Source organism: Pseudomonas sp. (assembly GCF_035512415.1).
In the GTDB taxonomy this organism is placed as follows: domain Bacteria; phylum Pseudomonadota; class Gammaproteobacteria; order Pseudomonadales; family Pseudomonadaceae; genus Aquipseudomonas.
In genome coordinates this window covers 115,344-172,266 of the sequence record NZ_DATKDZ010000015.1, presented here as the reverse complement: position 1 = coordinate 172,266, position 56,923 = coordinate 115,344, and the positions used below count along the sequence as shown (strand labels likewise).

The window sequence follows — 56,923 nt, the reverse complement described above, 5'->3', positions numbered from 1 at the left end:
GGCCTGGCCTGGCAAAACCGCGGCATCAAGCGCCTGCTGCAACTGGCCGAACAATCCACCTCCGACCCGCTGATCGCGCAGATGTACACCGACAGCAGCGGTGCCCAGGCCCGCCTGGAAATGGCCATGCTCAGCCAGGACGCCCGTCTGCGCACCTGCCTGACCCGTCTGCAGGACACCGCCGAACACCTCACCAGCCAGGCCAAACAGGCCGACGCCCTGGCCCACAGCAGCTCCGCCGGGCTGGAACGCCAACGCCAGGAAACCGACCAGGTGGCCACCGCCATCAACGAAATGGCCGCCACCACCCTGGAAGTAGCCAGCAACGTGGCGCGCACCGCCATCGCCACCCAGGACGCCAACCGCCTGACCACCGCCGGCCGCACCATCGCCTCGGAAACCCGCGAAGCCATTCAGCGCCTCTCCGTGTCCGTGGGTGAAACCGGTGAAACCGTCACCCGCCTGGCCCAGGACAGCAACGAAATCGGCGGTGTGGTTGACGTGATCAAAGGCATCGCCGACCAGACCAACCTGCTCGCCCTCAACGCCGCCATCGAGGCGGCGCGTGCCGGCGAAATGGGCCGCGGCTTTGCCGTGGTGGCCGACGAAGTTCGCTCCCTGGCGCAGCGCACCGCCGAATCCACCGGGCAGATCCACCAGCTGATCGCCAAACTGCAACGCACCGCCGAAGAAGCGGTAATGACCATGGAAATCGGCCGCAAACAAGCCGACGAAGGGGTCGCGCGCGTGCAGAAAGCCGACGACGCTCTCGCTGGCATCAGCGAAGCGGTGGCCAATATCACCGATATGGCCAACCAGATCGCCGCCGCCGCCGAAGAACAAAGCGCCGTGGCCGACGAGGTCAACCGCAGCATCACCACCATCGCCCAACTGGCCGACCAGACCGCCGGCGAAGCCCACAGCACCGCCCTGCTTAGCGAAGCCCTCACCGCCACCGCTCAAGGCCAGTATTCCCTGGTGGAACGCTTTAACCGCTAACCTCCTCAAGTGCGCCGGCCTGCCGGCGCGCCCTCTCTCCCCTCCTTCCAACCGCCTCGCCCACCAGACGACGGCCATTTACCAGCATTCAAGATGGACAGCCCCGTCCCGAATGGAATAGCTTCTGGCAAAGCTGCCGGGCAGAACAAACCGGTTTGCCATCCGCTTACAGGGACGCCCCTTGATCGAACCTTATCCATAACAAGGAGGCCAAATGAACCTGAAACACCATTTCGAGTTACTGGCCTCCTACAACCTGTGGATTAATACCAAGGTTTATAAGGCTGCGAGCGATCTCGCCCCAATAGATTTAGCCAAAGACCGCGGGGCTTTTTTCGGTTCTATCTTGGGCACCCTAAATCACCTCATTGCTGGCGACACTATCTGGCTCAGGCGGTTTGCTACACATCCGTCTTGCGCAACCTCTTTGCGAGCGGTTACAGAACTTCCGGAGCCAACCAGCTTGAGTCAGATTATTTTTGATGACTTTAGCGACTTACATAAGCACCGCAACTGGTTAGATAAGCAAATCATCAACTGGATCGACGAACTCTCCGATGCTGATCTGAATTACGCTCTCAGCTACCACAACACCAAAGGCGTATTTACCCGCAAGTGTTACTCAAGTTTGCTTTTACATTTCTTTAACCACCAAACCCACCATCGAGGGCAGGTGTCTGCTTTGTTATCACAGGCCGGCTCTGATGTTGGGATTACAGACCTGCTGGTACTAATCCCGGAGGAATCTTTATAGCCGGTTGCTGCTGTCGGATAATTCTCCCGCCACTGCGCAGCTCAACAACTTTCGCACATCACCAACAACATCGACGCATTTCCCGTTATTACTAGCATCGCCGATTCCACGCCAATAGCACATATCAAGGAAGAACAATGAAAGGCAGTTGCTTATGTGGTGCAGTCGCGTACGAAATCGACTCAATCGATATGCCTATCGGGCACTGTCACTGCAACACCTGTAGAAAGGCGCATGCCGCCTTGGCATGTTCAAGCGCTGGAGTGCAGCGCGTCAACTTTCGTTGGCTAAAAGGCCAGTATAGGCTTTCTACCTTTGAATCATCACCAGGCAAACTACGCCACTTCTGCTCAGTTTGTGGCTCTCACTTAATAGCCGAACGCTCTGGCCAGGCGCATGTAATTGTCCGCGTAGCAACCCTTGATGACGACCCGGGCATCATCCCAGAAGCACATATCTGGACATCACATGATGTTCCATGGCTTAAACACGAAGGTGTTCCGGTATACCAGGAATGGCAACCTAACCGCATTTGATAATGGCCGCGAATGGAAAGGAATTGACTTTGGCGTTATGGATGAGCTTTTTTGAAAATGGCTATATCAGCGGCCCCAAAGGTAAAAACGAGTCCGTTTACTTGACGCTAGAAGGCATGCAGCTAGCCAAACAATTAGCCGCCAAACACTTCTCATCGTAGTCGGTCTGCATCCGCTGGGCGGCTAGAGTTCACCCGTCAACGCCAGTTCCTATAAAGGATCTACAGCATGAGTTTTACTACCCACCGAACCATCCTGTTCGGGGACTGCGACCCGGCAGGTATTGTCTATACACCGCGTATTTCCTATTTCGTGATCGAGGCGGTGCAGGATTTTCTGACCCATGTGCTCGGGGCTTCGGGTATTCGTGAGATTTATGCCATGGGGATTCTTCCGCCGGCACGAGCACTGGCCATCGAGTTTCTGGCCCCCATGGCCTGGGATGAGGTAATTGAGATTCAGGTCAGCAGCACGATACCGGGCACTTCGTCCTTTGGTTTTCAAGTTGAGGGCCGCAATGCCGCAGCCGAGATAACCTTTCGCGCCACCCTAACCCAGGTGGCCATATCGCCGCAAAACAAGCGCCCGGTGCCGCTGCCTCAGGCACTGCGTGATGCCTTGTCCGCGGCTTGAGCACGATACGCCTTAACCGGCGGCAGTTCTGGGCTTCCCCTTGACGGCGTCGCAAGAAACTCGACAATGCTGCCCGGCAGGTCGGGCAGTCGCTACGGCGCGACGCCTGGCGCTGCATCTATTTATTACAAGGAGGTAACAATATGCACAAAGCCGCAATTCTCTACCCGGTATTCGCCCTGGCGCTGTGGACTTTTCTGGTTCTGCTGCAGATTCCCATTGCCCGCTTCCGCGCTGCAGCCCGCCGCGAGGTGAAGGCCTGCGACTTCAAGTACGGCGAGTCGGCGACGGTGCCCGCCTATGTCTGCATCCCCAACCGCAACTATATGAACCTGCTTGAGGTGCCGGTGCTGTTCTATGTCGCCAGCCTGTTGGTGTATATCACCGAGGGTACTTCGACCGCGCTGGTTGCCCTGGCCTGGGCCTATGTGGCCCTGCGCGTACTGCACAGTCTGATTCATCTGAGCTACAACCATGTGTACCACCGGTTGATGGCATTCGCCGCCAGTAACCTGGTGCTGATTGCACTCTGGCTACTGGCTGCCATGCATGTATTCGCCCAGGTACCTGCCTGACCGGCAGACGCAGACTGCGCCCTTACGCCCCCACCGCTCAAGGAAGACCATGAAATACCCAACGCTCTCACTACTGGCCGTGCTGCTTTGCGCCGCCTCCCATGCTGGCGCATTCGAATCGGAAAAGGACCGCATCAGCAAAAAACAGGCAGAACTCGACCAGGCCTGCGAAAGCGCCCGGGAGGCAAAGCTGCAGCCCCTGCGGGCCCAGGCCTTTGACGAGTGCATGACGGCCAAGCGCAGCACCAATACGGCGGAGGACTGCAGGCGCAAGAGCGCGGATGTTAATGGCAACAGGTTGGGCGGCAGCCCCAGGTTCTATGACCTGCCGGCCTGCGAGGCGGCCTTCAAGCACCGCAAGAGCCATTCAAACCGCTGATACGCCGCCGGGATAAATGCCCGAACCGCCACGCACTGTGGGAGGGGCTTTAGCCGCGATGGTTACGCAAGGTCATGCCGACTGCGATGTCCTCATCGCCGCTAAAGCGCCTCCCACAGGTTTTATCTGTGCACGACCTGCCCGATGTTTGGTCAATAAGCCCGCGCCACCTATGCTGAAAAGGTCATCGGCAGCACGCCCCGCAGGAGCCTGGCATGGCCCAGCCCGTCCCCTTTTTTCGCGAAGCCGGCAACGGCCCTGGCGTGGTCTGTCTGCATGCCAACGCCAGTACATCGGGCCAGTGGCGCAGCCTGATGGACTGCCTGGCAGCAGGTTTTCGCGTATTGGCCCCCGATCTGTATGGCAGCGGGCAAAGTCCGGACTGGCCCTCTCGGGAGGTGATCAGCCTGCATGACGAGGCAGCCCTGATCGAGCCCGTGCTGGCCAGCGCCGGTGCGCCGCTGACACTGGTGGGGCATTCCTACGGAGCGGCCCTGGCCCTGATCGTGGCCCTGGCCAATCCGGGTCGCGTCGCGGCCCTGGTGCTCTATGAACCTACCCTGTTCGCCCTGCTGGACGCCGAACGCGCACCGCCGAACGAGGCAGACGGCATTCGCGGCGCAGTGGCGGCCGCCAGCGCGGCCCTCGACCGGGGCCAGGCAGACAGCGCCGCCCAGCACTTTATCGATTACTGGATGGGCCCCGGCAGCTGGGCGATGACTGCCGAATCGCGCAAACCGGCCATTGCCGCCGCCGTCGGCAATGTACGCCGTTGGGCCCATGCGTTGTTGAGCGAGCCGACGCCACTGGCGACGATGCGCGCCCTGGATATGCCGGTGCTGTTTATGCTGGGCAAGCGCTCCACCGTTTCGGCGCATGGAGTGGCGCGCTTGCTGCTGGGCGCGCTACCGCGGGTCGAACGGCTGGAGTTCGACGAGCTGGGGCATATGGGTCCGATCACCCATCAGGATCAGGTCAACCCGGCCATTGCGCACTTTCTTCAACGCCTGCACGGCGGCTGACAGGCCGCAGCCTGCGGCGCAGAGTCCCCAGCCTTCCCCCGACAAAATGCCGGGCAGCGTCTACGCTTGCCTGGGGTGGGGCCCGACACGTGGCACCCGACACCTCTCTGAATAAACCAAGGAGCATGGATATGGCGGGTTGGTTCGAGCTAGGCAAAAGCAGTGACGGACAGTTTCGCTTTGTACTCAAGGCCGCTAACGCAGAAACCATTCTGACCAGCGAGCTGTACAAGACCAAGGCCGCGGCAGAAAACGGCATCACCTCGGTACAGACCAATTGCGCGCTGGACGAACGCTACGAGCGCAAGACGGCGACCAATGGCAAACCTTACTTCAACCTGAAAGCGGCCAATCATCAGGTCATCGGCAGCAGCCAGATGTATGCCTCCGAAGCCTCGCGGGATAACGGCATCAGCAGCGTCAAAAGCAACGGAACCAGCACCACCATCAAGGACAACAGCTAAGCCTGGCCGGGAAAACCTTGTAGGGTGCGCCGTGCGCACCAAGGCTCCGTGATGTAGCGGGTGCACGCCAGGCGTCCGCGGTTTGGCTGGTGCGCACGGCGCACCCTACCGATTGCATGCAGCCTGGCCAGGTGCGGCATGATCAACGGTCGGCTCCTCGCCCTCTCCCCAGACTGCAATCTTGCAATAGGTAACGGGTACGGAACCTTAGGAATCAGTCTTGGCCCGCAGACAACACGCCTGGGTACAAGTGGATCCGCTTTTGTAGGGTGCGCCGTGCGCACCAAGGCCCCGTGGTGTAGCGGATGCATACCTGGAGCCCGCAGTTTGGCTGGTGCGCACGGCGCACCCTACCGATTGCTTGCAGCCTGACCGGGCGCGGCATGATCGTTAACCGTCCCCTCGCTCTCGCTCTCGCCCTCTCCCCGAACTGATCGGCGTAAACCGACAGGCCTTGCTGTTTTAGCGGTCGGTGAGAAAGGCTGCGATTTCGTCGGCGGCGGTTTGTAGGTGTTGCGCATGGCTGAAGCCTGAGCTTTTCAGGGGTTTCAGGTCGTGGTCGGCCGCCGTCAGCCAGTGCAGCCTGATTGCCGCGGACAGCGGGTAAGCCGCCACGGCCTCGCGGTTGCCCAGGGCATCGCGTTCGCCCTGGATAATCAGCGTTCTGCTGCGCAGGTCGGCCAGGTGGGCGATACGTGGTTTTTCCGGCTTACCCACGGCATAGAAGGGATAACCCAGGCATACCAGGGCATCGGCTCCCAGTTCGTCGGCCAGCAGGCTGGCCATGCGCCCGCCCATGGACTTGCCGCCGACGGCCAATGGCCCTGCGACCCGTTGGCGCACCTGGGTGTAGACCTCACGCCATTGCTGCAACAGCTGCGCCTGCGGATTGGGCGGGCGTTTCTTGCCGTCCAGACGGCGTGCGGCCATATAGGCGAACTCGAAGCGCAGCACCGCAATGCCCCGGACGGCAAGGCTTTGCGCCATCTGTTGCATAAAGTCGCTGTCCATCGGCGCACCGGCTCCGTGGGCCAGAATCAGGGTGGCGCGCACCTCGCCAGCGGGCCGGTCCCATAGCCACGGATCGTCGCCTTGCGGCCGTGCGTATTGATCCCCGTCAATACCGGCACTTTGCCCTTTGCTCATGCTTGCCTCGCTTAAAGAATCTGTCGGACTGCGGCGCTGATGGTACAGGCACGCAGCCAATGATTTTCGATGATCGGCCTATAACCTGGATGGAAGCCCCCCTGAAATGAACATAACCAGGAACACAACCAGCAGTTCCGCCTACAACTACAAGGTGGTCCGTCAATTCGCCATCATGACAGTGGTGTGGGGCATAATCGGCATGGCAGTTGGCGTATTAATCGCCGCTCAACTGGCCTGGCCCGCGCTCAACTTCGACCTGCCATGGACGAGCTTCGGCCGCCTGCGCCCGCTGCACACCAACGCGGTGATTTTCGCCTTCGGTGGTTGCGCGCTGTTTGCCACCAGCTACTACGCGGTGCAACGCACCTCCCAGGCCACCCTGTTCGCACCTAAACTGGCGGCTTTCACCTTCTGGGGTTGGCAGGCAGTGATCCTGCTGGCGGCCATCACCCTGCCCATGGGCTGGACCAGCTCGAAGGAATACGCCGAGCTGGAATGGCCGATCGATATCCTGATCACCGTGGTCTGGGTCAGCTACGCCATCGTGTTCTTCGGCACGATCATGAAGCGCAAGGTCAGCCATATCTATGTGGGTAACTGGTTCTTCGGTGGCTTTATCCTCACCGTGGCCATCCTGCATCTGGTCAACAACATGGCCATTCCGGTGAGCCTGACCAAGTCCTATTCGGCCTATGCCGGTGCGACTGACGCGATGATCCAGTGGTGGTACGGCCACAACGCCGTGGGCTTCTTCCTCACCGCGGGCTTCCTGGGGATGATGTATTACTTCGTGCCCAAGCAGGCCGAGCGTCCGGTGTACTCCTATCGCCTGTCGATCGTGCACTTCTGGGCGCTGATTGCCGTGTATATCTGGGCCGGCCCGCACCACCTGCACTACACCGCGCTGCCGGACTGGGCGCAGAGCCTGGGCATGGTGATGTCGCTGATCCTCCTGGCTCCGAGCTGGGGCGGCATGATCAACGGCATGATGACCCTCTCGGGGGCCTGGCATAAGCTGCGCACCGACCCGATCCTGCGCTTTCTGGTGGTATCGCTGGCGTTCTACGGCATGTCGACCTTCGAAGGTCCGATGATGGCGATCAAGACCGTCAACGCCCTGTCCCACTACACCGACTGGACCATCGGCCACGTACACGCCGGCGCTCTCGGCTGGGTTGCCATGGTCTCCATCGGCTCGCTCTACCACCTGCTGCCCAAGGTCTTTGGCCGCGCCGAGATGCACAGCATCGGCCTGATCAACGTGCACTTCTGGCTGGCCACCATCGGCACCGTGCTCTATATCGCCTCGATGTGGGTCAACGGCATCGCCCAGGGCCTGATGTGGCGTGCAGTCAACGAAGACGGCACCCTCACCTACTCCTTCGTCGAAGCGCTGGAAGCCAGCCACCCCGGCTTTGTCGTACGCCTGCTCGGCGGTGCGATCTTCTTCAGCGGCATGCTGGTGATGGCCTGGAACGTCTGGCAGACCGTGCGTCATACCAAGGCGGCAGAGATGGAAGCCGCTGCGCAGTTTTCGGTTGAAGGAGCCCACTGATGAGACACGAATTACTCGAAAAGAATATCGGCCTGATGGCCCTGCTGATGGTGCTGGCCGTGAGTGTCGGCGGCCTGACGCAGATCGTCCCGCTGTTCTTCCAGGATGTGGTCAATGAGCCGGTGGCGGGCCTCAAGCCTTACACCGCGCTGCAACTGGAAGGCCGCGATATCTATATCAAGGAAGGCTGTGTCGGCTGCCATTCGCAGATGATCCGTCCGTTCCGCGCTGAAACCGAGCGCTACGGCCACTACTCGGTCGCCGGCGAAAGCGTTTACGACCACCCCTTCCTGTGGGGCTCCAAGCGTACCGGTCCGGACCTGGCCCGGGTTGGCGGCCGCTACTCGGACGAGTGGCACCGTGCGCACCTGTACAACCCGCGCAACGTGGTGCCCGAGTCGAAGATGCCGTCCTACCCCTGGCTGGTGGAAAACACCCTGGATGGCAAGGACACCGCGGCCAAGATGAAGGCCCTGCGCACCGTCGGCGTGCCTTACAGCGATGAGGACATCGCCGCTGCCAGCGATGCAGTCAAAGGCAAAAGCGAGATGGATGCCATGGTCGCCTACCTGCAAGTGCTCGGCATTGCCGTAAAGAACAAGAGGTAGGGCTATGTCATTCGAATTTTTTGATATCGGCGCTCTGGATATTGGAACCGTGCGCGGCATAGGTACGGCACTGGTTCTGCTGTCCTTTGTCTGCGTCACCCTGTGGGCCTACAGCGGCAAGCGCCGCACGGCGTTCGATGAGGCCGCCTTACTGCCCTTTGCCGATGAACCCAAGCTGGCTGCACCGAGGAGCAAGACCCCATGAGCACTTTCTGGAGCTGGTACATCACAGTGCTGACTGTCGGCACCCTGCTCGCCCTGTTCTGGCTGATTTTCGCCACCCGCAAAAGCGAAACCCACAAGAGCGAAACCGAGCAGACCATGGGTCATGCCTTCGACGGCATCGAAGAGTATGACAACCCGCTGCCCAAGTGGTGGTTCATGCTGTTTCTCGGCACCCTGCTCTTCTCGATTGGCTACCTGGCGCTGTACCCAGGTCTGGGCAACTGGAAAGGCGTGCTGCCGGGCTATGAAGACGGCTGGACTCAGGTTGGCCAGTGGCAGCGCGAAGTCGATCAGGCCGACGAGCTGTACGGGCCGATCTTCGCCAAATACGCGGCCATGCCCCTGGAAGAAGTGGCCAACGACCCGCAAGCCCTGAAAATGGGCGGCCGTATGTTCGCTACCTATTGCTCGGTTTGCCACGGCTCGGATGCCAAGGGCGCGGTGGGTTTCCCCAACCTGGCTGACAACCATTGGCGCTGGGGCGGCGAACCTGCTGCGATCAAGACCAGCATCCTCAATGGCCGTGTCGGCGCGATGCCGGCCTGGGCGGCGGTAATTGGTGAAGATGGCGTGCAACAGGTCGCCGCCTATGTGCGCAACGGCCTCGCCGGCCTGCCACTGCCAGCCGACAAGAGCTTCGATCTGGAAACAGGCGCGGCCGTCTATGCCGCCAACTGCCTGGCCTGCCATGGCGCAGAAGGTAAAGGCATGGCCCTGCTCGGCGCGCCGGACCTGACCAGCCCGGCGGGCTGGATCTACGGCAGCAGCCTGACCCAGCTGCAGCAGACCATCCGCCACGGCCGTAACGGCCAGATGCCGGCGCAGGAGCAATACCTGGGCAACGACAAGGTGCACCTGTTGGCCGCCTATGTACTGAGCCTGAGCCAGAACAAAGCGCAGTAACCGCTACCCTGCAGGTGCGGGCCAGCCCCGCACCTGCAGCCACCCGGCACAAGCAACCCGATACTCGCGCGACACCCCTTCCCCAGCCCGGCCCGGCCCGGCCGGCGCGCTCGTGCGACCCAAGGTCGCACCCCGACAAGCACCTGCGCGCACACTGCTCGACATGGGCTAATCTTGTCGACAGTCGCCACCTGTCATAACTCCAAGGCGATTCCCATCTTCAGCGCGTGGCCAGTTAGGCCGTTTTTTGCTTGCGGCATTGCACTGCAGAACGCCATTTGCATCCTTGCCAACGGCCCTGAAAGCCCTATCGCGTCGGCTTGTGTCGTTGCAATGAGAAACTGCTTTCCCCATACTTGCCGCCGATTTTTGCCCCCCAGAAACTCCATTAACCGTGGAACCCATAATGAGCACAGCAATCAGTCCGACTGCTTATAACTACAAGGTGGTTCGCCAGTTCGCCGTGATGACGGTGATTTGGGGAGTCATTGGCATGAGCCTGGGTGTTTTCATCGCCGCACAACTCGTGTGGCCTGAACTTAACCTGGGTCTGGAATGGACGAGCTTCGGCCGTCTGCGCCCCCTGCACACCAACGCGGTGATCTTCGCTTTCGGCGGCTGCGCGCTGATGGCAACCTCGTTTTATGTGGTGCAACGCACCAGCCAGGCCCGCCTGATTTCCGATGGCCTGGCGGCATTCGTGTTCTGGGGTTGGCAAGCCGTGATCGTTGCCGCCGTGGTCACCCTGCCGATGGGTTTCACCGGTTCCAAGGAATACGCCGAACTCGAGTGGCCGATCGATATCCTTCTGGGCATCGTCTGGGTTGCGTATGCGGTGGTGTTCTTCGGCACGATCATGAAGCGCCAGACCAAGCACATCTATGTCGGTAACTGGTTCTACGGTGCCTTTATCCTGGTTACCGCGATGCTGCACATCGTCAACAGTGCCGCCATGCCGGTGAGCCTGTTCAAGTCGTACTCGATGTACGCCGGTGCAACTGACGCGATGATCCAGTGGTGGTACGGTCACAACGCCGTGGGCTTCTTCCTGACCACGGGCTTTCTGGGGATGATGTACTACTTCGTACCCAAGCAGGCCGAGCGTCCGATCTACTCCTATCGCCTGTCCATCGTGCACTTCTGGGCACTGATCACCCTCTACATCTGGGCCGGTCCGCACCACCTGCACTACACCGCACTGCCGGATTGGGCGCAGTCCCTCGGTATGGCGATGTCGATCATCCTTCTGGCACCCAGCTGGGGCGGCATGATCAACGGCATGATGAGCCTGTCGGGCGCATGGCATAAGCTGCGCACCGACCCAATCCTGCGCTTCCTGGTGGTATCGCTGGCGTTCTACGGCATGTCGACCTTCGAAGGTCCGATGATGGCGATCAAGACCGTCAACGCCCTGTCCCACTACACCGACTGGACCATCGGCCACGTACACGCCGGCGCTCTCGGCTGGGTAGCGATGATTTCCATCGGTGCGCTGTACCACCTGATCCCGAAGGTCTTCGGCCGTCCACAGATGCACAGCGTTGGCCTGATCAATGCACACTTCTGGCTGGCTACCATCGGTACCGTGCTGTATATCGCCTCGATGTGGGTCAACGGCATCACCCAGGGCCTGATGTGGCGTGCAGTCAACGAAGACGGCACCCTCACCTACTCCTTCGTTGAAGCCCTGGAAGCCAGCCACCCTGGTTTCGTGGTGCGCATGATCGGCGGCATGTTCTTCGTCACTGGCATGCTGTTGATGGCTTACAACACTTACCGCACCGTGCGTGCCGCCAAAGCTTCCGAATATGAAGCTGCTGCACAGATGCCTGCTGGAGTAGCGCACTGATGAAACACGAAATCATCGAGAAAAATATCGGTCTGATGGCCCTGCTGATGGTGCTTGCCGTCAGCATCGGCGGCTTGACGCAGATCGTTCCGCTGTTTTTCCAGGACGTCACCAATGAGCCGGTGGAGGGCCTCAAGCCTTACACCGCGCTGCAGCTGGAAGGCCGCGACATCTATATCCGTGAAGGTTGCGTGGGCTGCCACTCGCAGATGATCCGTCCGTTCCGCGCCGAAACCGAGCGCTACGGCCACTACTCGGTTGCTGGCGAAAGCGTCTGGGATCACCCTTTCCTGTGGGGCTCCAAGCGTACCGGCCCGGACCTGGCCCGCGTTGGCGGCCGCTACTCGGACGAGTGGCACCGCGCGCACCTGTACAACCCGCGCAACGTGGTACCCGAGTCGAAGATGCCGTCCTACCCCTGGCTGGTTGAGCACAAGCTCGACGGCAAGGACACCGCCAAGAAGCTGGAAGTCATGCGTGGCTTTGGCATCCCCTACAGCGATGAAGACATCGCCGGGGCCAAGGACGCGGTGAAGGGCAAGACTGAAATGGACGCCCTGGTGGCGTACCTGCAAGTTCTCGGTACCTCCATCAAAAACAAACGGTAACGCACTATGGATATCGGGACTATTCGCGGCATAGGCACAGCCATCGTCTTTATCGCCTTTATTGGCGTGGTGCTCTGGGCCTACAGCAGCCGACGCAAAGATAGCTTCGACGAGGCTGCTAACCTGCCCTTCGCCGATGATCCCAAACCCCAAGAGCGTGACGCGCAATCTTCCAGGAGCAATGACCAATGACCACGTTCTGGAGTTGGTACGTAACAATTCTGTCCCTCGGCACCATCTTCGCCCTGACCTGGCTGATCTTTGGCACCCGCAAGGGCCAGCGCCAGGAAACCACCGAAGAAACCGTCGGCCACGAGTTTGACGGCATCGAGGAATACGACAATCCGCTGCCCAAGTGGTGGTTTATGTTGTTCCTCGCCACCATCATCTTCGCCCTCGGCTACCTGGCGCTCTACCCGGGCCTGGGTAACTTCAAGGGCTTTCTGCCGGGCTACGACTACCTCGACACCGAGGCCAAAACGCCTTTCGCCACCGACATTCAAGTCAGTGACGGCATGCGTAATGCTGGCTGGACCGGCGTGCACCAGTGGGAAAAGGAAATGGCCAAGGCCGACGCCCAATATGGGCCGATCTTCGCCAAATATGCTGCCATGCCTATCGAACAGGTCGCTCAGGACGAGCAAGCGCTGAAAATGGGCGGCCGCCTGTTTGCCTCCAACTGCTCGGTCTGCCACGGTTCCGATGCCAAGGGTGCTTACGGCTTCCCTAACCTGACCGACAACGACTGGCTGTATGGCGGTGATGCGCAAACCATCAAGACCACCATCCTCAAGGGTCGCCAGGGCGCAATGCCGGCACAGCTGGCAGTGATCGGCGAAGACGGCATCCGCAACGTTGCTGGCTACGTTCGCTCGCTGTCCGGTTTGAAAAACCCGGAAGGTATCGAGGTTGACCTTGCCGCAGGTCAAAACATCTTCGCCACCAATTGTGCAGTCTGTCATGGTGCTGACGCCAAGGGCCAACAGGCCATGGGCGCGCCGAACCTGACCGACAAAACCTGGCTCTACGGTTCCAGCTTCGCCCAGGTGCAACAAACTCTGCGCTATGGCCGCAACGGCAAGATGCCTGCCCAGGAAGACTTCCTCGGCAACGACAAGGTCCATCTGCTGGCGGCTTACGTGTACAGCCTGTCCCAGGAAAAGCTCGAGAAGTGATTCTCCGCCTACCTGTCGGACTCGGGCGTCCCTAGGGACGCTTTCGAGTTCGCCAGGTGCCTGAGCCAGACGCGACCCCCGGTCGCACCTGACCAGGCAATGTCAGGCGTACCATAGCGCAAGAGCCCGTATGACCCCGATTGGCACGTATCGACCGGGGCAGCCAATCAACCGCCGTGGTACGAACTGATGAGCGCACAGATTCCAGTCAAAGATGTCACCCCCATCGCGGCCAAAGTCGAAACTGTCGACCTGTATGCCAACCGCGAAAAAATCTATACCCGCTCCTTCACCGGCATCTTCCGCAACCTGCGCATGCTCGGTGGCGCAGCCCTGTTTCTGTTGTACTTCGGCACCGTATGGTTGACCTGGAATGGCCGTCAGGCCGTCTGGTGGAACCTGCCGGAGCGCAAGTTCTATATCTTCGGCTCCACCTACTGGCCCCAGGACTTTGTCCTGCTCTCGGCGCTGCTGATCATCGCCGCCTTCGGCCTGTTCTTTATTACCGTGTTCGCCGGCCGCGTGTGGTGCGGCTACACCTGCCCGCAGAGCGTATTCACCTGGGTATTCATGTGGGCGGAAAAGGTCACCGAGGGTGATCGCAACCAGCGCATGAAGCTCGACAAGAGCCCAATGACCGCGCGCAAATTCCTGCGCAAGCTGGCCAAACACGGCATCTGGGTGGGCGTGTCATTGGTCACGGCGATCACCTTTGTCGGCTACTTCACGCCGATTCGCGAACTAATTCCCGAGCTGTTCACCCTGCAAGCAGGTGGCTGGGCACTGTTCTGGGTCGGCTTCTTCACCGTCGCCACCTATGGCAACGCCGGCTACCTGCGCGAACAGGTGTGCATCTATATGTGCCCCTATGCGCGCTTCCAGAGCGTGATGTTCGATCAGGACACCCTGATCGTTTCCTACGATCCACGCCGCGGCGAACACCGTGGCCCACGCAAGCGCGATGCCGACTACAAGGCCGACGGCCTGGGCGACTGCATCGACTGCAAGATGTGCGTACACGTCTGCCCCACCGGCATCGACATCCGCGACGGTCTGCAGATCGAGTGCATCGGCTGCGCCGCCTGTATCGACGCCTGCGACAGCATCATGGACAAGATGAACTACCCGAAAGGGCTGATCAGCTACACCACCGAACACAACCTGTCCGGGCAGCAGACCCACCTGGTGCGGCCACGCCTGATAGGTTACGCCGTGGCCCTGCTGGCGATGTTCGCTGTATTCGCCTGGGCCATCGCCGACCGCTCGCTGGTGGAACTGGATGTGCTCAAGGACCGCGTGCTCTACCGCGAAAACGAAGAGGGCCGGATCGAGAACGTCTACACCCTGAAGATCATGAACAAGGCCCAGCATGAGGTGACCTACCTGATCGCAGCCGATGGCCTCGACGGCCTGGTCTACGAGGGCAAGAGCGAGATCACTGCCTTGGCCGGCGAGGTATTATCCCTGCCTATCGAGCTGTCCATCGACCCTTCAAGCCTGCCCTCGAGCACCAATGAAATCACCTTCCGCCTGCACTCGGCGGATGACCCAAGCATCAAAACCGACGCCGCCAGCCGCTTTATCGGCCCTAGCGTGCGCTGATTAGAGAAGCCCATGTCTGAACCCATATCTGAAAAGAACCCCGAGATCATCAAGCCCTGGTACAAGCAATTCTGGCCCTGGTTTCTGATCAGCCTGCTGGCCTACTCGGTGGTCCAGGGGCTGACCTTGCTGACCATCGCCACGAAGAACCCGCCGGGGCTGATTTCCGATGACTATTACGATGTCGGCAAGGGCATCAACCAGTCCCTGGAGCGAGAAAACCACGCGGTCCGCCTGAAGCTCAGCGCCACCCTGGTGCTTGACGATGAAACCGGGGTTGCCAGCCTGCAGCTGCAGGGCAATAGCCGCCCCCAGCAACTGGTGCTCAACCTGATCTCGCCGACCCAGCCGGAACGCGACCGTCGGGTGGTTCTGCAACCCCAGGGCGATGGCAGTTACAGCGGGCAGATGATCGACGCCATTGAAGGTCGCCGCTTTGTCGAACTGATCGGCCAGGAAGGCGGCAAGGACTGGCGCCTGTTCGAAGAAGAAAATGTCGCCAGCGGCAACAGCATCCGCCTCGGGGATGAGCAATAAGCGCAGCGATGGCCAGCCCAACCCCCTGCTACCATTGTGGCCTGCCGGTACCTGCCGGCAGCCGCTTCCAGGCCGAGATTCTCGGTGCCCGCCGCGAGCTGTGCTGCCCCGGCTGCCAGGCGGTGGCCGAAGCCATAGTCGCCGGCGGCCTGGAGCACTACTACAAGCACCGCAGCGAAAGCGCCGCCAACCCGCAGAGCCTGCCCCAGGCCCTGCCCGATGAGCTGGCACTGTATGACCGCAGCGACGTGCAACAGCCCTTTGTCGAACATGACGGCGAACTCAGCGAAACCTGCCTGCTGATCGAAGGCATCAGCTGCGCGGCCTGTGGCTGGCTGATTGAAAAACACCTGCGCGGCCTGCCCGGCGTCAGCGAAGCGCACCTCAACCTGTCCAACCACCGCCTGCAGGTGCGCTGGGCCGACAGCCAGCTGCCGTTGAGCCAACTGCTCAAGGCACTGCGCAAGATCGGCTACGCCGCCCATCCCTGGCAGGCCGATGCCGCCGCCGAACAGTTGCAGCGCGAGAACCGCCGGGCCATGCGCGAGCTGGGCGTGGCCGGCATGCTGTGGATGCAGGTGATGATGGCGAGCATGGCCACTTGGCCGGAATTCAATATCGACCTCAGCCCCGAGCTGGATCAGATCCTGCGCTGGGTCAGCCTGTTTCTCACCACCCCCATCGTCTTCTACTGTTGCGGCCAGTTCTTCCGCGGCGCATTGCGCGACCTGCGTACCCGCCACCTGACCATGGACGTATCGGTGTCCCTAGCCATCGGTGGAGCCTATGTGGCCGGCATCTGGTCGACCGTGACCGGCCAGGGCGAGCTGTATTTCGATGCAGTGGGCATGTTTGCCCTGTTTCTCCTGGCCGGTCGCTACCTGGAGCGCCGCGCCCGCGAACGCACGGCACAGGCTACCGCCCAACTGGTGCAACTGCTGCCGGCGTCCTGCTTGCGCCTGGAGGCCGACGGCCACAGCCAGCGCATTCTGCTCAGCGAACTGCGCACAGGCGACAGCGTGCTGGTCCCGCCCGGTGCCCTGCTGCCGGCGGACGGACGCATTCTGCAAGGCACTTCCAGCGTCGACGAGTCGCTACTGACCGGCGAATACCTGCCGCAAGCCCGCGCCGTCGGCGACAGCGTCACCGCCGGCACCCTCAACGTCGAAGGCCCGCTGACCGTGCAGGTGCAGGCCCTTGGCGACGCCACCCGGCTGTCGGCCATCGTCCGCCTGCTGGAGCGCGCGCAGAGCGACAAGCCGCGCCTGGCGGTGCTGGCCGACCGAGTGGCGCAATGGTTCCTGCTGATCGTCCTGGTGGTGGCGGCCGTGGTCGGCCTGGTCTGGTGGCAGCTCGACCCTTCGCGCGCCTTCTGGGTGGTGCTGGCCCTGCTGGTCGCCACCTGCCCCTGCGCCCTGGCCCTGGCCACCCCCACCGCGCTGACCGCCGCCACAGGGTCTCTGCACAAGCTCGGCCTGCTGCTGACCCGCGGCCATGTGCTGGAGGGCCTCAAACAGATTGATACGCTGATTCTCGACAAGACCGGCACCCTCACCGAAGGCCGCCTGACCCTGAGCGCCATCCACCCCCTGGGCGCACTGGACAGCGATGCCTGCCTGGCCCTGGCCGCGGCCCTGGAAAACCGCTCCGAGCACCCGATTGCCCGCGCCTTTGGCCAGGCCAGCGAGGCTGCCGAGGAAGTCGACAGCCACCCAGGCCTGGGCCTGCAAGGCCGTGTTGGCGGCCGCGTGCTGCGTATTGGTGAAGCTGGTTTCGTCTGCGCACTCAGCGCTCAGGCGGTGCCTGTGATTACCGGCGAACACGGCCAATGGCTGCTGCTGGGTGATGAACAAGGGCCGCTGGCCTGGTTCGTACTGGATGACCGCCTGCGCGAAGATGCGCCGCAACTGATCGCCGCGGCCAAGGCGCGCCATTGGCAAATTATGCTGCTGTCCGGTGACAGCTCACCGATGGTCGGCGAAGTGGCGCGCCAGCTGGGCATCGAGGATTCCCGCGGCGGCCTCACCCCGGATGCCAAGCTGGAGGTGCTGCAACAGCTGCACAACCAGGGCCGCCGGGTGCTGATGCTCGGTGACGGGGTCAATGACGTGCCGGTGCTGGCCGCTGCCGATATCAGCGTGGCCATGGGCAGCGCCACCGACCTGGCCAAGACCAGCGCCGATGCGGTGCTACTGTCCAACCGCCTGAGCAGCCTGGTGCAGGCGCTACACATGGCGCAACGAACCCGGCGCATCATCATCGAGAACCTGACCTGGGCCAGTCTGTACAATGGCCTGGTGCTGCCCTTCGCCGCCATGGGCTGGATTACCCCGATCTGGGCCGCTCTGGGCATGTCGGTCAGCTCATTGCTAGTGGTGTTAAATGCCTTGCGGCTCACGCGCCCGTAGGGTGGATCACGCTTCACCGATCCACCACAACGCTGTAATCGTGGATGTAAAAAGCGCCAGCTACGCGCCCCGATCCACCCTACGTCTCGCCCGAATCCGGAGATTCCATGCCCGCCCTCTATATCCTGATCCCGGTGGCCATTGCCCTGGTCGGCTTCGCCATCTGGCTGTTCTTCTGGGCGGTGGACAGCGGCCAGTACGACGACCTCGACGGCCCGGCCCACAGCATCCTGTTCGACGACGAAGACCCCAAGCACCAGGCCGCCGTCAGCCAGGCCCAGCAGGACAGCACCCCGCCAAGCCCCGAGGACAAGCCCGGTGCCTGAGCTGCTACCGCTGCTGGTTTCAGCGCTGATCCTCGGCCTGCTCGGCGGCGGCCATTGCCTGGGCATGTGTGGCGGGCTGATGGGCGCGCTAACCCTGGCCATCCCGCCCGAGCAGCGCGCCCAACGCTTTCAGCTGCTGCTGGCCTACAACTTGGGGCGCATCTTCAGCTACAGCTTGGCAGGTCTGTTGCTGGGCCTCGCTGGCTGGGCTCTGGCCAATAGTCCGCTGGTAATGGGCCTGCGGGTGGTTGCCGCACTGCTGCTGATCGCCATGGGCCTGTACCTGGCCGGCTGGTGGAGCGGCCTGACCCGTATCGAAGGCCTGGGCCGCGGCCTGTGGCGGCATATCCAACCGCTGACCCGACGCTTTATGCCAGTCACCAGTCTGCCCCGCGCTCTGGTGCTGGGCAGCCTGTGGGGCTGGCTGCCCTGCGGCCTGGTCTACAGCACCCTGCTCTGGGCGGCCAGCCAGGGCAACGCACTGGACAGCGCCGCCCTGATGCTTGCCTTCGGCCTCGGCACCTTGCCGGTACTGCTGGCCACCGGCATGGCCGCCGAACGCCTGACCGCCCTGCTGCGCCAACGGGGCGTGCGCATGGCCGGCGGCATCCTGGTCATCCTGTTCGGCCTATGGACCCTGCCCGGCCCGCACCAGCACTGGCTGATGGGGCACTAGTAGCCCACGGCTCCATGATCCAGGTCAAAACACGCCAGGCAAGGCACTCTTAGACTCCCCGGTACTGATAGCCAAACCGGGAATGCCCGCATGCTCGACGCCATCCAATGGGATACCAGCCTGATCCGTCGCTATGATCAGGCCGGTCCCCGCTATACCTCCTACCCAACCGCCGTGCAGTTCCATGAAGGGATCGGCCAGTTCGACATGCTGCACGCCCTGCGCGAGAGCCGCAAAGCCCTGCGACCGCTGTCGCTGTATGTGCACATCCCGTTCTGCGCACACATCTGCTACTACTGCGCCTGCAACAAGGTGATCACCAAGGATCGCGGCCGCGCCCTGCCCTACCTGGAAAAACTGCAGCGGGAAATCGAGATCATTGGCCGCCATCTCGACCCACAGCAAAAAGTCGAACAGCTGCACTTCGGCGGCGGCACCCCGACTTTTCTCAGCCACGATGAGCTGCGCCACCTGATGGGCCACCTGCGCCAGCACTTCAACCTGCTGGATGACGATTCCGGCGATTACAGCATCGAGATCGACCCGCGCGAGGCCGACTGGTCGACTATGGGCCTGCTCCGCGAGCTGGGTTTCAACCGCGTCAGCCTCGGCGTGCAGGATCTCGATCCGGCTGTACAGCGCGCGGTCAACCGCCTGCAGACCCTGGAAGAGACCCGCGCCATCGTCGAAGCGGCACGCACCCTGCAGTTCCGCTCGGTAAATATCGACCTGATCTACGGTCTGCCCCTACAGACCCCGGAGCGCTTTGCCCGCACCGTCGACGAAGTCATCGCCCTGCAACCCGATCGCCTGTCGCTGTTCAACTACGCCCACCTGCCCGAGCGCTTTATGCCGCAACGGCGGATCAACACCGCCGACCTGCCCACCGCCGGCGACAAGCTGGCCATGCTGCAGGCCAGCATCGAGCAACTGAGCGCCGCCGGTTACCGCTATATCGGCATGGATCACTTCGCCCTGCCCGACGACGAACTGGCCAGCGCCCAGGAAGACGGCAGCCTGCAACGCAATTTCCAGGGCTACACCACCCATGGCCACTGCGACCTGATTGGCCTCGGGGTGTCATCGATCAGCCAGATTGGCGACCTCTACTGCCAGAACAACGCCGACCTGAGCAAGTATCAGGACAGCCTGGCCCAGGGCGAACTGGCCACCCTGCGCGGCCTGCACTGCAACGCCGACGACCGCCTGCGCCGCGCGGTGATCCAGCAACTGATCTGCCACTTCCGCCTGATCTTCGGTGAGATCGAAAAGGCTTATGCCGTAGATTTTCGCAGCTATTTCAGCGAAATTTGGCCGCAACTGCAGCAAATGGCCCAGGACGGCCTGATCCAGCTGGACCCACAAGGTATAGAAGTGCGCCCAGCCGGCCGCCTGCTGGTGCGCTCGCTGTGCATGTTGTTCGATCACTACCTCACCGAACACAACCGCCAGCGCTTTTCCCGGGTGATCTAGGCACGGCCTGCCAAGTGCTCCACGCCCCCGTAGGGTGCGCCGTGCGCACCAGGCCAGGCCGCGGTCTCTTGCTGGTACCCGGTATTCAGGGAACAGGCGGTGGCATAACACACCGGGCTTCGCCGCCTACATGCTCAACGTGGCCACTTCCTGCATCTGCTGAGCGCTCAAGCCCTGCTCGCGCACCGTTTTGAGCAGCATCGCGCTGGCACTGCTCAGCGCGCCCTGCAGCGAAGCCAGTTCCCCCTGCAGGGCCTCAATGCGCAGACGCCGGGTATCCGCATCCAGGCTCTGATCGGCCATCAACGCCGTCAGCTCGGCCTTTTTCTCCGCGATCTGCGCCTTGAGCGCGCGGATCATCTTGAGGATCTGCTTGATCGCGTCTGGCAGGCTGCTCTCATCGATGTCGCGGTTTTTCTGCGCTGCGGCGGAACGCGTCTTGCCCAGCTCGGACAGGCTTACCCGCAAACCATCGCGCAACGCTTGGCCATCCTCATTGCCGCCCTCGGCAGCAGCGTTGCTACGCTGCACTGCTATGCTCAGACGGTTGCTCAGCACAGTCGATTCCACTCGCATGCGGGTGCTCCTTGCAGACCCGGATAAATTTTCCGAAATGTCGGCCGCCAAGGGGCAAACTTGAGCGCCTGGTCAGACTTCAGTCTGACTGGCTGCACACCGAGTCCTGCTGTAACCTTACTGGCATTGTGTGTTTAACCAAGGAAGCGCTGCAGATGTCCGAAAGCATCAAGTTGCACAGCACCCACCATGTTCATTGCAATGACTGCAGCCTGGCCAGCCTGTGCCTGCCGCTTTCGCTGAACCTGGAAGACATGGATGCCCTGGACGATATCGTTAAACGCGGCCGCCCCCTGAAAAAGGGCGAGTTCCTGTTCCGCCAGGGCGATGCCTTCAACTCGGTGTTTGCGGTGCGTTCCGGCGCGCTGAAGACCTTCAGCCTGAGCGATAGCGGCGACGAGCAGATCACCGGCTTCCACCTGCCCAGCGAACTGGTCGGCCTGTCCGGCATGGACAGCGAAATCTACCCGGTATCGGCCATCGCCCTGGAAACCACCTCGGTGTGCGAGATCCCCTTCGAGCGTCTGGACGAGCTGTCGGTAAAACTGCCGCAATTGCGCCGCCAGATGATGCGCATCATGAGTCGCGAGATCCGCGACGATCAGCAGATGATGCTCCTGCTTTCGAAGAAAACCGCCGACGAACGCATCGCCACTTTCCTGGTCAACCTGTCGGCACGCTTCCGCGCCCGCGGCTTCTCGGCCAACCAGTTCCGCCTAGCCATGTCGCGTAACGAAATTGGTAACTATTTAGGCCTTGCGGTAGAGACCGTGTCTCGCGTATTCACTCGCTTCCAACAGAACAAGCTGCTCGAAGCCGAAGGCAAGGAAGTGCATATTCTCGATCCCATCGAGCTGTGCGCTCTGGCCGGCGGTAATATCGAGGGCTGATTTACCTGCAACGGCCAGGATACCCACGATGATTTTCGACGAGTTCAGCATCAAGACCCTGATCCGCCCGGTTAAAGACTTCCCCAAACCCGGCGTCATCTTCCGCGACATCACCCCGCTGTTCCAGTCGCCGCGCGCCCTGCGCATGGTGGCCGACAGCTTTATCCAGCGCTATGTCGAGGCCGAGTTCAGCCATATCGGAGCCATGGACGCGCGCGGTTTTCTGGTCGGCTCGATCATCGCCTACGAGCTGAACAAGCCGCTAATCCTGTTCCGCAAGCAGGGCAAGCTGCCCGCCGATGTGCTCAGCGAACGCTATCAGACCGAATACGGCGAAGCCCTGCTCGAAGTCCATGCCGACAGCCTCTGCGAGGGCGACAAGATCGTCATGTTCGATGACCTGATCGCCACCGGCGGCACCCTGCTGGCCGCCGCTCAACTGGTGCGGCGCATGGGCGCGAGCATCTTTGAGGCCGCGGCAATCATCGACCTGCCGGAACTGGGCGGCTCGCAGAAGCTCCAAGACATCGGTATCCCAACCTTTACCCTCACCGCCTTCGCCCTTAACGACCAATAAATCATGCCCGAATACAGTTTGACCCCAAGTTCCACTACTTGGCGCTTGCGCCTGGCTGCGCTGATGGAAAGCCAGACCATCACCCGCCTGGTCACCACGCTGATCATCCTTAACGCCGCAATCCTCGGCATGCAGACCTCCCCCGGCCTGATGGCGCAATGGGGTGAGCTGCTGCTTGGCCTGGATCAGCTGATCCTGGTGCTGTTTATCCTCGAATTGGGCCTGCGCTTTGTCGCCCGCGGTCTTGGCCTGCTGCGCGATCCCTGGGCGGTGTTCGACTGCCTGGTGGTGGGGGTCGCCCTGGTACCGGCCAGCGGGCCCTTCGCCGTGCTACGTGCGCTGCGGGTCTTGCGCGTGCTGCGGCTGATCTCGATCAATCCGAATATGCGCCGCGTGGTACAAGCGCTGCTGTCCTCCCTGCCTGGGATGGGCAGCATCGCCATGCTGCTGGGTCTGGTGTTCTACGTGGCCGCGGTGATGGCCACCCAGCTGTTCGGCGAGGCCTTCCCCGAATGGTTCGGTAGCCTGGGTGCCAGCCTCTACACCCTGTTCCAGGTGATGACCCTGGAAAGCTGGTCGATGGGCATCGTGCGCCCGGTGATGGAAACCTTCCCGCTGGCGTGGATGTACTTCCTGCCGTTTATCCTGATCGCCACTTTTATGATGCTCAACCTGTTTATCGCCGTGGTGGTCAATGCCATGCAGACCACCCATGAACAGGAAGCCAAACTGGCCCCACCCTCGCCCACCGAGCAATTACTGCTCGATGAACTGCGCGCCCTGCGCACGGAAGTGGCCGAGCTGCGCCAACAGCGCTAAGCCGCACCCTGAGTGCCCGGATTGCGCCGCGTGCTGCGGCGTATTCGGGTTATAGGCTCAGGGGATTCATAGGCCTGACAGCAAGCACGGGCCGCCATCTCGCACGGCAAACTGTCGGACAACTAACCATAAGTTGGCGCTAAAACGGCCACCATGGCCAGGAATGACCTCGCGCCAGAAACGCTCCGGGCTAAAGATTAATCACGGTCACAGACAGCCATCGAGCTGTCGAACCCGCCTGATAACAAGAGCGGTCGCACATCGACCAATATGCCCAGGAGTCGCCCTTATGACAGCCCAAAGCAGCACCCCAAGCGCCAGTTTCCCGGTTCGCCGCATGGATTTCAGCTTTAGCGATAGCCAGAAATTCTGGTTCGCTGGCGACCCCTTTATGAGCCACTTTATGAACAACCTGTCGTCGCTGTTTCCCTATGGCGAGAAGTTTTTCGTCGACAGCGTGCGCGCCGTGCGCGATGAGGTTACCGAGCCGCAGCTGAAAAAGGACATCAGCGCCTTTATCGGCCAGGAGGCCATGCATTCCAAAGAGCACGCGGCCTACAACGACTACGCCGCCGAACACGGCATCGACCTGGAGCGCCTGGAGCTGCGGATCAAGGTACTGCTCGAGTGGGCCACCAAGCTCAGCACCAAAAAACAGCGCCTGGCCGCCACCTGCGCCCTGGAGCACTTCACCGCGACCATGGCCGAGCAGCTGCTGCAGCGCGAAGACCTGACCACCCAGATGAATGATCCCAAGCTGTATCAGCTGTGGATGTGGCACGCCATCGAGGAAAACGAGCACAAGGCAGTCTGCTACGACGTGTATCAGCAGGTCTATGGCGGCTATTTCACTCGCACCATCACGATGGCCATCACCACCCTGATCTTCTTGGGCGTGATCGGCTGGTTCCAGGTACACCTGCTGCGCAAGGACGGCCAGCTGTTCAACTGGCGCAGCTGGGGCAAGGGCCTGAAGATGCTATTCGGCCCGCGTAACGGCTTTCTGACCAAGCTGCTGCTGCCCTATCTGGACTACTACCGTCCCGGCTTCCACCCCCTCGACCACGACAGCAAGGCCTTGGAACAACGCTGGCGTCATCGCCTGGGCTTTAACTAGCAACCAGGCAGGAGCCTGTCGTTTAATCGCGACGGGCTCGGCCACGCTGTTCGAGATCCCGGTACACATGTTCGGCGAGGCCGGCCCCGGCCTCGCTCATGGTCAGGTAGGTACGATCCGCCCCGGCCTGCTGAATACGCCGGGCGATGTCCTCATACATGGCATGGGACACCAGCAAACCAGCAAAGCCACGGGCACGCAGCTTCTCGGTAGAAATGATTTTCGCCTCGGCATCGTTCAGGGCCAGAATCACCGCATCAACCTGCGGCATCTCAAGGTGTTGCCAGAACATCTGATCCTCGCCGTCGGCGAACAGCACCTGGCGTCCGGCCTTGGTGCTCTGCTCAATCACCACGGGGTCGGAGTCGAGCCCCACCACCCGATAGCCCTTCTCCTGCAAGTAATCGTAAGCGGCGCGCCCGGTGCGGCCCATGCCCATCACCAACACCTGCGCATCGCCGAGGGACACCGGCTGCTCATCGGGGTGACGGATATTGCGCTCCAGGGGGATCAGGCGCTTGGCCCAGCGCTCGTAAAGCGGGTGGGCGATGCGGTTAAGCGGTGCGGAAATAACAAACGACAGGGCCACGGTGATGGCCAGCGGAATCATCCATTCCGGCAACACCACGCTGGCCATGATCAGACCGAATTCGCTGTAGTTGGTCAGGCTCACGCCGGTGAGGAAGGCGCTGCGCGCGCGCAGGCGGAACAACATAAACAGGAAGAAGAACAGCATCCCCTTGAGCGGCAGCAGTACGGCCATGACGATGGCGAACAGCAGGGCCTCGCCATCCGGCAGGCCGCCGATGCCGATCTGCAGAAAGAAACCGACCAGAAACACTTCCTTGATGCCCCACAGCGAATTGGACAGCTCGGTGGCGCGCTTGTGCTTGGCCAGCATCGCGCCAAAGGCCAACGCCCCCAGCTCGGAGCTCAGGCCCAGTTGCTCGAAGCCATGCCCGCCCACCACCAGGGCCAGCAACAGGCCAAGCAGCACCATCAACTCCTCGTGGCCACTGGCATCAAGCAGGCGAAACAGCAAGGGCCGCAACAGCGGCAGGCCGAACAGCAGCAACGCCCAGGCCGAGGGAATCTTGCCGCTGGCCAGGCTCATCACCACCAGGGCGATCAGGTCCTGGATGATCAGCACACCGATCGCCACCCGGCCGTGGAAGGCGCGCAACTCACGCTTGCCCTCCAGCACCTTGGCCGCCAGCACGGTACTGGAAAACGACAGGGCGATGGCCAGCAGCAGGCCCTGCTGCCAGGCCAGATCGAGAATCAGCATGATCGCCGGCAGGAAGATCAGACTGGATATGGTGAAGTGCAGCAGACCACCGCCGATCACCTCGCGCCGCACCAAGTTGCCCAACTTGAGTTTGAGGCCGACGGTAAACAGCAACAGCAGCACACCCAGGTGGGCGATATGTTCCAGCGCCACACTGTCGCGCGGGCCAACGCCGATATGGTCACCAAAGCCGGCCAGGGCAAAACCGGCGGCCAGGTAGCCCACCAGCGGCGGCAAGCCGATAGCGCGCGCGCCCAACCCCATGACAAAGGCAAAAGCGATCCAGGTTGCTTCAATCATGGGCGGTCCTTAGCGAAAACACTGAAAAACGGCCTGCAGGCGGCCTGCGCAATGGCGCAGAACCAGGGTAAGCCCAGACCTGTGACAGCAGCTTGATTGATAGCAGTGTGCCAGAGGCCGCCCGCCTACTCGACTGGCAATTTAAGTTGGCCCAGGCTCTGCAACACACTGGCACCGGTAAACAGCATAACGATCTGCTCCTCGGCCAGGGCGCAGATCGCCGTGCGCCGCTCAGGCTGGCCGATATAGTCGAGGGATAACTGAAACAGGTTACGGCTGATCAGGTTGGAGACCTGCAAGACCACGCTGGGGTCGAGCATATCCGGCATCAGCTTGAAGGCCACGATGTCCTCGGCCATATCGGCCCCGAACTCATCCATGATGTTCTGCAGCGCCGTGCGCAACACCGGTGAAGCGCCATGCAGCTCGCGCACACCGATAATAAAGGCCTCGGGGTTCTGCGCGACAAAATCAAAGAACAGCTGCACGGTTTCATGACAGACCCGCCGCCCGCGCTGCAAGTCGATGCCAAACAGCATCGGCGAGCTTGCCTGAGTCGACTGCACCGCTCGCTCGGCCGCCTCCCGACGTAGATCGCGCAAGGGCTGGCGCAACTGGGCGGAGATCTGCCGAATCACCGTCAGGCCCAGATCATCCACATCCTTGAAGTGGCGATAGAAGGTGTTGGGATTGAGCCCGGCCTCGCGCGCCAGTTCGCGCAGGCCGAGATTGCTCAGGCTGCGGCTGGTTGAGGTGAGACGTAACGCTGCGTCCAGCAGCAGGCGTTTGCCCGGGGCTTCGGTGGTCTTCTCCGCGTCCTGCTGACGCTCATCCGAATCGGCGTACATGGCAAACCCTAGCTAAAAGTTGGTTGGTGTTGGAGGCCCTTGCTGGCGAGTATACAACTGTCTACTTTAGTGCACAGCTGTATACGCCAACAATAACCATAACAGGAGCTTGGCCATGAATGCCTCCGTCTCACCTCCCGGTTCTGCCCGTCATTGCAAGGTTGCCATTATCGGCAGCGGTTTTTCCGGCCTGGGTATGGCCATCCGCCTCAAACAGGAAGGCGAACACGACTTCCTCATGTTCGAGAAAGAAGCCGGCGTCGGCGGCACCTGGCGGGTCAACAATTACCCCGGTTGCGGCTGCGATGTGCAATCGCACCTGTACTCCTTCTCCTTCGAGCAGAACCCCAACTGGACGCGCATGTTCGCCAAGCAGCCGGAGATCCAGGGCTACCTGGAAGGTTGCTGGGAAAAATACCGCCTGAGCAACCACACCCTGCTCAATACCGAAATCGCCCGCATGGCCTGGGACGAGCAGGAAGAACGCTGGCACATCAGCGACCGCGCCGGTAACAGCTACACCGCGCAGTTCGTGGTATCCGGCATGGGCGCACTGTCCACCCCGTCGATCCCGGCCCTCAATGGCCTGAGCACGTTCAAGGGCAAGGTGTTCCACTCCCAACAGTGGGACCACGACTACGACCTGACGGGTAAAAAAGTGGCGGTGATCGGCACCGGTGCCTCGTCCATTCAGTTCGTGCCGCAAATCCAGAAGCAGGTTGCCCAACTCGACCTCTACCAGCGCACCGCCCCCTGGATCATGCCCAAGCCGGACCGCGCCATCAGCGATCGCGAGCGTGACCGCTTCAAGCAATTCCCGCTGCTGCAGAAACTCTGGCGCGGGGTGATCTACGCCATGCTGGAAAGCCGGGTGATTGGCTTCTCCATATTGCCCAAGGTGATGACCCTCGCCCAGAAAGTCGGCAAGTGGTACATCAACAAGCAGATCAAGGACCCCGTCCTGCGCGCCAAGGTCACCCCGGATTACCTGATGGGCTGCAAGCGCGTGCTGATCTCCAACGACTACTACCCGGCGCTGACGCAGCCCAATGTCAACCTGATCACCGATGGCATCGAGGAAATCCGCGCGGGCAGCATCCGCACGGTGGATGGCCAGGAGCGCGAGATCGACACCATCATCTTCGGCACCGGCTTTACCCCCAGCGACCCTCTGCCGCGCGGCGTGCTGTTCGGCCGTGGCGGCGTCGACCTGCTCGACACCTGGCCAGAAGGCCCACAGGCCTACAAAGGCACGCTGACTGCCGGCTTCCCCAACCTGTTCTTCCTGATGGGCCCGAACACCGGCCTGGGGCATAACTCGATGGTCTACATGATCGAGTCGCAGATCCATTACGTGCTCGGTGCGCTCAAGCTGATTGGCGAAAAGCAGCTGCAGAGCCTGGAAGTCAAACAGACGGTACAGGACAAGTTCAACGGCAAGCTGCAAAGCAGCCTGGGCAATACCGTCTGGAACGCCGGCGGCTGCGTGAGCTGGTACCTGCACCCGGTTAGCGGGCGCAACTGCACGGTATGGCCCGGCTTCACCTGGCGCTTTCGCCTGCTGACACGCACCTTCGACCCGGCGGCCTATCATTTCAGCCGCAAGCAGGCGGCCCATCCGGCGCAAAGCAACGCCATCCCATTGACTGCCCAGGAGGTCAGCGCATGAAGTCGTTCGAAAACAAGGTAGCCGCCATCACCGGTGCCGGTTCGGGTATCGGCCGCGCCCTGGCCTACGGCCTGGCGCGCCAGGGTTGCCAGCTGGCGCTCTCCGATGTGAATGCCGAAGGGCTGGCGCAGACTGTCGCCCAGGCACGCAAACTTGGAGTGAAGGTCAGCGAAACCCTGGTCAACGTCGCCGATCGCGAGGCCGTGCACGCCTGGGCGGATCAGGTGGTGTCCGACTTCGGCCAGGTCAACGCCATCTTCAACAACGCCGGCGTAGCCCAGGGCGGCACCGTGGAAGGCAATGAATACGCCGACTACGAGTGGATCATGAACATCAACTTCTGGGGCGTGGTCCACGGCACCAAGGCCTTCCTGCCGCATATCAAGGCGTCGGGCAGCGGCCATATCGTCAACGTATCCAGCGTCTTCGGCCTGTTCTCCCAGCCGGGCATGAGCGCCTATAACGCCACCAAGTTCGCCGTGCGCGGCTTTACCGAGTCGCTGCGCCAGGAGCTGGATATGGCTGATTGCGGCGTGTCGGCCAGCTGCGTGCACCCGGGCGGAATCAAGACCAATATCGCCATCACCGCGCGGATGAACGACAGCCTGAGCAAGGTTACCGGCCAGGATGCCGAGCAGGCCCGTACGCAGTTCAACGACCAGTTGCTGCGCACCACCCCGGAGAAAGCCGCCCAAGTGATTATCAACGGTGTGCTGGGCAACAAGCGGCGCATCCTGATCGGCCCGGACGCCTACGCCCTGGATGGCATGCAGCGCCTGTTGCCGGCCTTCTACCAGCGCGTGGTGACCGCCTCCATGCGCCTGGCCGCGCGTTTTGCGCCCAAGGGCAAGGCCAGGGCAGCGCAAACCGCCGAGTAACCTGCCGCAACAGACACAGGGCCGGCCATTGTCGGCCCTGTGCGTTTGTCGGTTCGGGCGCACCCCTCTGCCAGCTGGGTTATGGTGTTAGCAGCCAGTCGCAACTGGCTTTGTCACCACCAGGCTGAACCATCGCCTCGCACTATCCAGTGCCTGTGCCGGGGCCGATGGTCACAGCCCCAGCAAGAGGGCAAGCCCATGACCGTCATGCACTGCGTCCACCGCGACCATCGCATCAGCACCGACATCCTCGAACATCCTGGCATTCCCACTCCCTGGGCCGGCGGCTGTCATATCACCGACCCAGTGGGCCACACCAGCAAGCGCCTGACTCTGCCGGTGGACTATGCCTTCCTCGATGAACTGGACAAGGCCCAACGTGCCTCCCTGGCCCACGGCAAATGGCTGGTGGACCAGAAACTGGATCACGGTCGCGCGCTGTTCTAGCGGCCCCCTTCGTTACCTCGCAACAACAGCCCAGGCGCGGGCCGCTCTTGTGCCCGCGCCTGGGCAATCGCTGAGGTAATCCTCTGCCCGCTTGCAGACACGCGGCGCTGTGCAGATCGCTGAAATCCCCCCTACTTGCCTGAGCGTTACCCGGCCAGGCTAAAGGCATCTCGGTCCTGAGCTGCTATGGTAGACACCTCGTTTACCAAGGAGAGTTCATGTCGACCCACACGCTTTCGCTCAGCCTGCTCCTCGCCAGCACCTTGTTCGCCGCCGGTTGCAGCAGCACCAACACCCCAGCGCCGCAGCCTGCCGTCAACCCGGCACTGGGTTGTACTTCGGCGGCGGTGGAGCCCCTCAAGGGTCAGGTGGCCACCCCCGCATTGCTGGAGCAGGCCCGCTTGCAAGCCGCGGCCAACAGCGCCCGGATACTCACCCCAAGCAGCATGGTGACCCTGGAGTACAACAGCCAACGCCTCAACCTGAACGTCGACGACCAAGGGGTAATCACCCGCCTGTCCTGCGGCTGATTTAACTAAGGTGCGGACAACGGTCTGCACCCGCCTCGACGCACAGCTGGCGCAATAGCGGTTTGCGCGATAGCTTTATGCGTACCACAGACTCTTACAGGCCACTGCCATGACCACTCAAGTGGAGCCCTGCGCCGAACTGCTGCTGGATAACCAGCTGTGTTTCGCCCTCTATTCCACCTCGCTGCTGATGACCAAGACCTACAAGCCGCTGCTGCAGGCCCTGGGCCTGACCTATCCGCAGTACCTGGCAATGCTGGTGCTGTGGGAAACCGAGGGCATCACCGTCGGCGAAATCAGCGCGCGCCTGCTCACCGATCCCGGCTCGCTCACCCCCCTGCTCAAGCGCCTGGAAGCCGAAGGCCTGCTGCAACGTGTGCGCAGCAGCCAGGACGAACGCGTGGTGCACCTGCACCTGAGCGACAAGGGCCGCGCCTTGCATGCCCAGGCCAAAACCCTGCCCGCCTGTATTCTCAAGGCCAGCGGTCTGTCGCTGGAACAGATCGGTACACTCAAGCAGGAACTGGTCACGCTGCGTGGTCAGCTGCAAGAGTCGCTCTAGTGTGCGTTCTCGCAATAATCATTGCTCAATCTGCTGCGGTTGCCCTGTGTAGGGTTGGTCGCCGTTGCGTACGCGACAGGGCTGGCCGCGGCGCTAACTGCGGCCCTGCTCAAGCAGATGGCTCATCGCCGTTTTCAGCTTCATCGGCCGTACCGGCTTGTGCATCAGGGTATGGCCGAGTTCGCGCATCTGCTGCTTGAGTTCGTTGCTGTAGTTGGCGGTGATCATCAGCGCCGGTAGCGGCGTGCTGCGCCTGGAGTTGATCAGGGCCACGGCGTCGACGCCGTTGTGGCCGTCGTCGAGGTGGTAGTCGGCAATCAGCAGGTCGGCGTCGGCGTGGTAGTTGTCGACCTGGCGCGCCAGGTCTTCCTCGGAGAGTGCGGTGACCACCTGGCAGCCCCAGGCTTCGAGCAGGGTGCGCATGCCGGCGCAGATCGCCGCGTCGTTATCCAGCACCCAGATGCGCGAGCCGCTGAGGCGTTCGAGCAGCAGATCGGGGGTATCCTGCACCACCCGCGGCCGTGGCGCGCGGGTGGTCAGCGGCACCTCGATGGCGAACATCGAGCCCTTGCCCAGCTGCGAGCTGACGCGAATACGGTGGCCGAGCATGCGGGCGATCTTGTCGACGATGGCCAAGCCCAGGCCCAGGCCGCGGTCCTGCTTGCGGTGGGTGATGTCGCCGCGCTTGAACTCCTGAAAGATCTCGCCGAGCTTGTTCTCGGCAATGCCGATGCCGGTGTCCCAGACTTCGATCGACAGGCTCTGCCGACGCCGCCGGCAGCCGAGCAGAATGCGCCCGCTGCTGGTGTAGCGAATGGCGTTGCTGAGCAGGTTGCGCAGAATCCGTGCGAGCAGCTGGATATCGCTGCGCACCAGGGCCGAGCTGGGGATAAAGTCCAGGCGCAGGCCTTCGCTGCCGGCGATCTGGTGGTATTCGGCGGCGAGGTTTTCCAGCAGTTCGCTGACCGCAAAGGGGGCGATATCCGGCTTGATCACCCCGGCGTCGAGCTTGGAAATATCCACCAGGGTGCCGAGCAGGCTTTCCACGTCTTCCAGGGAGTTACTGACGTTGCGCACCAGCGGCGCGTGACCGGCCAGTTCGCCCTTCTCCAGCAGCGCACTGGTAAACAGCCGGGCGGCATTGAGCGGCTGCAGCAGGTCGTGGCTGACCGCGGCAAGGAACTTGGTCTTCGACAGGTTGGCCTGTTCGGCCTCGCCCTTGGCCTCGCGCAGGCGCGACTCCATCTGCGTGCGTTCGTCGATCTCGCGGCGCAGCTGCTGGTTGACCGTGGTCAGCTCGGCGGTGCGTTCGCGCACCCGTTGTTCCAGGTGTTGATAGGCCTGATGCAGGGCCTCGGCAGTGCGCCGACGCTCGGTGATATCGCGGATCAGCACAAAGATGCCGACCACCTCGCCGCTGGCCTGCCGGTTCGGCACATAGGAGCGCAGCATGTAGCGCTCCTGACCGCTGTGGTTGGTTTCGGCGAACTCGAAGGTCACGCTCTCACCGGACAGCGCCCGTTCGATATAGGGCTCCAGACGCCGGCAATGTTCCTCGCTGTGCACCGCCCGCAGGCTCTGGCCGAGCATCGCGCCGCGGGGCCAGCAGTACCACTCTTCATAGACCTTGTTGGTGAATTCGTAGACCAGATCGGCGGTCAGGTAGGCGATCAGCGCCGGCACATGGTCGGTGATCAGGCGAATCCAGCGCTCGCTCTCACTCAAGGCCTCGGCATGCCGGTGGCGCTCGGTGATATCGGTAAAGGTGTTGACGAAACCGCCGGTGGGCAAGGCATGGGTGCGCACTTCGAGCATGCGCCCGTCGAACAGGTGCAGCTCCAGTTCCTCGATGGGCTTGCCGTTGGCGTCGCGGCTGTCCGGGGTCAGCAGGGCCAGCTCGCTGTCGGCCATCACCTCGGCAAAAGGCCGGTGGGCGTTGATCGGGGCCAGGCCGCAGAGGTCGAGGAAACGGTGGTTCCACAGTTCCAGCTGGCCCTCGGCATTGACCATGGCCATGCCCTGGGACAGGTTGTCGACGGCGCGCTGCAGCAGGCGCGACTTCTGCGCCAGGGCCTGCTCGCGGCGCAGGGTTTCGTTGAGCTTGACCTCGGTAATATCGGTGTAGAGGATCACCAGGCCGCCCTCACGGGTCGGCCGTTCGCTGACCTGCACCCAGCGCCCGTCGCGCAGGCGATAGAGCATATGCTCGCCGTCCTTGCCGCGCTGCTCCTCGACCACCAGGCCGGTGCTCTTGCTCAGGCGTTTGATCTCCGCCAGGCGGGTGCCGGCGTTGATCCGCGCGCGGCTGTGGGCCCAGAAGGATTTGAAGCGGCTGTTGAACAGGACGATGCGCTGCTCGCGGTCGAACAGCACGAAGCCGTCAGAGATGCTCTCGATGGCGTCGATCAGGTGTTGGTGGGCGGTCTCGGCGCGCAGGCGGGCGTCGCTAAGGAGCTGGTTGCTGGATTTCAGTTCGGCCATGGCCTGGTTCAGCGCATCGGTGCGCTCGCGCACCTGCTCGGCCAGCACCACCGAATGCTGGAAGGCGGCGTAGGCGTCGTCGCCGCGCGAGTGCACCGACTCGACCCGTTCGATCAGGGCGGCGTTGATGCGCTTGAGCTTGTGGTTTTCCTTTTCCAGGGCCTGGCAGCGGGCCTGCAGCTCGGCGACATCAGCCTCGACCGGGGCGGCCAATGGCGACTCCGGTGAAGGTCTGGTTGATGTGCATACCATTGAACTGCTCTCCGTAGGTATTGAAGCCTATGACCGGCTGGCTGCGCAGAAAGGCCGAGACCGGCTCGACACCGCCGTGGTCTTCGATTTCCAGGCGACGCAGAAAACAGTCGCAACCGATGGTCAGGAGCAAGGGGCCGAGGCGCTCGCGCAAGCCGTCGAACACCCCTTCCAGGTTGGGCAGCAAGGGCCCGGGCTGCATGGCGGTGAGCACGATGCCGTTCTCCACCGCGCAGTAGAAGGTCAGGCTGAGGTCTTCGTTGACCCGCTGGATCGAGCGTACGTAGTACTGCTCGCTGATGCGTACGGCCAGGGGGTTGGCGGCGAACACCCGATGATCCAGCGCCTCCAGCGGCACGCCGATCAGTTCGGCATATTCCTGGGCGGCGGGTGCGGCATTCAGTTCATAAACCCGGCGGCTGGCGCTGTCGGCGCGGGTGACCACCAGTTTGTCGCTGCTGGGCTCGATGTGATGGGTGCTGAACACCTCGAAATCCAGCCAGGTGTTGAACAGCACCACCACCGCCGCGCCGGTATGGAACTGGCCGCCGTAGTAGACGTGGGTGTGGGTCAGGTGGTTGTCGTCACCGGCCGAGCCGCCGAAATGCGGAATGCTGCCCAGGGCCGCGCTGAGCGCACCGAGCACCACTTCCTCGCGGCTGGACAGGCCGTCGAGCAGGGTCAGGGCGAAGCTGTGGCCCTTGATCGAGGCCAGTTCGTTGGTGCGGCAGTCCTTGACCAGGCGCTCGACCAGTTGCTGGGCGTCGATCAGGCTGAAGCGCTCCATCTCGTCGATCAGGCCGCTGGCGATGGAGAAACTGCGGTGATCGAAACCCACCGCGCTGACGCAGCCGCGACCATAACCCTGGGTCGTGATCTCGCCGGCCGTGGTGCAGCCCACCAGGTTGATCCCGCCGAAGTGCTGCTCCAGCGCCGCGCCGAGACCCTGCAGGTCGTATTCGGCGGAGCAGAAGAACAGTACGAAGCCCAGGTGGGGATGAATCAGTTGCCGTGCCAGTTCCTGCGCCACCAGTTCGACATCGCTGGCGCAGGACATGGCGGTTACGACGCCGTCGGTCATTTCCTGCTGCATAGCCTGCCCCGCGAATAAACCTAGATAGCCTGGGGTCATTCTACGAAGCTCGGCCCGCGCCCCCCATGCCACTTGAGTAGCGCCGGCCTACTCCCTAAGTAGCAGGCCTGCGCCGCGCCGACTTACAGGCAGCGCCTGAGGAAAATCGGTAAAGCCATGAACAACAGCGTCATCGGCAACAGAATCAGCAACAGATCAAGACTGTAGAGTTCCATATTTACCTCGCAATAGAGCGTGTACATCCAGCAGATTGAAAACCGCGTTCTGCGCCCTGCCCGGCCTCCGTAGCCCGAATAAGCCTTGGCGCAATCCGGGGGGGCCGCCATACCGGATGGCAATGCCCCGGATGGCGCTGCGCTTATCCGGGCTACGGGGCGGGCGGCGTAGGCCTGCGAAGCCCAACAACCGCTGCCGATCCAGCCAGGCAAAAAAATGCCGCTCACTCAAACCAAGTGAACGGCATTCGACGCCAGCCGGAGCTACCGCGTGCTTACCAGTTCAGCACGGCACCCACGGCGAAGGTGTTGGTGTCTTCGTCGAGGCCACTGCCGCTGGCGGCGTCGATCTCGAACTGGTTGTATTCGGCCACCAGCTTGAGGTTGTCGTTGATGGTGCGGAAGTAGGCGATGCCGCGGGTCTCGTAGTCGGCGGCAGTGCCCAGGCCGTTGCCGTCGTCTTCGGTCTTGCCGTAGGACAGCGCCACGCGGTTCTTGCCGAAGGTGTAGGAGGTCTGCAGCAGGTAGCCGTCGCTGTCCACTTCGCGCAGCGTGGCTTCACCGGCGTTGTTGGTATAGAAGGGGTTCATGCCCTCGGCCTGGAAGCCCGAACCGGTTACCGAGAAGCCGCCCATCTTGGCCTGCACACCGTAACCCAGGCCCTTGGAGGTGACCGAGTCGACGTCGGAGTCGGTGTTGTCCGAAGTCTGCTGCGCTGCGTTGATCCAGGAGTAGATCTTCGCGCCGCCCACTTCGAACTCATAGGTGACTTCGGTTTCGAAGCGCGGGCTCTCCTGGTAGGCCTTGCCATTGCCGTCGATCTGGTTGGAGTCGTAGGGGTCCATGATCCCGGCGGCCACACGCAAACCGCTCATTTTCGGGCTGCGGTAGGTGATCTGCGCGGTGGGGAACGGGTACGGGTAGCCGCTGCCGATATTGCCGAAGGACACGCCGCCGAAGTCGACCAGACCCAGGGTGTCGCTGACCTGACCATAACCGGACAGCAGTTCGTCGAGGAAGATGTTGGAGCGGGCGAACAGGCCGAAGTCCTTACCCACCAGCACTTCGCCCCACTCGCTGCCGACGGTGCCGTAGAACTGGCGCACGTCGATGGCGGTGTCGGTGCCGCTCTGCTCGCTGTCGTTGATGGTGACCCAGAACGAGGAGCGGCCACCGAGCTTCAGATCGTCGATCTGCTTGCCGAAGTTGAAGCCGATCCAGTTGGGCAGAAAGCCCATTTTTACCCGCGACTGACGGCGGTCGAACGTGTCGCCCTCGCGATCCACATCGCTGTTCACATAGAAGGCGTTGATATAGCCATCGGTGGAAAACGTGGTGTCGTCCTTATCATACAGGACGATTTCCGCGGCGGCTTGCTGGGCCGTAGCCAGGGCCACGGCGGCAGTCAGTGCCAGAGGCAGGAATCGGGTGCAGGCGATCTTCTTGTTGTTCATAACGCTCTCCGCTTGAGGAACGACTAATCAGTCAGTCGGGTCGGAGGCGATTATCGAAAAGCCCTGGCAGTGGCCATATGCTGCTATGGCACTGCTTGGCTGCTGCCTTGGCCTGGCGCACCGGCGCAGGCGTAAAGGTGTACGACTGCTGCGACCATTGACCCTGAGCAGAAAGAACCAGGCCCAAGGTCGTAATACCCGGGGGCCGCCAGCAGAGGGGTAAACGCACAGAACGGCTAGCCCACGGCAAGGTGGGCTGGCCAAAGATTTAGGCTATGTCTGAGTTAGCTGTTGTCGACACGCTCAGCCTTTGTAGGAGCGGGCTTGCCCGCGAATCGAGGTCAATAGAAGAACATCGCGGCCAAGGACTCGGCGTCCCCGCCGCTCCTACGGGGTTTGCAGAATCCGCCAGCACTGCTGGCAACACTTAATTGGGACATAGCCAATATTTATGTTTTTCAGGGGGAGAAGCGCGGGTCTTAGCCCAGGGCAACCCAGCTTTTGGCCGGCGGCGCGCTATTGGCCAGCACGCGCCAACCGCCGCGACCCTGGCTCAGCAGCGCCTGGCTGCGCAGCAGTATCTGCCGCTCGCAGCCACCCAGGGCCTGCACCACAGCCGGAGCATGGCTGGCCGGCAGCCCGGCCAGATGCAGCAACCAGTGCTGCTCGGCGAAGTCAGCCAGGTTGTCGGCGGCACTCTGCAGCTGGGCCTGTACCTGCGCGGCGGCCTGGGCGATTGCGCCATCGTCCAGGCCCGCCAAGCGTTCGCCCTGGGCCTGCACAAAGTCTTCGATATGGCCGAGGATCTGCTCGGTCGAGGCATGCGGCGACTGCACGGCGAAGAGAATGCCCGCCTGCCCCTGCACCTGGCGAAAACCGCAAAACACCGCATAGCCCACTTGCAGTTCGCTACGCAGGCGCTGAAAGAACGCCCCCTGGTAGAGATGCGCCAGCAGCCGCCAAGCGGCCTCGCTGGCAGCATCCACAGCCGGTTGCGGGCAGAACAGCAGCAGCGCCGCCTCGCTGCTGTCGCACCTGTCATGCAGCCAGTAACGCCCGGCCTCGACGGCGCGCCCTGCGGCAGCCGGAACCAGGGGCGCAAAGCTAGCGAACAGCGCTTCGAGCGCGCGCTGCCCGGACGGCAGCAACCCCACGCCCAAGCCTTCCAGGCGTACCTGGCGGTAGCGCGCCTGCAACGGCTCTAGGCTGGGTAAGTCGGCCACCTTGTCGGGTGTCTGTAGCAACCCGGGCAAGCGCTGCAACAACTGGCGAATCGGCATCTGCCCTTGCTGCAAATTGCCCTGGGCCTGGCGCATCCCCAACTGCCAGGCCGCCTCTGTCGGCTCCAGCAGACCAGGCAACGCCTGCTGCGCCACCCGGACCAGCATCTCGACCGGCCCCTGCAAGACCAGCTGCAGCCCTGCACTCGCGGCGGACAGGTGCAGGCTGACACCCGCCTGGGCGGCACTGGCCTGGGTTTCCCGCAGCGCCTCCTGAGCCACGGCCTGGGCAATCTGCAGCGGCAGGGGTTCGGCAAAACAGCAACGCCAGTACAGCGCGCCCTGCCCGTCCGCCTGACTATCCGGCGCGGCCAGCCAGCGCAGCTGGGCGCTGCAACTCAGCGGCGGTGCCGGCAACGGCTCAGCCGCGAAAAAGGGATTGGCGGCCGGCAGTTGCCAGCGCCAGTCGGTCGTTGCAGCCGAGCAAGGCGGCATGGCGACCATGCGCAGGGCAAAACCCGAGCTAGGCCACAGCGGTTGCACGACCTCGCTTACCAATAGCTCGATCAGCCGCTCTGGCTGGTGCATCTGCCCGAGCACGGCACGCAAGCTGCGCTCGCCCTGGGCGGTCAGCGCGCGATGGGGATTGCCGCCAACGGCCAGGCCCTCCTGCCAGTAACGCGCCAGCGCCAGGGGTTGCAGGCTGCGCCGCTGGCTCTGGCGGATCGCCCGGTAGCTGTCTCGCAGCGTCGCCCAGTCAGCCTCGGCAAAGAACTCCAGCCAGCTCTGCAGCGCCGCAGTAATACCTGAGCGCGCCTGCTCCGCGCCTTCTACCCCGGCAAAGCTCAGTAGCAGCAAGGCCTGCTCGTTATGTTGATACAGCCTGCGCACCTCCTGGCCCTGGCACAGCTGCGCGGCCCGCAGGTTGGCCAGCAGGCCACCTGGCGATTCGCTAAGCAGCCAGGTCTGGAGAAAATCCAGCGCCTCGCTCAGCCCGCCCGCTTGCGTCGGGCGCGGCAGCTCCAGGGCAAAACACAGCTGCAGGCTAGGGGCATCCGCCGGCAGGCATAGCTGCAAGTGCTGCGCCCTTAGCGGCAAAAGTGGCGCAGCCGTTGACTGCAGCGGGCCGTCGCCTTTACCCAGGGCCGCGCCATAGGCTTCGGCCAGGGCATATAGCTGCTCCGCCGGCTGAGGCCCCAGCAGCACCAGGGTCAGGTTCTTGGCCCGGTAGAAGGTCTGATGAAAGGCCCGCAACGCCTGCTGAAAGTCCGCCTGTTCGACCGCCAGGGTTTCTCGATTGCCCGCCTGAAAGCCGGCAAAGCGATGCCCCACCGGCAGGGCCTGGCCCAGTGCCGTACCGATCAGGGTGCCGGCATCCTGACCGCGGGCGATAAATTCGGCGTGCACCACCTCGCGTTCGCGCACCTGCGCCTCGGCCTCGAACAAGGGCTTGGCGAGCATATCCAGCAGCCGTGCCAGGGCGTCTTCGAGACGCTGCGCCGGTACCTCGCAGAAGTAATCGGTGTGATGCGCCTGGGTCGAGGCATTGAGCTGGCCGCCGCAGGCCTGCACAAAGGGCATCAGCCGCTGCTCGCCAGCGAAACCAGCGCTGCCTAAAAACAGCAGATGTTCGAGAAAATGCGCCAGCCCCGGATACTCCAGCGGCTCGTCATGGCTGCCGGCGGCAACCCGCAGGCTGATCGCCGCCTTGGCCAGACCCGGCTGGCTCAGCAGGATCACCCGCAAACCATTGCCCAGCCGCCGGCAATCGGGCTGCGGCTCGGGGTGTTCAGAAGGTGCGGCGCGAGCAGACATGGTTGGTATTGGCCCTGGCGGAGTTCGGCAAGCAAGCATCAATGCCCCAGCCTATGCCGCGCAATAGTGCTTTGGAAGTACGCCGTGGGTTGCCCACGCTTAGGCAGCCCTTAGGCTGCCGAACCCGGCATGAGCTTTCCTGGTTGCCGGACTGGATAAAGGCTCAAACAGAGCAGCACAAGACTGCAGCATCTGCCCTTCTTCCACGGCCTATCAGATCAATCGCGGATCAAGCTTCCCGCTCCAGGCCAGCAATGCGGCCAAAAGAAAGAAGCTGCCACAGGCTGACTCGACCTTCTGTTCCACATCCGCTGCGGTCCGATAGCAGTGTCCTATAAAGCGGCCATCCTCGAAATCTGCGCTACGGACTATCGCCGCCAACAGTTGACCTGCCTGTTGACGCGCGAGCGCCTCTCCGTCTGTCCCTATGGCCAATCCTTGCAGAGCCAATGCCACCATCGCCGCAGAACAGGGGTCACTCCCCCCCTGGGGTTGGTCAAGGCGATTGACCGGTACGGACAGACCTCTACTGAGCAACCAGTAGCGACTTGTCCGCTCGGCATCGGAGCTGAATAGCGCACCGTACAAGCGCGCCCCGGTACCCAGGCCCAGTAAGGCCCAGGCCTGCCCTCGGGACCAGTTTCCCGGGTTGTCGCCGGCCCGCCATTGCCCCAGCTGAGAATATGCGTGGCTGCTCCAGGCACCGTCCGAACCAGCACAGGCGTGAAAGGACGCCTGCAATTGCTGACGGCCAAGACCCAGCAGGCGCGGCTCGGAACTGAGGGAAAATAACTGCAAGGTCGCCGCCAGCGGGTCGATGCTCAGGCTACAGTCACCACGCGAGCCGCCGCCCAGGTCGCGGCCCAGGGGAATGCATCCCAACAAAGGGTTAAAAGCGCGCGCCAGGTGCTCCGAGGCCTGCGCCGCCAACTCTCCGGCTATGGGATTATCCAGCAGGCGCGAGCCTATGCCCGCGCCATACCAGAAAATCAGGCTGCGATGGTGGCTGGCACTATCGAGCTTGCTCCGCAGTCGCTCGGCAATCCGCAGCGCCTGCAACTGGTCCTCGCGACGCCCGCTGTACAGGGCCCGCAACCACCATAGGCCCGCCCAGAAACCACCCATCCAGGAGCCGCCAGCAGAAACCTTCCAGGCCCCCTTAGCGCCTGAGCAATACAGCGGAAAACCCTGTCCACAAACAACGCTGATCTGATCCAGGCGCAGGCAGATAGCCTGAATGGCCTGCCGGGCCTCAATGTCGTCAAGAGGTCGCTCGATCACTTCGAAACCGCTCATTTAACTGTGCTCACCGACGGCTCAAGCACCACTTCTCCGCTATTTCTGTGGCGTCGCCGCAACAGGGACAACAATAGGCTCAGCAAGCCCCCCACCAACAGCACGCCGATCAGCGCCAACCAGGACTGGGCAAAACTCCAGGGCCCTCTCTGCACCAGCCCGAACAACGCCGGGCCCAAGGCAAAGCCGCTGAAAAAGCCTACCGAAAGCAGACCAGCAGCCGGTGCAGGGCTGCCGAAAGCCGGATCGCGCAACACCATGCTCATAGCAATCGCATTGGTCGCCACCGCAGTCAGCCCCATACCCAGGGCTCCGGCCCACAGCGGCCAATGACTGCCTGGCATGGCCAGGGAGGTCAGCCACAAGGCCAGGCTCGACAGCAGCAGGAGCAGCAGCAGCAGCCAGGACTCTTCAGCCATGCGAGCGCCCAACGGCGTAAGAAACGTCCGCGCGACAATGCCCATAACGCCAAAGCCGGCGATCAGACCGCCGATCGAGGTTGTCGACATGCCCTGCCCCGCGGCGAATACCCCGAGAAAGGTCACGAACGACGAAAGCACAATACCCACGCAGAGCTGCACACTCATCAACAGCGTCAGCCGCCCGTTGGGGCGAGCAACGGCAAAACGCAAAGGCTTGTCATGATGTTCCCGAGGTGCAGCTCGCGGACCGAGAAATGCTAGCAGCACGGCCGGCAGCAGCAGGCTCGCCAGGGCTCCACGCCAGCCAAAATTCAGCGCCAATATGGGTAGCAGCAAGCCCGCGAACAGTGCCGACACCTGCACCCCGGATTGTTTCAAACCGACCGCCGCCGCCTTGTGCCGGTGCTCGACGCGCTCGGCAATCAGCAGATTGGTTACCGGGTTGGCCAACGCCTGAGCAATCCCGCAAACCGCCAGGGCCATCATCACGCCGAAGAATCCCGGCAAGCAGGCGAGCAATCCATAAGCGCCCACCGTACTCCAGAACAACAGCGCCAGTGCCCGCCGGCTACCCAGCCAATTAACCAACGGCCCAGCCCACAATGACAGAAGCGCGGCAAAGCCGAACGCACTCATGACCAGCCAACCGAGCCAGTGGGTCGGCACGTCGAGATCTGCCACTATCAACGGACCCAGACTGCCAATGGCGTAGAAGATCAGCATCGGCAAGGCCATGGCGGCAGTCAGCACCAACCGCAACCACCAACCTCGCGAAACAGCACGCCCGGTCATCTAACCACTCCTGCGACCAGTGACGGCCGATCAAAATCCAGCCCAGTGTCGCTGCAGTTGTCCAGTAACTGCCGGCCCACCGCGCTGGTCAGGGCGTCGTCGGTACCATCGAGAATATGGGTGGTACGCGCAGTGCGGTATATCCCCGACAACGGCGACAACTCACTCAGGCCTTCCGCTCCCATGATCTGGATTGCCGAATCCGCCGCCTCGCTCAAGGCCTGTGAGGCAGCGACCTTGGCGATGTTGACCTCGACACTGCTGGCCACTCCGGCATCGTATTTACCGGCGGCGTCCTGCAACAACGCACGAGCGCTGGCAATCGCCTGGTAGACCCGGAACACTCGCTGGCGCACAAGCTGTTTATCCGCCAACCGAGCCTGCTGGCCACGGGCTGAGTGGATACGTGCGCACATCAGATCGAAACAGCGCTGGGCCAGACCCAGCCAGTGCACCGAACGCAAAACCCGCCCCAACCCCAAGCGCTCCTGCATCAACGCCAGTCCTTGCCCTGGCTGCCCCAGGACATGGCTAGGTGGAACCCGCACCTGCTCAAAAGACAGCTCGCCCTGGCCGGTAAAGCGCCCGAGGATCGACAACGGCCGCTCCACCCGAAACCCCGGCGCATCGCTGGGCACCAGCAACATCGACAGGGCGTTGTCCAGGGGGCCGGAACCTGTGCGGGCGATAACCGTGACCAATGCAGCACGCTCAGCGCGACAGATAAACCACTTTCGTCCGTTCAGCAGCCAGTGGCCATCGACAAACTCGGCGTGACTGCTCATGGTCGCGGGGATTGAGCCGATGCTGTCGGGCTCGGACATACCGTAACTGGTGACCTGCGTTCCCGCCGCCAAAGGTGCGAGAAAACGTTGGCAAACCTCCTCGCTGGCATGCCGGGTGAGCATGTGCAAATCGAGAGTGGCATCGTCACCGAAGATCGCCGGAGCGTACTCCGAGCGCCCTTCCTGCTCGGCCACCAGCAGATAGTCGCGCAAGCTGGCGATGCGCCCGCCAAGAGCCTGGGGATAGAAACTGCCCCAGAGCCCGACGTTGCGCGCTTCGGCGCTGAGCTCGGCGATACGCCTGGCGGCCTGTCGGGGCTCCGCCGCCAGCTCGGCTTCCAGCGGAATAATGCGCTCGTCGACAAAGTTCCGGACCTGACGGGCCAGCTCGGCACTGCCCGCGCTGGCGGCCAATGGCTGTGCACTCAACATGCGACGCCTGCCCCGCTTTCGAGAAACGCCACTTCGGCAGCCAGCGATTTCTTGTCGATCTTGCCCGCCGGAGTCAACGGCAGTTGCCGATAGAAGCGCAGGTACTCCGGCAGCTTGTTGACTTCCAGCCCCTGCTCACGCAGGTAGTCGGTGAGTTCGCGGAGGGAGAACCGCGGGGCACCGTCGCGCAGGGACACGCAGATGCACACTCGCTGCCCGAGATCCGGGTCCGGCACCGCCACGCAGGCAACGCTGACCACATCCGGATGGCCGGTAGCCAGGGTCTCGATCTGCACCGGGCTGATATTGGCACCGCCACGGATAATGATGTCCTTCTTGCGCCCAGCCAGAATCAGGTAGCCATCGGCGTCGATATAACCCAGGTCACCAGTGTTGACCCATCCTTCGGCATCGCGGTACTGGGCGTCGAGCTCCGGGGCATTGACGTATTGCATGGGACTCAACGGACCGCGCGCCTTGATTTCGCCAATGCTCCCCTGAGGCAACTCCATACCTTGCTCATCGAAGATCTTGATTGCGCAGACCGCCGGATTCGGCCGACCGACGCTGTAGAACACCACATCCAGAGCATCGTCCAGAGTGTTGTGACAGTTCACCCCGTCCGCCGAACCGTAGAGACTGATAAAACCGCAACCGAAGGCCTCAACACAGCGGCGCACGGTTACTTCATCAATCAGCGCCCCCCCGCAGATCAGGCCCAGCAGGCTGGACTTGTCGACCTGCTCTAGGCGGGCATCAGCGGCGATGCGCTGAAGCATGGTCGGCACTCCGAGAATATGGGTCGGGCGCAATTGCTCAATGGCCTCGATCGCTGCACCGACGTCAAACTGCGGCAACACTGCTATTGAACCGCCCAGCCAGGACAGGCTGCCAAAGGTCGCCGTGGAGCCAAAGGACGAACCCAACGGTACCAGGTACAGACCACAGAAGGTTTCACCTTCTGGGTGAATGCGCTGCAGGAAACGCCCACGCCCACCCACCAGAGCGTTGTGGGAATAAGCCACCAGTTTGGGTTCGGATTCGGTGCCTGAGGACACCAGCAAACGCACCGGGGAGTTAGGGCAAACCGTGGGTAATTGCGCCTCGCTCAATGGCTCGCCCTGGAGCATGTCCTCAAGGCTAAGCCAGCCGTCCGGGGGACAACCTTCGACGATCAACACCCTTAGCGAGAGCAGGGTCGGACGCAGGGATTCGACGACCTGGCATAGATCGATGCCAGCGTACTGCGCCGGTACTATTACCGCTCGGGCATCGCAGCGGCGCACCAGGGCCTGGATATCCAGGCTGCCTCGCCCTGGGGGAAAGGGCGCGACCACAGCGCCCAGGGCTGCAGCGGCCAGGTCGATGGCGCAGCTGCGCCAGCTATTGGCCAGCTGGTAAGCCACCACGTCGCCGGCAACGATGCCCGCAGCGCGCAGGCTCGCGGCCAGACGTAGCGCGGCGTCATGTAACTCACCGTAGCTGAAACTGCCTTCGGGCGAGAGCACCGCCGGTTTCTGCGGCGCACGCAGGGCATGCGCGCGAAACAGTTGGTAGACCGAACGATTGGGGTAGGTGCCGTCGCGTTCCCAAACACTGCGAACGTCGGCGGGAACCAGATCGATAATGCCTGCGTTATTCATCGAAAACTCCAGTGAGCGTTGACCGAGGTATAGGCATTCACGCTTAAACACGTCTTCAATCGCCTGTCTTGAGCCAGCTCTGACAGGTCTTCTACGGCCACGGAGGCCGGTATGTCAGCGGCACCCAACAGCTGTTGCCAGGTAGCCGCGGGCTGCGACGCCAGGGCACTGCGGATCAGCCCATCACGCCCTTCAGGGTCGCAGTGCAGATCACAGGCAAGGATTTTTTCCAGTTGCTGAAGCTGGGACTGGCTCTGGCAGTCAATGGCCAGCAACCCGGCGCGGGTCGGATAAACGCCCTTGAGCAGACTGCTATTGGCGCTCCCCGTCCCTTGCAGTTGCTGCACACACAGCAAGTTAGCGGCACCAAGCAGCGAGCTATCGACACGTACGCCCTGACCGCTGAGCGCCCGATGCAGCAAGGCCGCGCCGACCCCCTGGGCGGCGACCACACCACCCAGCACATCAAGCACGGTAAACAACGAACCGCCCGAAGTAGCCGATGCCTGGCCAATCTGCTCACCAACCCCGGACCAGGCCTGCACCACGAAATCGGTACCCGGCAAGGCCTCACCCGGACGGTCATGGCCCCAGCCTCCGGCATAGGCGTACACCAGCGCCGGGTTGACCCGAGCAAGGTCGACGCGATCCAGAGCCAGTTCAGCGGCCTTGCCCGGTGCCCAGTTGTGCAGGAACACATCGGCATCGCGCACTCGCTCATAAAGCTCTTCGCGGCCGACGGCAGATTTGATGTCCAGCTCGCGCACCTGCTTGTGCCGATTGAGGGCGTCAAAACGCACCGACACCCCGTCTACACAGGGCGGCATACCGCGTAGCGGATCACCGCCAGGCAACTCGATACGGATTACCTCGGCCCCCAGCAGCGCCAACAGATGACCGGCCAGCGGACCCTGGATCCGGCGACAGGACTCGATCACCGTCAGGCCGCTCAAAGGCAGTGCCGAGCCATTCAACAAGGGCAGCGCCTTGCCGCCCGCACCGCTGGCGTCAAAAGCCCAGGGACCCTGCTCCAGCTGACCGGGCAGGTCGCTGTCGGCACGACGCTCGGCGAGGCTGCGCACTGGGCACAGAGCCATTCCACTCAAGGTGCACAAGGCGCTGATCCGCGCCATCGACAAGCGCGCCAGGGCCTGGCGAAACACTGGCGGCATAGGTGCAACGGCCTTGGCGTAACGCAACAGAAAGGCCTTCCAGCCTTGCCCGGCTTGCTCGGCATCAATGCCCACCGCCGCCCAGAAACGCCGCCAAGGTTCGGCATCCAGGGTTTCCAGCTCGAAAGACACACCGTCGACCGAGACAAAGGGCGGGCGATTCTTCGCGCAGCTAGCCCCCGGCAACAGGCGCTCAGCCTCGCCCCCCGCAGTCGCGCCCGCCAGATACTGGGCAATACCCAGCACCCCAGCCGCGGCCATGGAGGTCTCAACTCTGCTGAAGTCGCCGCCGCGCAACTGTCCCAGTGCTGCGGCAAAGCTCCCTTGCAAGGCCAGGCTCGCGCTCAGGGTCGAAACATAATCCACGCCCAGCCCCTGGGCCTTGCCACTGGCCCGGCCATGCACCGACATCAGCCCGCAGGCGGCCTGCACGGTGTGCTCGGTGACACCCGCAGAGCTGCCGTCAGGCCAGCCATGAATAACCCCGCGCAAAGGTTTTAGGTCGGGATGACGCAGGGTAAACCCCAACCCGTTATCAGTTGGATCATCGCCACTGGTGTGCGGATGCAAACCCAGCGTCGTCGCCTGGTAGTGCAGTGATGCGGCTAGTGCGGAAAACCCGCAAGGAGCGGAGGCAAAGGAGCCGTCGAGGCTACAGCCGTGTAAAAGACGTGACATAAGAGATACGCCAGAGTGGTTGCATATCGCTGCGCAAACGGCCTCGATTGAAGTACGCCGCGCAAGCTCGAGCCATCGGCGGGCAATCAGCCGCCAGCGACCGCCGGGAGAATGGTGATGGCATCGCCGGCCTTGAGGGAGGTGGCCAGGTTGTCGGCAAAACGGATGTCGTCATCGTTGACGTAGATGTTGACGAAACGGTGCACCTGGCCATCGCCGATCAGGCGTTCCTTGACCCCGGGGTATTCCCGCTCCATCTGTTCAATCACTTCGAGAACTGTACTCCCCTGAACTTCGACACGTTTCTGGTCCTGGGTAAAAGAGCGCAACAAAGTTGGCACAATGACGGAAATCGACATGCAGAACTCCCTGAGCCTATTAAGGCTCCTGTATTAATTGATTGATCTATGTTTAATGCACTGCCGGCATCAAGCACTAACGAACTACATAAATACTTTCTTCGGTAACTTTATGATTGACGATGCGAAAACTGCGCACTGCCACATCAATATCCGGCAAGGTTGAAACAATTACGTAGTGCACCGCAGCATCGCCGGCATACTGCACATCTTCCGCACTGGGATAAGCCGCGCTGGCCGTGTGAGAGTGGTAGATCACCCGACACGCCTCGTCCCGCTCATCCAGCTCGCGCCAGACCGCCAGCTGCTGTTTCGGCGCGAAGCTGAAGAAGGTCGTCGAGCGCGACGCGTTATCCATGGCGATCAGCCGTTCGGCGGTCCTGCTCCCGCTAGGCGCGGCGATAATGCCGCAGGTTTCCAGCGGATGATCCCGCCGTGCTTGCTCCAGCATGGCCTCCAACAGGCCGACACGGATTCTCAACATCCCCGCCAGCGCCTCTCAATAACTCGGCAACATCGGCTCGACATCACGCACCCAGGCCAGCACGCCACCCTCGAGGTTGCGCACATTGTCGAAGCCGCGCTGTTGCAACTCCAGCAGGACGGCCTTGGAGCGCATTCCCGACTTGCAATGCAGCACCAGATTGGCGCGCTTGCCGAAACGGCTCTCGATCAGTTCGGCGATCTTCGGTCCCTTGGGGATATGTTGAGCCCCCTGAATCCGTACGATGTCCCACTCGGTGCGTTCACGCACATCAATCAGCAGCACATCCTGCCCGCGCTCACGCAGGGCTTGCAGCTCCCGGGCGCTGATGGACGGAATGTCCGAGGGCTGCACACCCGTGGGCGCGATCAGGCCGCAAAACGCCTGATAGTCGCTAAGGGCGGTAATCGGCTGACGCTGGGGAGAACGCCGCAGTGGCATCTGCCGATAGGACATTTCCATGGCGTCGTAGACCATCAAGCGCCCCAGCAGGCTCTCACCGATGCCGGTGATCAGCTTGATCGCCTCAGTGGCCATGATGGCACCGATGGACGCACAGAGAATGCCCAGCACCCCGCCCTCCGAGCAGGAAGGTGCCAGCTCAGGCGGTGGCGGCTCCGGGTACAGGTCGCGGTAATTGAGGCCAACACCGCCGGGAGCATTCTCCCAGAACACCGAGGCTTGACCCTCGAAACGGAAGATCGACCCCCACACATAAGGCTTGTTAGCCAGTACGCAAGCGTCGTTGACCAGGTAGCGAGTGGCAAAGTTGTCGGTACCGTCGAGGATCAGATCGTACTGACTGAACAGCTGCACTGCGGTTTCCGGCTCCAGGCGCTGATCATAGAGATTGACCTGCACATGGGGGTTGAGGTCGCTGATCGCCGTCGCGGCGCTTTCCACCTTCAACTGCCCGACTGTGGCGACCCGATGAATCACCTGGCGCTGCAGATTGGACTCATCCACACGGTCGAAATCGATAATACCCAGGGTGCCGACACCCGCTGCCGCCAGGTACAACAAGGCAGGTGAGCCGAGACCACCGGCACCGATGACCAGCACCTTGCTGCTCTTCAAACGGCGCTGGCCTTCCAGGCCGACATCGGGAATTAACAAGTGTCGACTGTAGCGGGTTATTTCTTCATTACTTAGGCTGGCAATGGGTTCTACAAGAGCTGGAAGTTTCATGATTAATACCTGCTACTGAATGCAATTGATTCTCAGGCAGAAAGTTTAATTAATCAATTAAACGGTCCTGGATTTTCATATTCAGATGATGCGTTTTTGTATGCATTTCAATAATTCCCGACAGACGCTCGACGAATAGATACAAGCCCTCTAGCGAGGGCTTGTATGGCCCTCCTATCAGTCAGGCGAGAAAAGTCGACATGTCCTTGCACACGGCGCTGAACGCCTCGACAAAATGCCGCGCCTCGGCGTCACTGAGCACCAGCGGCGGTTGGATGCGCATCACCCGATTGTTGTTGGCGGTGACAAAGGTCAGCACCCCATGCTCGCGCGACAGCTTGCTGACGAAGCGCAGGACGAACATCTCCTCGAAGTTCTTTTCCACCTCGCTGATGGCTTCTTCGATATGCCGTTTGGCCTTGCCTGAGAGCATGCGATAGGTGCCTGCAGCATTGCCGGGAATACGACTGGCGAATTCACGCACAAAGGCCTCAACCCCACCATCGAAGCTGTATTCGAACTCAATGGCGATCATCAGCCCAACGCCCCGCACCTCGCGGATAAACGGGTAAGCGCTGACTGCTTCGCACAGCGCCTCCTTGAGCTGCCCGCCGACCCGCGCAGCATTGCCGGCCAGATCCTCGTCGACGATTACATCCAGGGTGGCCAGGGCCGAGGCCGAGGCGAAGTTGCCGCCACCGAAAGTCGAAGTGTGCAGGGCGAAGGTGTCGATGCTGCCATAGGCGCGATTCCACAGCGCCGCGCTGGACAGAGTCGCGCCGATTGGCACGGCCCCGCCAGAGAGGGATTTGGACAGCACCAGGATATCTGGCACCACCGCCTCCCATTCGCAGGCGAAGAGCTTGCCGGTACGCCCGAGACCGGTCTGGATCTCATCGAGAATCATCAGGCAGTCATAGGCACTGCACAGCTCGCGAACCCTCTTCAGATAGCCTACAGGCGGCAGTATTACCCCGCCCTCGCCCTGGATCGGCTCAAGGATGAAGGCCCCGACATCCCCCTGAGCCAAGGCCGCTTCTAGTGCCGCCAGATCGCCGAAGGGGATCGAATCGCAGCGTGACAGCAGCGGTTTAAACGGGTCGCGATGTTTGTCGCGACCGGTCACCGACAACGCCCCCAGGGTCTTGCCGTGATAACCATTGTCGCAATACAGCACCCGCGGGCGCTGCATAGCGGCCATGGCCAGCTTCAACGCGGCCTCGACGGCCTCGGTGCCGGAGTTGCTGAAGAACACCCGCTCCAGATTGCCTGGCGCGAGTTCGCTGAGACGCTGTGCCAGCAGACTGGTTTGCAGCGGCACCGACACGTATTGGACGAAGGTCGGGTGCTGTTGTTGCAGGTACTCCTGCAATGCCTGGCTGATACGTGGGTGATTGTGCCCGGTGTTCAGACAGCCATAACCGGCAACAAAATCCAGATAACGACCACCATCCAGGTCGGTCAGCCAGCAACCACTGCCATGGGTAAATACCCGCTCGATATGGTTGAACTGGTAGAACTCGCGCAGCACCGGATTGATGTGCTGGCCAAAGCACCGCAGGGTTTCGGCGCGCAACGCCGCCGGCTGGTCGACGGCAACGGGAGCCAGGGTATGGCGATGGAAACGCTGCAGCGCCTGGAAGTCCTCCTCACGTAGGCGCTCGCCATAGGAGGCCATCGGCGACGGTGAAAAACCGTGCAACTCGGCGATCCGACCGATCTCCAGCACCCGTTCTTCGGGCAGTTCACGGCCAATGGAAAACGCTTCGGCTCGCCCCTCCAGAGCCAGCACCAAGGTTTCCGCCAGGCAACCGTTGAGGAATTTCTTCGGTGCCAAACCCAGGGTTTCGGTGCCGAAACGCAGGGCTTCGCTGGCGGAGACCAGGCCGCCGTCGATGATCAGGATGTCCTTGCGGTCGTGATTGAACGGCAACACGTCTCGCGGCAAGGCTGCGTCCACCACGACCGACCCTGGAGCCAGTCGGTACGGGTCGATCACCCCGCCACTGGAGGTGGCGGCGACATAGAACCGCACCTCGTCATAACAACTGTCGATGTCGGCAGTCAGGCGCACCTGGCTGTGCACCTCAACCGGCAGGTAGGCCAGACTCTCACGGCCCTGGTCGGCACTGCCACGGTGCACCAGACGCAGACGGCAACCGCTCCGGGCCAGGAGTTTGGCAATAACCAGGGCAATCGATCCCGGGTAGCCAACCACCGCCACCTCAGTGTCGGCTGGCTCCACCCCCAGTCGCGCCATGGCTTCCAGCACGTTTCTGTAGGCCGCATAGGCGGTGAGGGAATTACCGGTGGTCACCGCTATACCGCTACGATCCAGGGTCTGCAAACCGCGATTGCCGACTATCGCAGTAAAACCGCCCAGACCAACCAGTTGCGCTCCCTGCTCTTTCAGGCTTTGCACGCCCTCAAGCACCCGCCCGGCGATGGTACGCGGCTGGCTGAGCATCTGCTCGGCGGTAAGCGGCAAATAATGCAGAATCCCCTCGCAGGTGGCACCGCTGGCACTGACGATGCGCCCGAAATCGGCGAACGGTACCAGGTTGCGTGGCTGCCAGAGCTGGGCCTGATAGCCGCTGTCCTGCTCGGCGAGGGTGCGATCCAGCAGATCAATAATTTTCACCTGGCGCTGCAGGGCAATGGAGGTCGGGTGGGCGATAAAACCGAATTTCATAGAGGGCTGTCCTAGGTTCTGGCTCATTGACGGTTCCAGGCGGTTTCGGAGACCAGGCTCAAGCCGTCACCTTCCGAGTTGTGGGCCAGCAACACGTCGAAAATATTCAGTTGTCCGGGGCGAGTAAGAGCGCTACGCAGGCGCGCTTCATCGAAGGTCTCCAGGCGTTCGCGGTGCAGACTGATGGGCCCGACCCGCTCCAGGGTGGCCGCCAACGGCGCGGCACTGGTCACCGCAACCTGTTGCGCACCGTTGTGGGCGTAGCGTTTATCGAGGTAGGTCTGGATCATCGATAACAGACCGTTGGTGAGGTAGAACAGGGTCACGTTGCGCTTGCTCGCGCCGGGATCATTAGCCAGCTCCTGAGCCAGGCGCGCTTCGATATCCGGTACCAGAGCCCGGGCACCGTCGCCGACAAAAGCCAGTACATTGCCGGTACCCGTCATGGCGATATAGGGCAGAGCCATCAGACCGTCACCCATCAGGGCACGTCCGTACCAGCCGGAAAAGCCCGGGTCGGTACGCGGCACGTTGCGCAGCGCCGAGATACCACAGCGACCCACGTCATAGACGCCGATATAGCGATAATCCTGCTGTTCGATCAGCTCACGAACCAGATTACCCAAGCGACGGAAGAAGTAATTGGAGGTCATCGGCAGGGTTTCGATGTGATCCGCCGCCACGCTCTCGCTGGTGGCAGACAGTGACGCGAGCTTGGCCCGGCGCAAAGCAAGAACATGCGGCTCGACCTGCAAGCCGCGCTCGATATGTTCGAGGAATACATCCAACGGCACGTCCAGGGCCAGATCGGTAAAAGGCGAAAGATGCCGCGGCTCATGGTTGACCTGCACCACCCGCAACTGACGCTTGAGCTTGCCTTCGGAGAACGGCGTGGCGGCCTGGTCAACCTTGCCCTTGAGGAAGAACACGCAATGGCTTTGCGGCCCATTCAATTCATGATTGGTGTGTACGAACTGATAGATCCGGCGACTGAAACCATACAGCGACAAAGGTCCCAGATAATTCGGTACCGGCCTCCCCTCATGGTAGGGGCCAACACTGCCGGGCTGGGTAATGCTGTCGGCCAGGGCAATGGCCCCGCGCTCGGCCAGAGCGTGCACCCGTCGCCGCTGCTCGACGCTGAGCTTGCCGCACTGCCAGAGCAGATGCAGAGGCTGCTGGTTGATCAGTTCCAGAGCTTGGTCCAAAGCCTCGATCTGGCTGTTACTGAGGGCCGTTGCCGGGATAGCCGACGGCTCCGGCAGACGTACATCCAGAGGTACCTTGGGACGCGACTCCAATACCCCTTGGGAAGCGAGGATAAACACGGGTTCGGCCCGCTCTGCCAGCATGGCAAAGGCCTGCTCCAGGCAGCTACCGATCTCCTCGACCTTGCGGATAAACACCTGACGCAGACCTTTGGCCTCGATCACCCGACGCCCGTCGTTGTCACCATCATGGGTGCCCTGAAAGGCATACCAGACACTTTCCGGGCTATCGGCACAGATGATCAGCCCAGGTGCACCGATACGTTTGAGGTTGGCCAGGGTGCCGCGAAACTCATCGATCATCCCCGAGGTCACGGTAATCACATAGGCCCGGCCAAACAGCTGCCAACCCGCCATCGCGCTAACCGCCAGGCTATGTTCATTGCAGCCACTGAGGCAACGCACGCTGGTGCCAACAAGGCTCTGCTGCATGGACTGGATCAGCCCAGCCACCATGGAGCCGGTGTAGAAATGAAAATCCCAGCGTTCCTGCCAGCGACTGCGCATAAAACGCGTTACTTCGCAGGCCAGGCTCACCGGCAGCAGCGGTCCGCCGATGGAGCGCGCCAGCAAACGGTTGAAATAGGCGTGCTCGAGGTGATCGAGAACAATCCGCAGCAGGTCCGCGCGGCGTGCTGCCCGATCCTGGCCCACTACCCGCAAATGGCGATTACCGCCCGTGGTGTTCATCCATCCCGGCAAGGCTGACAGACTGCAATACAGCAACGCCGAATGGGGCGACAGGCGCGGATTGGGTACCGTGGCGATAAGTTCGTCGAAAGGATCGCAATCCCCGGCCTGCAGCTGTTCGCCGAGGTCGAGAATAAACAGCTCACTAGATAGCTGCGAGCCCTGCAGGCGCAGCTGCGCTTGTGCTTCCTTGAGCGAACCGAAAGCCATCATCCACAGATCGGGCAGCGCCGCCGCATTTGCGGTGCAGCCTTGCAGGTAGCGCTGAGCCTGAACCATCAGGGTTTCCAGCACCGCTTCGTTACAGGGCCGCGGCCCCAGGGCGCGATGCATTTCTTCGCAGTCTCCAATCACCAGTGGCCAGTCAGCGACGCGGGCAGGTGGCTGCAAGCCTGCCTGCAACTGCTCGATGACAAAGCTCACATCCTCGATCAGAGGCTGATCCCGGGTAACCAGACAGATACCTAAGGTTGCCTTCATTGACTCATCCCTACTCAAGTCGGACTTACGATTAAATAGCTCGCTGCGTTGGCCCAGAGCCGTCAACCAAACCCGGATCTGCCCTCACTGCCTTGTCGGCACTCGTGTAGAGGCCGGCCGTGGCCAGCGCAATTGAGCGCCGGGCCGCCAGGGCCAGGGCACAGACCACAAACATCGCCAGAGACAGGCCCGCCAGCATGCCCAGGTGGCCGCTATGGTCGAGCAGCACTCCGGCGGCAATCGGCACCAGCATCCGTGTGAGCACAAACAGGCTGGCTTGCAGCCCGTAGTCGGCGGCCTGCCGCTGCGCGCGGGAGAAAAACATCATCAGGGTGAAAACCAGGCTCGACACCGCGCCCATGGCCGTGGCCAATAGAAAGGCCGCAGCCAACAGCCAGGCCATCCCGGCCTGCACGGCCACCGCCGCCGTCAGCGCCAACAAGGCGAACAACGCCCAGAGCATAAACAGCGGAATCGTCCGCCCCGGCCCCAGGCGCTGCACCACACGACCGCCAAGCAGGCTGGCCAGAGCCCCCACCACGCCGCCGCCGATACCGGCAATCAGGGCCACGTGCGGTGCAGTCATGCCTTCATCGAGCAGCAAGGGTTTGAGGTAGAGCCAGGCGGCACCCACAAAAGGAAAACTGCTCAACAACACCCAGGTCCACAGCCGCGCACCGGGCTGACGGAAGTAACCCGCCCAGTCGGCCAGGGAGGGGCCGACTGGCTCAGCGATAGCGCCACTACTGCGACCTTCACGCAGCCAGGTCAGGGGCAGCAACGTCAGCAGCAAGCCTGCGGCCATCAGCAGAAACGGCGCTTGCCAACCCCAGCGGCTCTGCACCAGCAACATCACCCCGGCACCGACAATGGCACCGAGAAACAGCGCCGCCGAGCGGATGCTCCCGGCACGAATCTGCTGGGACTGCGGCAGCAATTTGATCGCCAGGGCATTCACCGGAATATCGGCCCAGGTGGCCAGCACCCCAGCGGCGAAAGCCAGGCCAAACAGGTACCCGCGATTGCTGGTGATCCCTTGCTGGCTAACCAGTACCAGTAACAGAGCCAGCAACAGGCACAGCACCAGGGCCCAGAGTCGGTAGTGGCCGTGTGCCGAGCGGTAGCGCTGCACAGGCAAGGCCAGCAGAAACTTGAACACCGCCGGCAGCCCGGCCAGCTGAAATAGTCCGATATCGGTGCCGGACCAGCCGTGCTCACGCATCACCAGGGGCAAGCCGAGCAGCAGGTAAATGCTCGGCACCACCAGCACGAAGTTCAGCCAGCCAAACAGCAGCTGCAGACGCCAGGCCTCACCCTTGCCAGTCATAGACCACTCCGCCGCGCCACCAGCACCGACACAGGAGCTACGGCGAAGGCCACTTCGGGGTAACTGTCGATGTCGATAAAGCCGGCCTGCTGCAAGGCTTCTTGCAAGCCACCGGCGTGGGTGACCTGGCGTCCGAGCATCTGCATCGACAGGTAGTAAGGCATCACCCGACTGGCGTGCTCGAGATCGGCGGGGATCTCTGCATGGGCACTGACCAGTACGCCGCCCGGGCGTAGCGCGGCATGGATCTTGGCCAGGCTCGCGGCCATGTCCGGGACAAAATGCAATACCGAGGAGCACCAGATCAGGTCATAACCCTCACCGATCGGGTCGCTGGCCAGATCGCCGCCGCGTACCTCCAGGCGCTGCTCCAGGCCGGCGCGACGAATATTGTCCGCGGCCACGTCCACGGTCTGAGTGAAGTCGAAAACCTCACCGCAGAGCATCGGGTTGTCCCGGGCCAAGGCGATGGCCACCAGCCCCGGGCCACCGCCCAGATCGAGCATGCGTCGCGCGTCAGGGAACTCCGGCACCTGAGCCATTAGGCGTAACGCCAGATCCACGGTGACCGCCCGTTGCTCCTGGGCGATCTGCAAGCGCGCGGCAGTGGTCCAGTTGTCGATGTTGCTCGCCACGGTCGCTGCCTGGCCGCTGGGCTGGCCGGCGCACACCTGGTCGCCCAGTTGGCTGCCGAAATAGCGCAAGCCGCGCAGGCGAAAGGTCCAGGCATCGCCGCAGTAATCCGGCGCATCGGCGCGCAGATAGTCGCTGGCCACCGCCGTGTTGCGGTAGCGAGGCGGCTGACGCTCGTCGCGTTCCAGCAGCGCCATGCTCCATAGCGCGTCCAGCCAGTAACCGGTGTTACTCGGGTCAAGCTGCAACTGGCGGGCAATCGCCAGAGCGCTGCTCGGCACCTGCAGCAGATTGAACAGCTTCCACTCCAGGGCAATGCGCAGAGCATCGCCGCGAACTGCCCCCAGGGCCAGGTCCCAGTAGGGTTGCAGGGGGTGAGGTGTTGCCAGGTTGATAGGTTTCATCGTGCGCAGCTCATGCTTGTTATCACTCAGAGTTCGTAACTGACCCGCAGGCCGATTTCGCGCGCAGGGCTGTAAACCCTGGCGCTGCCATTCAGGTAGCCGACCGCGTCGTAGCGCTTGTCGGTAGCGTTTTTTACATAGGCGGAGATGCCGTAGTGGCTGAACGCGTAGCCGGCATTCAGATCGATCAACCCGTAGCCGCCACGGCTGTACTGGTTGGCCGCATCCAGATAGGTCTTGCCGACGGCACTGACGCTGCCCTGGGCGTACCAGCCGGCAGAGGCGTCATAGCGCAGGCCGAGATGGCCGGTGAGGTCCGGCGCATAGGGGTTGCGGTTGCCCTGATAGTCGTTGCGGCCTTCACTGAAGCGCTCGAAGCGGGTGCGATTGAGGCCCACCGCGCTGACCAGCCGCCAGTTGTCGGCGAGCAGGTATTCGGCTTCCAGGTCGAGCCCGGTGGAACGCGCCGAGGCCGCATTGGTGATGTACACCACCCCCGGCTGGATAATCTGCTGCACCTGCATGTCGCCCACGTCCATCCAGTACAGCGCCGCCGAGTAGCGCAGGCGCTTGTCGTCGAGCCAGCCTTTGGCTCCTACTTCGTAGGTTTTGACTCTTTCCGGGTCGTAGCCGGGGTAATTGGCGGCACTGGAGAAGGCATTGAACCCTCCGGCGCGAAAACCCTCGGCGT

53 protein-coding genes (2 of these 53 only partly in view) are annotated in these 56,923 nt (G+C 62.2%); 32 read left to right on the top strand and 21 right to left on the bottom strand.

Annotated features, from left to right (window positions below; translation table 11 throughout):
• The 9 genes from VMP31_RS09760 to VMP31_RS09725 form a co-directional block, all read left to right on the top strand.
• On the top strand, positions 1-999 hold the 3' portion of the coding sequence (locus VMP31_RS09760; RefSeq protein ID WP_325506517.1) for a PAS domain-containing methyl-accepting chemotaxis protein. It extends 567 nt beyond the left edge of the window; 999 of the gene's 1,566 nt are visible here — the last part of the coding sequence; its start codon lies beyond the left edge, outside the window; it ends in the stop codon at positions 997-999.
• Positions 1,000-1,213: 214 nt separating this feature from the next.
• Positions 1,214-1,753 carry a DinB family protein gene (locus VMP31_RS09755; RefSeq protein ID WP_325506515.1) on the top strand — a complete coding sequence of 180 codons (540 nt, stop codon included), beginning with the start codon at positions 1,214-1,216 and terminating at the stop codon, positions 1,751-1,753.
• 137 nt (positions 1,754-1,890) lie between these two features.
• On the top strand, positions 1,891-2,289 hold the full coding sequence (locus tag VMP31_RS09750) for a GFA family protein (protein ID WP_325506513.1): 399 nt from the start codon (positions 1,891-1,893) through the stop codon (positions 2,287-2,289).
• A gap of 2 nt (positions 2,290-2,291) precedes the next feature.
• Entirely contained in the window at positions 2,292-2,450 is a 159-nt protein-coding gene (locus tag VMP31_RS23375) for a DUF6429 family protein (protein WP_414705443.1), read from the top strand.
• A 67-nt stretch (positions 2,451-2,517) separates the two neighbouring features.
• Complete coding sequence (locus VMP31_RS09745; protein ID WP_325506511.1) at positions 2,518-2,922, top strand: thioesterase family protein; 405 nt, start codon at positions 2,518-2,520, stop codon at positions 2,920-2,922.
• A 143-nt stretch (positions 2,923-3,065) separates the two neighbouring features.
• On the top strand, positions 3,066-3,497 hold the full coding sequence (locus VMP31_RS09740) for an MAPEG family protein (protein WP_325506509.1): 432 nt from the start codon (positions 3,066-3,068) through the stop codon (positions 3,495-3,497).
• Positions 3,498-3,546: 49 nt separating this feature from the next.
• Entirely contained in the window at positions 3,547-3,876 is a 330-nt protein-coding gene (locus VMP31_RS09735) for a hypothetical protein (protein ID WP_325506507.1), read from the top strand.
• Positions 3,877-4,091: 215 nt separating this feature from the next.
• Entirely contained in the window at positions 4,092-4,898 is an 807-nt protein-coding gene (locus VMP31_RS09730; RefSeq protein ID WP_325506506.1) for an alpha/beta hydrolase, read from the top strand.
• Positions 4,899-5,029: 131 nt separating this feature from the next.
• Positions 5,030-5,362, top strand: coding sequence for a YegP family protein (locus VMP31_RS09725; RefSeq protein ID WP_325506504.1), 333 nt, complete (start codon positions 5,030-5,032; stop codon positions 5,360-5,362).
• A 462-nt stretch (positions 5,363-5,824) separates the two neighbouring features.
• Here the strand turns inward: VMP31_RS09725 and VMP31_RS09720 are convergent, their stop codons facing one another.
• Complete coding sequence (locus VMP31_RS09720) at positions 5,825-6,508, bottom strand: alpha/beta family hydrolase (protein WP_325506503.1); 684 nt, start codon at positions 6,506-6,508, stop codon at positions 5,825-5,827.
• Between the two features lie 106 nt (positions 6,509-6,614).
• Here VMP31_RS09720 and ccoN (VMP31_RS09715) point away from each other — a divergent pair, with 106 nt between their 5' ends.
• From ccoN (VMP31_RS09715) to hemN, 14 genes are all read left to right on the top strand, one after another.
• On the top strand, positions 6,615-8,066 hold the full coding sequence (gene ccoN, locus VMP31_RS09715) for a cytochrome-c oxidase, cbb3-type subunit I (RefSeq protein WP_325506501.1): 1,452 nt from the start codon (positions 6,615-6,617) through the stop codon (positions 8,064-8,066).
• Positions 8,066-8,674: a cytochrome-c oxidase, cbb3-type subunit II gene (gene ccoO, locus VMP31_RS09710; protein WP_325506499.1), complete on the top strand. Its 609-nt coding sequence runs from the start codon at positions 8,066-8,068 to the stop codon at positions 8,672-8,674. Before ccoN (VMP31_RS09715) ends, ccoO (VMP31_RS09710) begins: the two co-directional genes overlap by 1 nt.
• 4 nt (positions 8,675-8,678) lie before the next feature.
• Positions 8,679-8,879 (top strand): cbb3-type cytochrome c oxidase subunit 3, encoded by a 201-nt coding sequence (locus tag VMP31_RS09705; RefSeq protein WP_325506497.1) that lies wholly within the window; start codon positions 8,679-8,681, stop codon positions 8,877-8,879.
• Positions 8,876-9,802 carry a cytochrome-c oxidase, cbb3-type subunit III gene (ccoP, locus tag VMP31_RS09700; protein ID WP_325506495.1) on the top strand — a complete coding sequence of 309 codons (927 nt, stop codon included), beginning with the start codon at positions 8,876-8,878 and terminating at the stop codon, positions 9,800-9,802. The genes VMP31_RS09705 and ccoP (VMP31_RS09700) overlap by 4 nt, the downstream gene beginning before the upstream one ends.
• A 406-nt stretch (positions 9,803-10,208) precedes the next feature.
• Positions 10,209-11,651, top strand: coding sequence for a cytochrome-c oxidase, cbb3-type subunit I (gene ccoN, locus VMP31_RS09695; protein WP_325506493.1), 1,443 nt, complete (start codon positions 10,209-10,211; stop codon positions 11,649-11,651).
• Entirely contained in the window at positions 11,651-12,259 is a 609-nt protein-coding gene (ccoO, locus tag VMP31_RS09690) for a cytochrome-c oxidase, cbb3-type subunit II (RefSeq protein WP_325506491.1), read from the top strand. The genes ccoN (VMP31_RS09695) and ccoO (VMP31_RS09690) overlap by 1 nt, the downstream gene beginning before the upstream one ends.
• 6 nt (positions 12,260-12,265) lie before the next feature.
• Positions 12,266-12,451: a cbb3-type cytochrome c oxidase subunit 3 gene (locus VMP31_RS09685; protein WP_325506489.1), complete on the top strand. Its 186-nt coding sequence runs from the start codon at positions 12,266-12,268 to the stop codon at positions 12,449-12,451.
• Positions 12,448-13,434, top strand: coding sequence for a cytochrome-c oxidase, cbb3-type subunit III (gene ccoP, locus VMP31_RS09680; RefSeq protein WP_325506487.1), 987 nt, complete (start codon positions 12,448-12,450; stop codon positions 13,432-13,434). The genes VMP31_RS09685 and ccoP (VMP31_RS09680) overlap by 4 nt, the downstream gene beginning before the upstream one ends.
• Positions 13,435-13,623: 189 nt before the next feature.
• Positions 13,624-15,036 (top strand): cytochrome c oxidase accessory protein CcoG, encoded by a 1,413-nt coding sequence (gene ccoG / locus VMP31_RS09675; protein ID WP_325506485.1) that lies wholly within the window; start codon positions 13,624-13,626, stop codon positions 15,034-15,036.
• A gap of 12 nt (positions 15,037-15,048) precedes the next feature.
• The gene (locus tag VMP31_RS09670) at positions 15,049-15,573 is read left to right on the top strand and encodes a FixH family protein (RefSeq protein ID WP_325506483.1); all 525 of its coding nucleotides are present in this window, start codon (positions 15,049-15,051) and stop codon (positions 15,571-15,573) included.
• Between the two features lie 8 nt (positions 15,574-15,581).
• On the top strand, positions 15,582-17,981 hold the full coding sequence (locus VMP31_RS09665) for a heavy metal translocating P-type ATPase (protein ID WP_325506481.1): 2,400 nt from the start codon (positions 15,582-15,584) through the stop codon (positions 17,979-17,981).
• 107 nt (positions 17,982-18,088) lie between these two features.
• The gene (gene ccoS / locus VMP31_RS09660; RefSeq protein WP_325506479.1) at positions 18,089-18,307 is read left to right on the top strand and encodes a cbb3-type cytochrome oxidase assembly protein CcoS; all 219 of its coding nucleotides are present in this window, start codon (positions 18,089-18,091) and stop codon (positions 18,305-18,307) included.
• Positions 18,300-18,983 (top strand): sulfite exporter TauE/SafE family protein, encoded by a 684-nt coding sequence (locus VMP31_RS09655; RefSeq protein ID WP_325506477.1) that lies wholly within the window; start codon positions 18,300-18,302, stop codon positions 18,981-18,983. The genes ccoS and VMP31_RS09655 overlap by 8 nt, the downstream gene beginning before the upstream one ends.
• A gap of 90 nt (positions 18,984-19,073) precedes the next feature.
• Positions 19,074-20,456 (top strand): oxygen-independent coproporphyrinogen III oxidase, encoded by a 1,383-nt coding sequence (gene hemN, locus VMP31_RS09650; protein ID WP_325506475.1) that lies wholly within the window; start codon positions 19,074-19,076, stop codon positions 20,454-20,456.
• A 126-nt stretch (positions 20,457-20,582) separates the two neighbouring features.
• Here the strand turns inward: hemN and VMP31_RS09645 are convergent, their stop codons facing one another.
• Positions 20,583-21,032, bottom strand: a complete 450-nt coding sequence (locus VMP31_RS09645) for a hypothetical protein (RefSeq protein WP_325506473.1) — start codon at positions 21,030-21,032, stop codon at positions 20,583-20,585.
• A 155-nt stretch (positions 21,033-21,187) separates the two neighbouring features.
• Between VMP31_RS09645 and fnr the strand changes: the two genes are divergently transcribed.
• From fnr to VMP31_RS09625, 4 genes are all read left to right on the top strand, one after another.
• Positions 21,188-21,922 (top strand): fumarate/nitrate reduction transcriptional regulator Fnr, encoded by a 735-nt coding sequence (fnr, locus tag VMP31_RS09640; RefSeq protein ID WP_325506471.1) that lies wholly within the window; start codon positions 21,188-21,190, stop codon positions 21,920-21,922.
• Between the two features lie 28 nt (positions 21,923-21,950).
• Positions 21,951-22,499, top strand: a complete 549-nt coding sequence (locus VMP31_RS09635; RefSeq protein WP_325506469.1) for an adenine phosphoribosyltransferase — start codon at positions 21,951-21,953, stop codon at positions 22,497-22,499.
• 3 nt (positions 22,500-22,502) lie between these two features.
• Positions 22,503-23,318 carry an ion transporter gene (locus tag VMP31_RS09630; RefSeq protein WP_325506467.1) on the top strand — a complete coding sequence of 272 codons (816 nt, stop codon included), beginning with the start codon at positions 22,503-22,505 and terminating at the stop codon, positions 23,316-23,318.
• 289 nt (positions 23,319-23,607) lie between these two features.
• Positions 23,608-24,435: a metal-dependent hydrolase gene (locus tag VMP31_RS09625; protein ID WP_325506465.1), complete on the top strand. Its 828-nt coding sequence runs from the start codon at positions 23,608-23,610 to the stop codon at positions 24,433-24,435.
• Positions 24,436-24,457: 22 nt separating this feature from the next.
• Here VMP31_RS09625 and VMP31_RS09620 read toward each other — a convergent pair whose 3' ends face one another.
• Both VMP31_RS09620 and VMP31_RS09615 read right to left on the bottom strand, forming a co-directional pair.
• Positions 24,458-26,023 (bottom strand): cation:proton antiporter family protein, encoded by a 1,566-nt coding sequence (locus tag VMP31_RS09620; RefSeq protein ID WP_325506463.1) that lies wholly within the window; start codon positions 26,021-26,023, stop codon positions 24,458-24,460.
• A gap of 125 nt (positions 26,024-26,148) precedes the next feature.
• Positions 26,149-26,871 (bottom strand): TetR family transcriptional regulator, encoded by a 723-nt coding sequence (locus tag VMP31_RS09615; RefSeq protein ID WP_325506461.1) that lies wholly within the window; start codon positions 26,869-26,871, stop codon positions 26,149-26,151.
• A gap of 115 nt (positions 26,872-26,986) precedes the next feature.
• On the opposite strand from VMP31_RS09615, the gene VMP31_RS09610 reads away from it, so the two are divergent.
• The 5 genes from VMP31_RS09610 to VMP31_RS09590 all read left to right on the top strand — a co-directional run bounded on the left by VMP31_RS09610 (position 26,987) and on the right by VMP31_RS09590 (position 30,957).
• A complete protein-coding gene (locus VMP31_RS09610) occupies positions 26,987-28,540 on the top strand; it encodes an NAD(P)/FAD-dependent oxidoreductase (protein WP_325506459.1) in 1,554 nt (517 codons plus the stop codon).
• Positions 28,537-29,418 carry an SDR family NAD(P)-dependent oxidoreductase gene (locus VMP31_RS09605; protein WP_325506457.1) on the top strand — a complete coding sequence of 294 codons (882 nt, stop codon included), beginning with the start codon at positions 28,537-28,539 and terminating at the stop codon, positions 29,416-29,418. The genes VMP31_RS09610 and VMP31_RS09605 overlap by 4 nt, the downstream gene beginning before the upstream one ends.
• A 198-nt stretch (positions 29,419-29,616) precedes the next feature.
• The gene (locus VMP31_RS09600; RefSeq protein ID WP_325506455.1) at positions 29,617-29,865 is read left to right on the top strand and encodes a hypothetical protein; all 249 of its coding nucleotides are present in this window, start codon (positions 29,617-29,619) and stop codon (positions 29,863-29,865) included.
• Between the two features lie 218 nt (positions 29,866-30,083).
• Positions 30,084-30,395: an I78 family peptidase inhibitor gene (locus VMP31_RS09595; RefSeq protein ID WP_325506453.1), complete on the top strand. Its 312-nt coding sequence runs from the start codon at positions 30,084-30,086 to the stop codon at positions 30,393-30,395.
• A gap of 109 nt (positions 30,396-30,504) precedes the next feature.
• On the top strand, positions 30,505-30,957 hold the full coding sequence (locus VMP31_RS09590; RefSeq protein ID WP_325506451.1) for a MarR family transcriptional regulator: 453 nt from the start codon (positions 30,505-30,507) through the stop codon (positions 30,955-30,957).
• A gap of 93 nt (positions 30,958-31,050) precedes the next feature.
• On the opposite strand, the gene nahK is transcribed toward VMP31_RS09590, so the two are convergent.
• The 17 genes from nahK to VMP31_RS09505 all read right to left on the bottom strand — a co-directional run.
• Positions 31,051-33,690: a hybrid sensor histidine kinase/response regulator NahK/ErcS' gene (nahK, locus tag VMP31_RS09585; RefSeq protein WP_325506449.1), complete on the bottom strand. Its 2,640-nt coding sequence runs from the start codon at positions 33,688-33,690 to the stop codon at positions 31,051-31,053.
• Positions 33,629-34,783: a nitric oxide-sensing protein NosP gene (gene nosP, locus VMP31_RS09580; RefSeq protein ID WP_325506447.1), complete on the bottom strand. Its 1,155-nt coding sequence runs from the start codon at positions 34,781-34,783 to the stop codon at positions 33,629-33,631. Before nosP ends, nahK begins: the two co-directional genes overlap by 62 nt.
• 490 nt (positions 34,784-35,273) lie before the next feature.
• Positions 35,274-36,452 carry a porin gene (locus VMP31_RS09575; protein WP_325506445.1) on the bottom strand — a complete coding sequence of 393 codons (1,179 nt, stop codon included), beginning with the start codon at positions 36,450-36,452 and terminating at the stop codon, positions 35,274-35,276.
• A 479-nt stretch (positions 36,453-36,931) separates the two neighbouring features.
• On the bottom strand, positions 36,932-39,487 hold the full coding sequence (gene pqqF, locus VMP31_RS09570) for a pyrroloquinoline quinone biosynthesis protein PqqF (RefSeq protein WP_325506443.1): 2,556 nt from the start codon (positions 39,485-39,487) through the stop codon (positions 36,932-36,934).
• A gap of 213 nt (positions 39,488-39,700) precedes the next feature.
• Entirely contained in the window at positions 39,701-40,783 is a 1,083-nt protein-coding gene (locus VMP31_RS09565; RefSeq protein ID WP_325506441.1) for a glucuronyl hydrolase, read from the bottom strand.
• Positions 40,780-41,997: an MFS transporter gene (locus VMP31_RS09560; protein WP_325506439.1), complete on the bottom strand. Its 1,218-nt coding sequence runs from the start codon at positions 41,995-41,997 to the stop codon at positions 40,780-40,782. Before VMP31_RS09560 ends, VMP31_RS09565 begins: the two co-directional genes overlap by 4 nt.
• Positions 41,994-43,214 (bottom strand): acyl-CoA dehydrogenase, encoded by a 1,221-nt coding sequence (locus tag VMP31_RS09555; protein WP_325506437.1) that lies wholly within the window; start codon positions 43,212-43,214, stop codon positions 41,994-41,996. The genes VMP31_RS09560 and VMP31_RS09555 overlap by 4 nt, the downstream gene beginning before the upstream one ends.
• Entirely contained in the window at positions 43,208-44,857 is a 1,650-nt protein-coding gene (locus VMP31_RS09550) for a class I adenylate-forming enzyme family protein (protein WP_325506435.1), read from the bottom strand. The genes VMP31_RS09555 and VMP31_RS09550 overlap by 7 nt, the downstream gene beginning before the upstream one ends.
• Entirely contained in the window at positions 44,854-46,707 is a 1,854-nt protein-coding gene (locus VMP31_RS09545) for a CoA transferase (RefSeq protein ID WP_325506433.1), read from the bottom strand. Before VMP31_RS09545 ends, VMP31_RS09550 begins: the two co-directional genes overlap by 4 nt.
• 86 nt (positions 46,708-46,793) lie before the next feature.
• A complete protein-coding gene (locus VMP31_RS09540; RefSeq protein WP_030128828.1) occupies positions 46,794-47,066 on the bottom strand; it encodes a MoaD family protein in 273 nt (90 codons plus the stop codon).
• Between the two features lie 76 nt (positions 47,067-47,142).
• On the bottom strand, positions 47,143-47,550 hold the full coding sequence (locus VMP31_RS09535) for a M67 family metallopeptidase (RefSeq protein ID WP_325506431.1): 408 nt from the start codon (positions 47,548-47,550) through the stop codon (positions 47,143-47,145).
• 15 nt (positions 47,551-47,565) lie between these two features.
• Positions 47,566-48,738 carry a molybdopterin-synthase adenylyltransferase MoeB gene (gene moeB, locus VMP31_RS09530; protein ID WP_325506430.1) on the bottom strand — a complete coding sequence of 391 codons (1,173 nt, stop codon included), beginning with the start codon at positions 48,736-48,738 and terminating at the stop codon, positions 47,566-47,568.
• A gap of 181 nt (positions 48,739-48,919) precedes the next feature.
• Complete coding sequence (locus VMP31_RS09525) at positions 48,920-51,430, bottom strand: aminotransferase class III-fold pyridoxal phosphate-dependent enzyme (protein WP_325506428.1); 2,511 nt, start codon at positions 51,428-51,430, stop codon at positions 48,920-48,922.
• A 23-nt stretch (positions 51,431-51,453) separates the two neighbouring features.
• Entirely contained in the window at positions 51,454-53,868 is a 2,415-nt protein-coding gene (locus VMP31_RS09520) for a decarboxylase (protein WP_325506426.1), read from the bottom strand.
• Between the two features lie 31 nt (positions 53,869-53,899).
• Entirely contained in the window at positions 53,900-55,195 is a 1,296-nt protein-coding gene (locus VMP31_RS09515) for an MFS transporter (RefSeq protein WP_325506424.1), read from the bottom strand.
• Complete coding sequence (locus VMP31_RS09510) at positions 55,192-56,232, bottom strand: class I SAM-dependent methyltransferase (RefSeq protein ID WP_325506422.1); 1,041 nt, start codon at positions 56,230-56,232, stop codon at positions 55,192-55,194. The genes VMP31_RS09515 and VMP31_RS09510 overlap by 4 nt, the downstream gene beginning before the upstream one ends.
• Before the next feature lie 26 nt (positions 56,233-56,258).
• Positions 56,259-56,923, bottom strand: the final stretch of a protein-coding gene (locus VMP31_RS09505) for a TonB-dependent receptor (protein ID WP_325506420.1). It continues 1,327 nt past the right edge of the window; the window shows 665 of its 1,992 coding nt (coding positions 1,328-1,992); its start codon lies beyond the right edge, outside the window; the stop codon is at positions 56,259-56,261.

What these genes read in the sequence shown, in the direction of transcription:
- VMP31_RS09755 (WP_325506515.1), top strand. Translation starts at nt 1,214, where the DNA reads ATGAACCTGAAACACCATTTCGAGTTACTGGCCTCCTACAACCTGTGG.
- VMP31_RS09750 (WP_325506513.1), top strand. Translation starts at nt 1,891, where the DNA reads ATGAAAGGCAGTTGCTTATGTGGTGCAGTCGCGTACGAAATCGACTCA.
- VMP31_RS23375 (WP_414705443.1), top strand. Translation starts at nt 2,292, where the DNA reads ATGGCCGCGAATGGAAAGGAATTGACTTTGGCGTTATGGATGAGCTTT.
- VMP31_RS09745 (WP_325506511.1), top strand. Translation starts at nt 2,518, where the DNA reads ATGAGTTTTACTACCCACCGAACCATCCTGTTCGGGGACTGCGACCCG.
- VMP31_RS09740 (WP_325506509.1), top strand. Translation starts at nt 3,066, where the DNA reads ATGCACAAAGCCGCAATTCTCTACCCGGTATTCGCCCTGGCGCTGTGG.
- VMP31_RS09735 (WP_325506507.1), top strand. Translation starts at nt 3,547, where the DNA reads ATGAAATACCCAACGCTCTCACTACTGGCCGTGCTGCTTTGCGCCGCC.
- VMP31_RS09730 (WP_325506506.1), top strand. Translation starts at nt 4,092, where the DNA reads ATGGCCCAGCCCGTCCCCTTTTTTCGCGAAGCCGGCAACGGCCCTGGC.
- VMP31_RS09725 (WP_325506504.1), top strand. Translation starts at nt 5,030, where the DNA reads ATGGCGGGTTGGTTCGAGCTAGGCAAAAGCAGTGACGGACAGTTTCGC.
- VMP31_RS09720 (WP_325506503.1), bottom strand. Translation starts at nt 6,508, where the DNA reads ATGAGCAAAGGGCAAAGTGCCGGTATTGACGGGGATCAATACGCACGG.
- ccoN (WP_325506501.1), top strand. Translation starts at nt 6,615, where the DNA reads ATGAACATAACCAGGAACACAACCAGCAGTTCCGCCTACAACTACAAG.
- ccoO (WP_325506499.1), top strand. Translation starts at nt 8,066, where the DNA reads ATGAGACACGAATTACTCGAAAAGAATATCGGCCTGATGGCCCTGCTG.
- VMP31_RS09705 (WP_325506497.1), top strand. Translation starts at nt 8,679, where the DNA reads ATGTCATTCGAATTTTTTGATATCGGCGCTCTGGATATTGGAACCGTG.
- ccoP (WP_325506495.1), top strand. Translation starts at nt 8,876, where the DNA reads ATGAGCACTTTCTGGAGCTGGTACATCACAGTGCTGACTGTCGGCACC.
- ccoN (WP_325506493.1), top strand. Translation starts at nt 10,209, where the DNA reads ATGAGCACAGCAATCAGTCCGACTGCTTATAACTACAAGGTGGTTCGC.
- ccoO (WP_325506491.1), top strand. Translation starts at nt 11,651, where the DNA reads ATGAAACACGAAATCATCGAGAAAAATATCGGTCTGATGGCCCTGCTG.
- VMP31_RS09685 (WP_325506489.1), top strand. Translation starts at nt 12,266, where the DNA reads ATGGATATCGGGACTATTCGCGGCATAGGCACAGCCATCGTCTTTATC.
- ccoP (WP_325506487.1), top strand. Translation starts at nt 12,448, where the DNA reads ATGACCACGTTCTGGAGTTGGTACGTAACAATTCTGTCCCTCGGCACC.
- ccoG (WP_325506485.1), top strand. Translation starts at nt 13,624, where the DNA reads ATGAGCGCACAGATTCCAGTCAAAGATGTCACCCCCATCGCGGCCAAA.
- VMP31_RS09670 (WP_325506483.1), top strand. Translation starts at nt 15,049, where the DNA reads ATGTCTGAACCCATATCTGAAAAGAACCCCGAGATCATCAAGCCCTGG.
- VMP31_RS09665 (WP_325506481.1), top strand. Translation starts at nt 15,582, where the DNA reads ATGGCCAGCCCAACCCCCTGCTACCATTGTGGCCTGCCGGTACCTGCC.
- ccoS (WP_325506479.1), top strand. Translation starts at nt 18,089, where the DNA reads ATGCCCGCCCTCTATATCCTGATCCCGGTGGCCATTGCCCTGGTCGGC.
- hemN (WP_325506475.1), top strand. Translation starts at nt 19,074, where the DNA reads ATGCTCGACGCCATCCAATGGGATACCAGCCTGATCCGTCGCTATGAT.
- VMP31_RS09645 (WP_325506473.1), bottom strand. Translation starts at nt 21,032, where the DNA reads ATGCGAGTGGAATCGACTGTGCTGAGCAACCGTCTGAGCATAGCAGTG.
- fnr (WP_325506471.1), top strand. Translation starts at nt 21,188, where the DNA reads ATGTCCGAAAGCATCAAGTTGCACAGCACCCACCATGTTCATTGCAAT.
- VMP31_RS09635 (WP_325506469.1), top strand. Translation starts at nt 21,951, where the DNA reads ATGATTTTCGACGAGTTCAGCATCAAGACCCTGATCCGCCCGGTTAAA.
- VMP31_RS09630 (WP_325506467.1), top strand. Translation starts at nt 22,503, where the DNA reads ATGCCCGAATACAGTTTGACCCCAAGTTCCACTACTTGGCGCTTGCGC.
- VMP31_RS09625 (WP_325506465.1), top strand. Translation starts at nt 23,608, where the DNA reads ATGACAGCCCAAAGCAGCACCCCAAGCGCCAGTTTCCCGGTTCGCCGC.
- VMP31_RS09620 (WP_325506463.1), bottom strand. Translation starts at nt 26,023, where the DNA reads ATGATTGAAGCAACCTGGATCGCTTTTGCCTTTGTCATGGGGTTGGGC.
- VMP31_RS09615 (WP_325506461.1), bottom strand. Translation starts at nt 26,871, where the DNA reads ATGTACGCCGATTCGGATGAGCGTCAGCAGGACGCGGAGAAGACCACC.
- VMP31_RS09610 (WP_325506459.1), top strand. Translation starts at nt 26,987, where the DNA reads ATGAATGCCTCCGTCTCACCTCCCGGTTCTGCCCGTCATTGCAAGGTT.
- VMP31_RS09605 (WP_325506457.1), top strand. Translation starts at nt 28,537, where the DNA reads ATGAAGTCGTTCGAAAACAAGGTAGCCGCCATCACCGGTGCCGGTTCG.
- VMP31_RS09600 (WP_325506455.1), top strand. Translation starts at nt 29,617, where the DNA reads ATGACCGTCATGCACTGCGTCCACCGCGACCATCGCATCAGCACCGAC.
- VMP31_RS09595 (WP_325506453.1), top strand. Translation starts at nt 30,084, where the DNA reads ATGTCGACCCACACGCTTTCGCTCAGCCTGCTCCTCGCCAGCACCTTG.
- VMP31_RS09590 (WP_325506451.1), top strand. Translation starts at nt 30,505, where the DNA reads ATGACCACTCAAGTGGAGCCCTGCGCCGAACTGCTGCTGGATAACCAG.
- nahK (WP_325506449.1), bottom strand. Translation starts at nt 33,690, where the DNA reads ATGGTATGCACATCAACCAGACCTTCACCGGAGTCGCCATTGGCCGCC.
- nosP (WP_325506447.1), bottom strand. Translation starts at nt 34,783, where the DNA reads ATGCAGCAGGAAATGACCGACGGCGTCGTAACCGCCATGTCCTGCGCC.
- VMP31_RS09575 (WP_325506445.1), bottom strand. Translation starts at nt 36,452, where the DNA reads ATGAACAACAAGAAGATCGCCTGCACCCGATTCCTGCCTCTGGCACTG.
- pqqF (WP_325506443.1), bottom strand. Translation starts at nt 39,487, where the DNA reads ATGTCTGCTCGCGCCGCACCTTCTGAACACCCCGAGCCGCAGCCCGAT.
- VMP31_RS09565 (WP_325506441.1), bottom strand. Translation starts at nt 40,783, where the DNA reads ATGAGCGGTTTCGAAGTGATCGAGCGACCTCTTGACGACATTGAGGCC.
- VMP31_RS09560 (WP_325506439.1), bottom strand. Translation starts at nt 41,997, where the DNA reads ATGACCGGGCGTGCTGTTTCGCGAGGTTGGTGGTTGCGGTTGGTGCTG.
- VMP31_RS09555 (WP_325506437.1), bottom strand. Translation starts at nt 43,214, where the DNA reads ATGTTGAGTGCACAGCCATTGGCCGCCAGCGCGGGCAGTGCCGAGCTG.
- VMP31_RS09550 (WP_325506435.1), bottom strand. Translation starts at nt 44,857, where the DNA reads ATGAATAACGCAGGCATTATCGATCTGGTTCCCGCCGACGTTCGCAGT.
- VMP31_RS09545 (WP_325506433.1), bottom strand. Translation starts at nt 46,707, where the DNA reads ATGTCACGTCTTTTACACGGCTGTAGCCTCGACGGCTCCTTTGCCTCC.
- VMP31_RS09540 (WP_030128828.1), bottom strand. Translation starts at nt 47,066, where the DNA reads ATGTCGATTTCCGTCATTGTGCCAACTTTGTTGCGCTCTTTTACCCAG.
- VMP31_RS09535 (WP_325506431.1), bottom strand. Translation starts at nt 47,550, where the DNA reads ATGTTGAGAATCCGTGTCGGCCTGTTGGAGGCCATGCTGGAGCAAGCA.
- moeB (WP_325506430.1), bottom strand. Translation starts at nt 48,738, where the DNA reads ATGAAACTTCCAGCTCTTGTAGAACCCATTGCCAGCCTAAGTAATGAA.
- VMP31_RS09525 (WP_325506428.1), bottom strand. Translation starts at nt 51,430, where the DNA reads ATGAAATTCGGTTTTATCGCCCACCCGACCTCCATTGCCCTGCAGCGC.
- VMP31_RS09520 (WP_325506426.1), bottom strand. Translation starts at nt 53,868, where the DNA reads ATGAAGGCAACCTTAGGTATCTGTCTGGTTACCCGGGATCAGCCTCTG.
- VMP31_RS09515 (WP_325506424.1), bottom strand. Translation starts at nt 55,195, where the DNA reads ATGACTGGCAAGGGTGAGGCCTGGCGTCTGCAGCTGCTGTTTGGCTGG.
- VMP31_RS09510 (WP_325506422.1), bottom strand. Translation starts at nt 56,232, where the DNA reads ATGAAACCTATCAACCTGGCAACACCTCACCCCCTGCAACCCTACTGG.